The 46,887-nt window shown below is 42.0% G+C and carries 42 protein-coding genes and 1 pseudogene; 9 read left to right on the top strand and 34 right to left on the bottom strand.

Annotation, left to right across the window (positions count from 1 at the left end):
• The first annotated feature begins 1,279 nt into the window (after positions 1-1,279).
• Together IEW67_RS09395 and IEW67_RS09400 are read left to right on the top strand one after the other, a co-directional pair.
• The gene (locus tag IEW67_RS09395; protein ID WP_188632811.1) at positions 1,280-1,861 is read left to right on the top strand and encodes a hypothetical protein; all 582 of its coding nucleotides are present in this window, start codon (positions 1,280-1,282) and stop codon (positions 1,859-1,861) included.
• A gap of 328 nt (positions 1,862-2,189) precedes the next feature.
• Complete coding sequence (locus IEW67_RS09400) at positions 2,190-3,410, top strand: transposase (RefSeq protein WP_188632812.1); 1,221 nt, start codon at positions 2,190-2,192, stop codon at positions 3,408-3,410.
• A gap of 90 nt (positions 3,411-3,500) precedes the next feature.
• Here the strand turns inward: IEW67_RS09400 and IEW67_RS09405 are convergent, their stop codons facing one another.
• Genes IEW67_RS09405 through IEW67_RS09420 form a run of 4 tightly spaced genes read right to left on the bottom strand, consistent with a single transcriptional unit; the run spans position 3,501 to position 6,732 of the window.
• Positions 3,501-4,106, bottom strand: coding sequence for a BCCT family transporter (locus IEW67_RS09405; protein WP_188632813.1), 606 nt, complete (start codon positions 4,104-4,106; stop codon positions 3,501-3,503).
• A 20-nt stretch (positions 4,107-4,126) separates the two neighbouring features.
• Positions 4,127-4,798 carry a CoA transferase subunit B gene (locus tag IEW67_RS09410; RefSeq protein ID WP_188632814.1) on the bottom strand — a complete coding sequence of 224 codons (672 nt, stop codon included), beginning with the start codon at positions 4,796-4,798 and terminating at the stop codon, positions 4,127-4,129.
• Positions 4,799-4,819: 21 nt separating this feature from the next.
• Positions 4,820-5,506: a CoA transferase subunit A gene (locus IEW67_RS09415; protein ID WP_188632815.1), complete on the bottom strand. Its 687-nt coding sequence runs from the start codon at positions 5,504-5,506 to the stop codon at positions 4,820-4,822.
• 41 nt (positions 5,507-5,547) lie between these two features.
• Positions 5,548-6,732 carry an acetyl-CoA C-acetyltransferase gene (locus IEW67_RS09420; protein WP_188632816.1) on the bottom strand — a complete coding sequence of 395 codons (1,185 nt, stop codon included), beginning with the start codon at positions 6,730-6,732 and terminating at the stop codon, positions 5,548-5,550.
• Positions 6,733-7,658: 926 nt separating this feature from the next.
• On the opposite strand from IEW67_RS09420, the gene IEW67_RS09425 reads away from it, so the two are divergent.
• Together IEW67_RS09425 and IEW67_RS09430 are read left to right on the top strand one after the other, a co-directional pair.
• Positions 7,659-7,892, top strand: coding sequence for a C4-dicarboxylate ABC transporter (locus IEW67_RS09425; RefSeq protein WP_188632817.1), 234 nt, complete (start codon positions 7,659-7,661; stop codon positions 7,890-7,892).
• A 417-nt stretch (positions 7,893-8,309) separates the two neighbouring features.
• Positions 8,310-8,891 carry a hypothetical protein gene (locus IEW67_RS09430; RefSeq protein ID WP_188632818.1) on the top strand — a complete coding sequence of 194 codons (582 nt, stop codon included), beginning with the start codon at positions 8,310-8,312 and terminating at the stop codon, positions 8,889-8,891.
• A gap of 69 nt (positions 8,892-8,960) precedes the next feature.
• Here the strand turns inward: IEW67_RS09430 and chrA are convergent, their stop codons facing one another.
• The 3 genes from chrA to IEW67_RS09445 all read right to left on the bottom strand — a co-directional run bounded on the left by chrA (position 8,961) and on the right by IEW67_RS09445 (position 11,729).
• Positions 8,961-10,127: a chromate efflux transporter gene (gene chrA, locus IEW67_RS09435; RefSeq protein WP_188632849.1), complete on the bottom strand. Its 1,167-nt coding sequence runs from the start codon at positions 10,125-10,127 to the stop codon at positions 8,961-8,963.
• A 53-nt stretch (positions 10,128-10,180) separates the two neighbouring features.
• Positions 10,181-10,486 carry a PadR family transcriptional regulator gene (locus tag IEW67_RS09440; protein ID WP_188632819.1) on the bottom strand — a complete coding sequence of 102 codons (306 nt, stop codon included), beginning with the start codon at positions 10,484-10,486 and terminating at the stop codon, positions 10,181-10,183.
• Between the two features lie 160 nt (positions 10,487-10,646).
• A complete protein-coding gene (locus IEW67_RS09445) occupies positions 10,647-11,729 on the bottom strand; it encodes a GerAB/ArcD/ProY family transporter (RefSeq protein ID WP_229671728.1) in 1,083 nt (360 codons plus the stop codon).
• A gap of 423 nt (positions 11,730-12,152) precedes the next feature.
• Here IEW67_RS09445 and mscL point away from each other — a divergent pair, with 423 nt between their 5' ends.
• Positions 12,153-12,644 carry a large conductance mechanosensitive channel protein MscL gene (gene mscL, locus IEW67_RS09450; RefSeq protein WP_188632820.1) on the top strand — a complete coding sequence of 164 codons (492 nt, stop codon included), beginning with the start codon at positions 12,153-12,155 and terminating at the stop codon, positions 12,642-12,644.
• A gap of 432 nt (positions 12,645-13,076) precedes the next feature.
• Here the strand turns inward: mscL and IEW67_RS18405 are convergent, their stop codons facing one another.
• From IEW67_RS18405 to IEW67_RS09460, 3 genes are read right to left on the bottom strand one after another with little or no spacing between them, the layout of a single operon-like run.
• Positions 13,077-13,358 (bottom strand): hypothetical protein, encoded by a 282-nt coding sequence (locus tag IEW67_RS18405; RefSeq protein WP_308430725.1) that lies wholly within the window; start codon positions 13,356-13,358, stop codon positions 13,077-13,079.
• The gene (locus IEW67_RS09455) at positions 13,282-14,559 is read right to left on the bottom strand and encodes a DHA2 family efflux MFS transporter permease subunit (protein WP_308430724.1); all 1,278 of its coding nucleotides are present in this window, start codon (positions 14,557-14,559) and stop codon (positions 13,282-13,284) included. The genes IEW67_RS18405 and IEW67_RS09455 overlap by 77 nt, the downstream gene beginning before the upstream one ends.
• A gap of 2 nt (positions 14,560-14,561) precedes the next feature.
• Positions 14,562-15,419, bottom strand: a complete 858-nt coding sequence (locus IEW67_RS09460; protein WP_188632821.1) for a TetR/AcrR family transcriptional regulator — start codon at positions 15,417-15,419, stop codon at positions 14,562-14,564.
• A gap of 330 nt (positions 15,420-15,749) precedes the next feature.
• Between IEW67_RS09460 and IEW67_RS09465 the strand changes: the two genes are divergently transcribed.
• Positions 15,750-15,869, top strand: a complete 120-nt coding sequence (locus tag IEW67_RS09465; protein WP_188632822.1) for a YjcZ family sporulation protein — start codon at positions 15,750-15,752, stop codon at positions 15,867-15,869.
• Positions 15,870-15,996: 127 nt separating this feature from the next.
• On the opposite strand, the gene IEW67_RS09470 is transcribed toward IEW67_RS09465, so the two are convergent.
• From IEW67_RS09470 to IEW67_RS09490, 5 genes are all read right to left on the bottom strand, one after another.
• Positions 15,997-16,983, bottom strand: coding sequence for a cation diffusion facilitator family transporter (locus tag IEW67_RS09470; RefSeq protein WP_188632823.1), 987 nt, complete (start codon positions 16,981-16,983; stop codon positions 15,997-15,999).
• Between the two features lie 29 nt (positions 16,984-17,012).
• Positions 17,013-17,342, bottom strand: coding sequence for an ArsR/SmtB family transcription factor (locus tag IEW67_RS09475; RefSeq protein ID WP_188632824.1), 330 nt, complete (start codon positions 17,340-17,342; stop codon positions 17,013-17,015).
• Positions 17,343-17,538: 196 nt separating this feature from the next.
• A complete protein-coding gene (locus IEW67_RS09480; protein WP_188632825.1) occupies positions 17,539-18,864 on the bottom strand; it encodes a uracil/xanthine transporter in 1,326 nt (441 codons plus the stop codon).
• 101 nt (positions 18,865-18,965) lie between these two features.
• The gene (locus tag IEW67_RS09485) at positions 18,966-19,880 is read right to left on the bottom strand and encodes an oxamate carbamoyltransferase subunit AllH family protein (protein ID WP_188632826.1); all 915 of its coding nucleotides are present in this window, start codon (positions 19,878-19,880) and stop codon (positions 18,966-18,968) included.
• A gap of 219 nt (positions 19,881-20,099) precedes the next feature.
• Entirely contained in the window at positions 20,100-21,317 is a 1,218-nt protein-coding gene (locus IEW67_RS09490) for a pyridoxal-phosphate-dependent aminotransferase family protein (protein WP_188632827.1), read from the bottom strand.
• 273 nt (positions 21,318-21,590) lie between these two features.
• On the opposite strand from IEW67_RS09490, the gene IEW67_RS09495 reads away from it, so the two are divergent.
• A complete protein-coding gene (locus tag IEW67_RS09495) occupies positions 21,591-23,255 on the top strand; it encodes a PucR family transcriptional regulator (RefSeq protein ID WP_188632828.1) in 1,665 nt (554 codons plus the stop codon).
• A gap of 71 nt (positions 23,256-23,326) precedes the next feature.
• Here the strand turns inward: IEW67_RS09495 and IEW67_RS09500 are convergent, their stop codons facing one another.
• From IEW67_RS09500 to allC, 13 genes are all read right to left on the bottom strand, one after another.
• A complete protein-coding gene (locus IEW67_RS09500) occupies positions 23,327-24,745 on the bottom strand; it encodes a YfcC family protein (RefSeq protein WP_188632829.1) in 1,419 nt (472 codons plus the stop codon).
• Positions 24,746-24,786: 41 nt separating this feature from the next.
• The gene (locus IEW67_RS09505; RefSeq protein WP_188632830.1) at positions 24,787-25,173 is read right to left on the bottom strand and encodes a RidA family protein; all 387 of its coding nucleotides are present in this window, start codon (positions 25,171-25,173) and stop codon (positions 24,787-24,789) included.
• Between the two features lie 859 nt (positions 25,174-26,032).
• A complete protein-coding gene (locus IEW67_RS09510; protein ID WP_188632831.1) occupies positions 26,033-27,364 on the bottom strand; it encodes an allantoinase in 1,332 nt (443 codons plus the stop codon).
• Between the two features lie 257 nt (positions 27,365-27,621).
• Positions 27,622-28,995 carry an allantoinase AllB gene (allB, locus tag IEW67_RS09515; RefSeq protein ID WP_188632832.1) on the bottom strand — a complete coding sequence of 458 codons (1,374 nt, stop codon included), beginning with the start codon at positions 28,993-28,995 and terminating at the stop codon, positions 27,622-27,624.
• A 111-nt stretch (positions 28,996-29,106) separates the two neighbouring features.
• On the bottom strand, positions 29,107-30,570 hold the full coding sequence (allW, locus tag IEW67_RS09520; protein WP_188632833.1) for an allantoin permease: 1,464 nt from the start codon (positions 30,568-30,570) through the stop codon (positions 29,107-29,109).
• A gap of 401 nt (positions 30,571-30,971) precedes the next feature.
• Positions 30,972-32,366, bottom strand: a complete 1,395-nt coding sequence (locus tag IEW67_RS09525) for an NCS1 family transporter (RefSeq protein WP_188632834.1) — start codon at positions 32,364-32,366, stop codon at positions 30,972-30,974.
• Positions 32,367-32,690: 324 nt separating this feature from the next.
• The gene (allD, locus tag IEW67_RS09530) at positions 32,691-33,740 is read right to left on the bottom strand and encodes an ureidoglycolate dehydrogenase (RefSeq protein ID WP_188632835.1); all 1,050 of its coding nucleotides are present in this window, start codon (positions 33,738-33,740) and stop codon (positions 32,691-32,693) included.
• Between the two features lie 292 nt (positions 33,741-34,032).
• Positions 34,033-35,082 carry an ureidoglycolate dehydrogenase gene (gene allD, locus IEW67_RS09535; protein ID WP_188632836.1) on the bottom strand — a complete coding sequence of 350 codons (1,050 nt, stop codon included), beginning with the start codon at positions 35,080-35,082 and terminating at the stop codon, positions 34,033-34,035.
• Between the two features lie 234 nt (positions 35,083-35,316).
• The gene (allE, locus tag IEW67_RS09540) at positions 35,317-36,081 is read right to left on the bottom strand and encodes a (S)-ureidoglycine aminohydrolase (protein WP_188632837.1); all 765 of its coding nucleotides are present in this window, start codon (positions 36,079-36,081) and stop codon (positions 35,317-35,319) included.
• A gap of 47 nt (positions 36,082-36,128) precedes the next feature.
• Entirely contained in the window at positions 36,129-37,067 is a 939-nt protein-coding gene (gene arcC, locus IEW67_RS09545) for a carbamate kinase (RefSeq protein WP_188632838.1), read from the bottom strand.
• Between the two features lie 77 nt (positions 37,068-37,144).
• Positions 37,145-38,410 (bottom strand): YlbE family protein, encoded by a 1,266-nt coding sequence (locus IEW67_RS09550; protein ID WP_188632839.1) that lies wholly within the window; start codon positions 38,408-38,410, stop codon positions 37,145-37,147.
• Positions 38,411-38,434: 24 nt separating this feature from the next.
• The gene (gene fdrA, locus IEW67_RS09555) at positions 38,435-40,165 is read right to left on the bottom strand and encodes an acyl-CoA synthetase FdrA (protein ID WP_188632840.1); all 1,731 of its coding nucleotides are present in this window, start codon (positions 40,163-40,165) and stop codon (positions 38,435-38,437) included.
• Between the two features lie 42 nt (positions 40,166-40,207).
• A complete protein-coding gene (allC, locus tag IEW67_RS09560) occupies positions 40,208-41,455 on the bottom strand; it encodes an allantoate deiminase (RefSeq protein WP_188632841.1) in 1,248 nt (415 codons plus the stop codon).
• Positions 41,456-41,918: 463 nt separating this feature from the next.
• Here allC and IEW67_RS09565 point away from each other — a divergent pair, with 463 nt between their 5' ends.
• A complete protein-coding gene (locus tag IEW67_RS09565) occupies positions 41,919-42,785 on the top strand; it encodes an alpha/beta hydrolase (RefSeq protein ID WP_188632842.1) in 867 nt (288 codons plus the stop codon).
• A 116-nt stretch (positions 42,786-42,901) separates the two neighbouring features.
• Here the strand turns inward: IEW67_RS09565 and IEW67_RS18155 are convergent.
• Positions 42,902-43,048: pseudogene (locus IEW67_RS18155) on the bottom strand (LLM class flavin-dependent oxidoreductase); the annotation flags it as partial.
• A complete protein-coding gene (locus IEW67_RS09570) occupies positions 43,045-43,380 on the bottom strand; it encodes an ASCH domain-containing protein (RefSeq protein ID WP_188632843.1) in 336 nt (111 codons plus the stop codon). The gene IEW67_RS09570 and the pseudogene IEW67_RS18155, both read right to left, overlap by 4 nt.
• A 186-nt stretch (positions 43,381-43,566) precedes the next feature.
• On the opposite strand from IEW67_RS09570, the gene IEW67_RS09575 reads away from it, so the two are divergent.
• Entirely contained in the window at positions 43,567-44,916 is a 1,350-nt protein-coding gene (locus tag IEW67_RS09575) for an MATE family efflux transporter (RefSeq protein WP_188632844.1), read from the top strand.
• 35 nt (positions 44,917-44,951) lie between these two features.
• Here the strand turns inward: IEW67_RS09575 and IEW67_RS09580 are convergent, their stop codons facing one another.
• The 4 genes from IEW67_RS09580 to IEW67_RS09595 form a co-directional block, all read right to left on the bottom strand.
• Positions 44,952-45,218, bottom strand: a complete 267-nt coding sequence (locus IEW67_RS09580; protein ID WP_188632845.1) for a hypothetical protein — start codon at positions 45,216-45,218, stop codon at positions 44,952-44,954.
• Between the two features lie 63 nt (positions 45,219-45,281).
• A complete protein-coding gene (locus IEW67_RS09585; protein WP_188632846.1) occupies positions 45,282-45,458 on the bottom strand; it encodes a hypothetical protein in 177 nt (58 codons plus the stop codon).
• A 131-nt stretch (positions 45,459-45,589) separates the two neighbouring features.
• Positions 45,590-46,060, bottom strand: a complete 471-nt coding sequence (locus tag IEW67_RS09590; RefSeq protein ID WP_188632847.1) for a CBO0543 family protein — start codon at positions 46,058-46,060, stop codon at positions 45,590-45,592.
• A gap of 1 nt (position 46,061) precedes the next feature.
• Positions 46,062-46,586, bottom strand: a complete 525-nt coding sequence (locus IEW67_RS09595; protein ID WP_188632848.1) for a CBO0543 family protein — start codon at positions 46,584-46,586, stop codon at positions 46,062-46,064.
• Between the last annotated feature and the right edge of the window lie 301 nt (positions 46,587-46,887).

Genomic DNA, 46,887 nt, shown 5'->3' on the forward strand with positions numbered 1-46,887 from the left:
ATCATTGCAAGATATGTTTGAAAGACGATACGGAAAACCAGAAGATGGATGATTAAATGGCTAAATTTTCTGACACCTTTCCCTGGGTACCCAGGGAAAGGTGTCAGAAAACAAACCCCAATTCCGAGGATACTCTATTAATTTACACAAACTTCTTGACGGTACCCAACATCGAGCGCAGCTTTATTCCTGACATATCCCCGTTTTTTAATACTTATATCTTAAGATTCGCCTAAAATATCGATACCAATCCCCACATAATAATAGCAACTATTGGTATTAACGCCCATACTGTATTGGAGCTTCGATTATACTTGCTTTGTTTTTGGTTTTGACCTTGATTTTCTATCTTATCTAATCGATGATTAATACTCTCTAATTCGCGTCGCAACTCAGAAAACTCATTGCTATCTCTCATTACCAGTCCCCTCCATAATAAATAGTCACACAATCTTGCTTTTTAATGCAAAAGTAGGTTGCAAGTCTCATTCCTTTCTTGCGTCCGATGAATGATGCATCACCAATAAACAAAGCTATTTTGACTTATTCAATAATCATCATTTTTAAATTCAGCTTGAGAACAACGTTTTAAATGTTAATTCAAGACCGTTTCGTCGTAACCTTTAGTTTTATTTTAACATAAATATTCTAATTGTAAGCGAATACAAACCTTTTTATGTTGGTGCATCTCGTCTTGGAACTTATGCTAATCAGTCTGCAAACGAACGAGTTGGTCCAGGGGTTGTTTTGTATACGGACAGGACTTTTTGTAATTCTTCATTAGCAGATATGGAAGCTTATACTTGGGATTAAATTAAAAATATACTATTTACAAGTGAGCGAAGTTTATAATTTCAAGCCGTTATCCTGCAAAACTAAAAGGGAGGAACTATTTACCTAAATCCTGTATAATGGTAATTGGTCAAAACATTTATAAAAGCTGGCAGAATACTACCTATAGTCATTATATTACAAACGAGCTTATTTGGTATCCAAGAACTTTATGTTATGGAGCCTACAAAAAATGACATAATTATTTCTAATATTGACTTAGTATTAGTATCATTTATCATGAAATTACTAAAAACTACCGGCTGAGCACACTTGAAGAGCTGGATTATGTAGCAGTGATATTTTCATTTCACTTGCTATGTTGAACGCATTCCGACCACAGGAAATCTCATCGAACGCTAAAAACCACCTTAATAATTCTGTAGTTCTTGTTGCTAAAAGAACAATCATGAAAATGTGGCAAATATTATTATTGGGGGTGATCGAAATGAAACAAGTTAAAACAGTTTATCGAATTGTTATTCCTTTTTTGATTCTAGGAGTTTTTTTATTTGCTGTAGGTTGCTCATCAAACAACGGTGGCTCAGAATCTAATCCTAATTCACAACAAGATGAGAACTTAAGTACTTTAGAAGCTGTTTTAGAAAATACTTTCACAGGACCAAATCAAGAACTAAATAGACTATCAAATGATCCAGAAAATCTCACTGTTATTGGAAAGAATAGCGAAACAAAAAATCCGGAATCACCAAATGAACTGGTTTTGTATTTAGAGGAAATGTACCAGCCCCATTTTACTGAAGAGATGTACAATGAATACGTTGGTAAATATGTTTTTAGCTACCAAGTAAAAGAAAACGATGAAATGGACGTTAATGACATTGATATAAAACCAAAAGATTCAGATGAAATCATCTATGACTTTAACGCAAATGTGACGTATCAAAAAGAAGGCAGTGAAGCAGAAATTTATGAATTAAAAGGCCAAACTAATTTTTCGGAAAAGGGACAAATCCAAGAGTTTAAACTTCATTCTGATGATGGTCTATTAGAAGCACTCGAAAGCTAACTAACCCTTTATTTCAGGGGTACTGAAATAAAAGGGCGACTCCATTTAGCTAACGGGGTCGGTCCGACCCGACTGCCCCTCCCGCAATCATAAGGATAAATATCAGGAGCTACGCTTAAGAGTTCAAAAAACATGAAGTGAGGATGCATGTAGTGGGAAATCCAGAGATTTGTGGTTTTTAGCTAAACAATACAATTATTACTGGAAATGAGCAGGATTTCGCCACAAAATGAAGAAAAACTCCTTAGGGCTCAACCCAAGGAGGTGATACCACTGTCAAAACAGTGGGTAAAGGAATTTATCCTTTACATTACTAAGGTATATGGTTTTGACGAAATGGTCAAGGGGGCACAAAATTTCAGGCGATCACAACGGTATAAACCATCAACGATTTTCATCATACTGTTTATGGGATTTGTTCTTCGTTTGGAAAGCATGGAAGCCTTTGATCAGGAAAAATGGCCGGTTCAAACAGGTGGTTTCGCGAAAAAAAGGTAAGCCTTCCCATGACACGTTGCGGGATACCTTGTGCCAATGGGATTTAGACCATCTGGATCAATGCCACGACCAGTTTATTGCCAGGTTCAAACAAAATCGCGGGCCCCGTAAAGGCAATATTGATGGCTGGCGTGTTGGTGCTATAGATGGCGTGGAGCTGTTTAACTCGACCAGTCGCAGCTGCTCCGATTGTTTGGTTCGACGAAACAAGGAAGGTGAAACGGAGTACTTTCATCGTGCTGTTTTTCTGCAGAAGGTTGGCGGCGATCCGCGCATCATTTATGATGTGGAGCATTTAAAGCCACGTGACGGTGCCGGAAAAGATGAAGGTGAAATCACCGGTGCCGGCCGTCTTTTGGAAAGGACAAAACGCCATGGGCGTCTGATGGATATCATCACCGCGGACGCCTTGTACGCCAAGGCATCGTTTATCCATCAGGTTCTGAACCAGGGTATGGATGCCGTGATCCGGATGAAAGAAGAGCGCCGGCTCATCATGCAGGATGCCAGAGGTCTTTTCGATCACCGACAAGCGGACGTCCGGTGGGAAGAGAAGGATGCCGATGGCAACCGGGTGAGAGTTGAGGCATGGGATGAGGAAGGATTTAAGAGTTGGAAACAGGTCAAGGTTCCATTGCGTATGGTTAAGATGGTTCGCCAAACGGAGCGAATAATCATCGTTGGAGGTCAAAAGAAGGCAGAGATTGAAGTCATTGAAAGATGGGCAGCGACCACCTGTCAAAAGGAGGCAGTGCCCACAGAAACGATTTCTAAAATGGCTGCCGCACGGTGGGATATTGAAAATAACGGGTTTCATGACTTGAAGACCTACTGGCACCTGGATCATCCCTACGTTCACGATCCGACAGCTATCGAGGCCTGGGTGGCCATTCTTGTATTAGCCGTGAACATGGTATATAGCTATTTTTACATGCATCTGCATCATTTCCGGGATCGGAAAATGCCACTTAAAGAAATGATCAAGGAAATGAAAGAACAGATCCGTTGGGCCATGCCGAAGATGAACCATACGCTTTGGAGACCGGGTTAGCGTTCCATAACTGAATAATAATTCGACAAAAATTGTTAAGCTAAGTATGTCAATTAACTGCAAAAGATGTTGATAATTAACGGGTTTTGTCTAAATTTGAAGGTGGAGGTCACTTGGAAAATCCTGGAAGGAAAACTGGAAATTTAAAGCGTGGGTCCGGTATTTACCCAAGACTCCTTGACATGCCCCGCTCAAACTTAACGTCGGTTGCTTCCGGACATGAAACGCATAGGCTATAGGCAAAACCGATAAACAAAAGATGGCCCATGCCGTAAATCCCCAATGAAAAAGTCCGTATGTGGCGGCCCAATGAACTGCCTCTGCCGTTTTCGGTTCTAAGCCAAAAGGTGGAGCGGTATAATAGAAAGCCCACTCGATTGCGCCCCAATACATAATACCACCTCCGATGACGCCAGTAAACATCATCGCAATCCAACTAGGTGTTGAAAACTCAGGTTCCCCGTCACCCAATTTTACATGTGCGTACTTACCAGTGGCCAGCCAGATTAAAAAGCCAAAAATGGCAACTGTAAACAGCATGTAAAGCCATCCAAATTTTTCAGTTAGAAATCCCCGTACGCCGTTTAATATGGCCAATCCTTTTTCAGGCCCTAAAGCCAAAGGAGCTACTAACAAACAAATGATGATAATCGCGCCCCAAAAAATGCGTTTATCAAGTTGTGGTTTATCCATCATACCACCTCCCATCTATACGGTTAATACGCTTCCAACGTCACTTCATCCTCGACGATTAACTCTGTTTCAGTCAGGTTTTTAATATCTTCCACAGTGAATCCTTTTGCCGCTTCAACGAGGACAGGGCCTTCTGGTGTGATATCTATAACAGCACGATCGGTAATGATCCGGTCAACTACTCCGGCTCCTGTCAACGGCAAGCTGCACGCGTTTACAATTTTGGGATCCCCATTTTTATTGACATGATCCATAATCACAATCACATGTTTAGCCCCATGAACGAGGTCCATAGCTCCGCCCATACCTTTAATCATTTTTCCCGGGATCTTCCAATTAGCAAGATCACCATTTTGGGACACTTCCATCCCACCTAAAATCGCAACATCGATATGACCTCCGCGAATCATTCCGAATGAATCCGCACTATTGAAGTACGAAGTGCCTTTTGCCTCTGTAACGGTTTCTTTTCCGGCGTTAATCAAATCGGGGTCCACTTGGTCTTTGGTCGGATAAGGACCGATTCCAAGCAAACCATTTTCCGATTGCAGCATTACCCACTTGTCATCTGGAATGTAATTCGCTACAAGAGTCGGCATCCCAATTCCAAGATTGACGTAAAATCCGTCCTGAAGTTCTTTTTCCGCTCTTTTAGCGATCTTTTCTCTCGTTAATGCTTTATCTTCTTTCGCCATGATGAATTCTCCTTCCGCCGATTATTTTGTGGTCAGACGTTCAATGCGTTTTTCTTGTTTTCCAACAATCAATCGCTGTACATAAATGCTCGGCGTATGAATGTACTCCGGACTTAACTCACCGGGTTTAACAAACTCTTCCACCTCAGCAATTGTTACTTCGCCGGCCGCTGCGACTATCGGATTAAAATTGCGTGCCGTTTTGTTATACATTAAATTTCCAATGGTATCCGCCATTGCGGCACGTACAAGTCCAAAATCTGCTGTTATTGCTTTTTCAAGCAAATATTCCTTGCCATTGAATGATCTCACTTCACGACCTTCTGCTATCTGTGTACCGACTCCTGCAGGCGTATAAAATGCCGGTATTCCTGCACCGCCTGCACGCATTCTCTCCGCAAGAGTTCCCTGGGGGACAAGCTCAACCTCTAATTCGCCGGACATAACTTGCCGTTCAAATTCCTTATTCTCACCTACATATGATCCGATCATTTTTTTGATTTGATTGTTTTTCAAAAGCAGACCGAGACCCCAATCATCAACACCACAATTATTTGAAATCACTGTCAAATCTTTTACACCTGATTTTTTCAGGGCAAGAATTAAGTTTTCCGGTATCCCAACCAGCCCAAATCCACCAACAAGAATGGTTGCCCCATCACGAATATCTTTTACCGCTTCTTCAAATGAAGATACGATCGGTTTCACATTCACTCACTCCTCAAAAACAAATTAATAAACTCCATGGACTACCTTTCAACGATCGTTGCAACGCCCTGACCGCCCCCGATACAGAGAGTGGCCAGACCATACCGCTCATCCCGACGTTTCAGCTCATGTAATAGGGTAACAAGGATACGCGTACCACTAGCACCAATGGGGTGTCCGAGTGCGATGGCCCCGCCATTTACGTTTAATATCTTATCGTCAATGTTTAGTTCCTTCCTAACGGCAAGCGACTGTGCTGCAAAAGCTTCATTTGCCTCAATCAAGCTGATATCTCCCATAGAAATCCCTGCTTTTTCAAGCGCCTGTTTCGTTGCTGGAATAGGACCAAGTCCCATAAGACTCGGATCAACCCCGGCACTGGCATTGGAGCGAATCGTTGCCAGTGGTTCAATCTTTAATTCTTGTGCTTTTTGCTTGCTAAGTATTACAAGCGCGGCAGCTCCATCGTTAATCCCCGATGAATTACCTGCTGTAACCATTCCATCTTTTTGGAAGGCCGGGCGGAGTTTACCCAGCTTTTCTTTGGAGCTATTTGGTTTCACCCCTTCGTCTTGATCAAACAAAATCGGCTCTCCTTTTCGTTGCGGAACGGAAACAGCGATGATTTCATCTTTAAATCTGCCTGTTTCTATCGCTTCAGCTGCTTTCCTCTGACTTTCAGCAGCAAATTCATCAAGTTCTTCCCTGGAAAGTTCATGCGATTGGCTAACATTTTCAGCAGTTATGCCCATATGGTAATCATTAAACGCATCCCAGAGACCATCGTGTATCATACTGTCAACAACCGTTTGATGCCCCATACGATACCCTTCTCTTGCCCCTTTCAATATGTAAGGCGCCTGCGACATGTTTTCCATTCCACCACAGACAACAACATCTTGTTCACCAAGCATGATTGATTGGGCTGCAAGATGGATAGCTTTCAAACCGGAACCGCACACTTTATTGATTGTCATGGACGGTGTCGTATCCGGAATCTCCGCCTTCATTGCAGCTTGACGAGCCGGGTTTTGTCCAAGACCTGCTTGAAGTACATTTCCCATAATCACTTCGTCGATTTGTTTATCAGCAATTCCCGCTCTCGTTAATGCCTCTTTGATAACAATCGATCCGAGTTCAGGTGCGGAAATACTTTTTAAACTTCCGGTAAATGATCCAGTCGGTGTTCGAACAGCACTAGCAATAACAACTTCCTGTAATGGCACTATAGTTTCCCTCCATCATTGTTTGGTTGTCTGGAAGACGATTTTCTATATAAGAGGTTGTTCAAAAAGTCCGGTAAACATGACACTTCGAATTTCTTCGTTGGCTTGTTTCTCCGCTGCTCGAAACTGCGCCGCCTCGAACTTCTTGGTCCTTTTTATCCTCCTTTTTGAACACGCACATATAAGGGATTGTTTCTACATCAGATGTCGTGACTAAAGTTTTATGATTTATCTAAAATGATCCTCACTTAAATAACACTAGCATCCCTCAACTAACTGTTCCTATACGTGAAAAAGGCTGCAATTATCGATGCAATGCACACTTGAAAAAATCATTTACGGGTGTTGTGTGCAGTTGTTCTTAGATAACCACCGCTTCATACTGCCATAGGGCTTGTTAAACAGTGATCAGTTCAACAAGCTGAAGGTTTAACGTTAGAAAAACTCGGCAAATAAGGTCATCCATAATTTATACTTTCTGACGTTACAAGCAATAAAAACACTGTCACGTTACAGGCCTTTTGTTGCATATAAAGTTAAAGGCAGGGCCGAAATTAAAATCAAACTATATATGAGTCCCTGTTAAAGGAAGACGGTACTGCTTCTCATGTAAATTTTGTAACATCCTCTCCTTGCACATTGGGTGAATATCCGACATATAATTAAATATCCACAAACACCCATTCAGCCCAATGAAAATCATTTATGAATGTATGTGTAACGTAGTATGTTTTAACATTGAATGGTAAGAATAAGGTGTGGCCGGCATGGCCTTCTTTCACCGCAGAAAGAGTCTCTGGTTTTTTAAAGAGACTCTTTCTTTATGGCCAAGCTAATAAACATTAGCTTTACAGACCATTTGAAAGTAAAATTTTAATGGTTTTTAGCATTGATGGGTAAAGCTACAAACACAAGGAGGTGAAACAATGTCTGAAACAGTGGAAAACAGAAATGATACCTCCGCCTTATGGATGGGGTGGATAGGTATTGTAGCAGGTGTTATCTCCTTCTTTACACTACCACTTATATTTGGGATTGCTGCTGTCATCCTCGGGATTATTACAGTGAACAGTACCGCAAAGACTTTGGGATGGTGGTCTATTGGCGTAGGGGTTGCCGGCATCCTTGTGTATTGGTTCTCCACAGGCACCTTATTCTAAATACTTTATTAAATAAACATGCTCCAAAGATGCGATCTGTGAAGTAAAGGAAACGGGACTGTATTTTGCACAGTCCCGTTTCTTAAAACTCCATTCACACGAAAAAACCATTTTATGGGATCTGCCCTACCTGAAATAAAGTGGGGAAAGAAGAGCACTTCCGACAATAACATTTTTAACTGCTAAAATGTATAAATATCCATTAATGACCACGACTGGTTCCCAATGAAATCTTTACCTATGTTTTATCTGGCCAGCTATGGCCACCCTTCACCCCAAGAGAATTCTCAGATATAGAGGCTCTTTCCATTTCATACATTTTTTACTGACCCAATACATAGTATTTCATCAAGAAAGGTAATAATTTAATAATTGTACACGGAATATTTACCAAAAATAATAACTCGAGGGTAGCAAATGAAAAAATTACTATTTGTAAGCTTATTTATTTCTTTATTGTTATTGGGTGGTTGTATGCATAAAGAAGTGAATCATCCGTTAACCTTAATTCAGGCAATAAAACGTGCTTATCCGGATGCATTAAAATGGGACAAGGATGCCAGGTTAATTGACGCCAAAAGCGTTGACGGTGACAAGCGAATAACCAGAATGAATGGAAAAAGCAGCTATTGGGATATAACCTTTGGAATACCGGGAACCAATAAAGCTTTTTTGGTGAACATCCGTGATGGGGAAATCAATAATCGTACAGACATAACAGATGAGAGTGTCGTGCCTCTATCAGACGCTTATTTTATTACGGATTTATCAAAACTTAAGTTCGATTCACCTGAACTCCTAAAAAAAGCAATGAGTACCACAAAACTGTATCCAATTGATACCCGCAAAAGAAGATACATCTTTGGAATCTCAAAGGCTACTGAAAAAGATAGTATGCTTGTCAAGATTATCGGATGGGACAAAAAGGAGGAAAAGATGAAGAGATTACAATTTAATGCAAATACTGGTGAGTTATATAAAAATGCAGAAGGGGATTGACATCACGAACAGAACCTTTCCCCTTTTTGCTGTTTTGTTTATTTCATAATTTAGCAGGTCCTTTAGATATTAAACACTAAATAAATTAAAGATATATCCCCCCACAGAACCGATGATAACAATAAGCCATGCAGGTACTTTCCATACATTCAATAAAGCGAATAAGATCACACCCAAGGCAAAATCAGTTCCATCATGAATAGAGCTCTTAATCACCGGATCATAGAAAGCTGCCAATAAAATACCGACCACGCTGGCATTCACTCCCATAAGAATACTCTGGAAAGATGCGCGTTTTCTCAGTTCACTAAGGAATGGCAAGGCGGCCACAATTAGCAGGAATGAAGGTAAAAAAATAGCAACAGTCGCAGCCACAGCCCCTGTGATGCCTTCCATTATGGTACCCAGATAGCTTGAAAATGTAAATAATGGACCGGGTACTGCTTGCGCCATTCCATACCCTGCCAAAAATTCATCAGGTGATAAAAGACCTTGAGGTACTATTTCTCTTTCAATCATTGGCAACACCACATGACCGCCGCCAAACACTAACGATCCAACTCTGAAGAACACATCAAAGATATTGAGTAGAGAACTGTTAAATGTTTTATTAAGGATAGGCAAAGCAATTAGAGTATTCACTAAAATCAGTAAAGATGTAGCACCCATCTTTTTTGATATATTAACGTTTAAAGGTTCAATTTTTGATTCAGCTTTATCCCGAAACAGTTTTAATCCCAGCAATCCCGCTGCCACAATGATTAGAATCTGTATCCAGGCTGAAGGATACAATAACATAATCATTGCGCCTGCCAAAGCTATACCCATCCTGCTTTTATCCGGAGTCAGTTTTTTGCCCAACCCAATCAGCGCGTGAAGAACAACGGCTGCGGCTACAATCTTCAGGCTATGAATAAAGCCGGCATCACCCAACGAGAAATTTTGATATAGCAATGCAAAGATAACAAGAACCATAACAGATGGAAGCGTAAACCCTAAGAATGAAATAATTCCCCCAAGTAATCCTCCACGCAGAATGCCTATTGAAATGCCTACCTGACTGCTTGCGGGTCCGGGAAGGAACTGGCATAGTGCAATAAGGTCTGCATACGTTTTATCGTTTAACCATTTTCGTCGATCAATATATTCCTCCTTAAAGTAAGCCAAGTGAGCCACAGGCCCACCAAATGATGTTAAACCCAATTTAGTTGATATTAATAGGATCTCTAGGAGCATCGGTAAACGACCTTTCGTGTTTGGTTGTTGTTTCACCCTTACTCACCCGCCTATTATTTAATTTCTTTAAAAAGTTCATATGCTTTCGTTCTTGCTTCTTGTAGAACATTATCTCCTTTTTCAGTAATTCGATAATACTTTCTAATTTTCCCATTCACATTGACGTCTTCCCTATCCAGGAGTTGGTCTTTTTCCATATTGTGAAAAATTGGATAGAGAGTTCCGGCACTAATTTCATATCCATGTTCATGCAACTCCTCTACCATCCAGGATCCATAAATCGGTTCCTCCTTTGCGTGATGCAGAATATGAATTTGGATAAATCCCAGAAAAAGTTTTCTTAGCACTTGGTTATCCACATTAATCCTTCCCCTTCGACCTTTATTTAATTTCGATATCGATTTTCGATTATGAGTATATAATAAATGAATCAATTAATCAAGTCATTCCAAAAAGTTTACATTGAAAGCCCAAAATTAATACTAACCGCAAGTGCAGCTTTACGCCACCAGACAGTTCCTATGATTTTGAAGGTACCCTAAAAACGGCGACTATGAGTAATAGAAGCGGCAGGATCGTTTGAAATAATACCGAGTAAATGATACTCGTTGTGGCAAAGTATTGACTAACTACCTGCATACCGGGCGTCCACACCGTAAAAACGGCGATTAAAAAGCCGATTGGCAGGACGATCGGCCGGTAATCGCTAAGTTTTAACCAATGAGCAGTACCCAGTACCACGACATAATAAAATACAGTAATTTTAATAAAAGTACCGCTTACCCAAATCGCCATGACAAGCGCTTCAATATGTTGAAGAAAATCAGCAAGGCTGACGTAGCGAGCGGCATCCATGACCGGGTATAGAAAGTTTGATGTCATGTTCCCAAATATAAGCAGCGTGGCTAAGTTTGTAATGACCATCGTAAATAATACGCCAGTCACAGAATACATCCCCCATTTAAGTCCTTTTTTATGGTTCTTTAAAAAAGGAAGCAAAAAGGCAACCATAATAAATAAACTGAACCAGCTCTGAAGAATGTACGCCCCTTTAATAGAAGGCATTATTCCATTCTCCATAATGGGCAGCATATTAGTCAGTTCCAGTTCCGGAATGAGTAAAATGATAACGATTATCCAAAGCAAAAAGCTCACAGGTATAAAAATCTGAGCGGTCCGTGCAACTGTTTCCAAACCGCCTCTTACTGCAAAGCCACAGACAACTACCATCGCTATATTAACCACGATCATTGGTGTCTCAGGAAGGAAGATTCCAGCAACAAAATCTCCGTATTGTTTTACGACCAGTGATTCATTATGTAAAAAGTAGAAGATATAAAAAAACCCAAGAACTTTTCCTGGAATGAAGCCAATAATATGCTGACTGTACTGAATCAATGTTTCTTTTCTGTAAAGTGTGTTTAACTTGTATGCGTTATACACTGCCAGGAAACCAGCCAAGGAGCCCCAGAAAGGGGATAGCCACATATCGCGGTCTGCATATGCTGCTGTAGTTGCCGGTAAGGTAAGGATAGCGGTTGCTAATATCGTTGGATACATCAAAATTGCCATCTGTAAAGCTGAAATTCTTCCTTTCTCCACTACTTATCCCCCTCATATATATGGATGTAATTGCCAAAGGATCGGTTCATGGTTTTGAAGTCGCAGTATAGACCTAGGAGCTTTGGACAAAAGTCGTTTTTGATAAGGAAAAATCCGAACTAGTTAGAGTATATAACTCGCTACGGAAATATACTTCGCGCACCTTAGGGCGGCTGGTGAGCCTCCTCGTGCTGACGCACTGCGGGGTCTCACCGAGGCCTTTCCTCCCGCAGGAGTCTACGTATATTTTCTCCGCTTAAGCGGAGTATCGTTCGTCTTTAGCATTGTATATCTTAATTATGTCTAAGACTCCTAGGAACTTTTTACCTCTGGGTTTCTTTTCCCTTCCTGATTACTTTCATAGTCTGTCCACTTTTATCATAGAATATTTATCATAAAATAGTGCAGAAAAGGGCTGATACGATGGGGTTATTTCAGGAATTTCGTCAATTTGCGATTAAGGGGAGCGCTGTTGATATCGGTGTCGGAATGGTATTAGGAGCTGCGTTCAGCGGGTTTATCGACTCACTTGTCAAGGATATTCTCCTGCCGCCGATTGGTTTATTATATTCCAAAATGAACTTCCAGGATTTATATATCAGTTTGAGCGGTAATGCATATCCATCGTTGGAAAAAGCCAAAGAAGCAGGTGCCGTAACTATCAATTATGGTCTTTTTATTACGGCTTTTGTCCGTTTCATGATTATTTTATTTGCTGTATTTCTTGTCGTCCGTCAAATCAATCATTGGAAAAAACCACATCAGCATCCAATCGATTCGATGACCAAAAAAGAGTGTCCTTATTGCTGTACGCCAATCCCGTCACAAGCGATTATTTGCCCCAACTGTTCGTCTACGCTGGAAAAGCAGGAACACATTCGCAAAAAGACACCGCGATGGCGCATTAATTCATGATATGATACTTAGAAAAACTCGGCATTCGCCTCGTTTTATAGCGAATGCCGAAACGTTTCTTATAAGATTATCCATCATTTATACTTTCTGACGTTATAAAAAATAGCATACCAAATCACATATGATTGGTATGCTAAATATAATATTATGTTCGATTTTCTCCTCTATAAGTGACCAAATTAACAAGGGTGCTTGTTCCCAGACTACCTAAGGCTAGGAGCCTTGGATAAAAGTCGTTTTATTAAGGAAAAAACCGAACTAACTAGAGCGTATGCAGCGCTCCGGAAATATACTTCGCGCACCTTAGGGAGGCTGTTGAGCCCTCTCGTGCTAACGCACTTCGGGGTCTCACCGAGGCCTTTTCTCCCGTAGGAGTCTACGTATATTTCCTCCGCTGAACCGGAGTATCGTTCGTCTTTAGTATTGTATATCTTAATTCTGCCCGAGGCTCCTAGCATCCTTGCCGTGAATCTGGCGGACAATCTCTTTTTCTTTTTTCGGCGGATGAAGAAACAATGCCAAAATAAATGCGGCAAACGCAAGGACCGTGCTTCCCATAAATGCCCATTCAAAGCCAACAACCTGTGCAAGGCTTCCGACAAGCTCCGGGGAAGTGTCCGCATCCGGCACGAAACGGTTAGTCCCCATTGCAACAAGGGTGACGAGAATCGCTGTCCCAATTGATGCTGAAATCTGCTGCAGGGTGTTCGCCATCGCAGACCCATGCGCATACCATTTGGCGCGGCAGCTGGTTCAATGCTGATGTCATGACCGGCATGAGTGCAAACGACAGGCCAAACATACGAATCGCATAGATTGTGGCCAAATAGGCAAATGATGTCTCAAGTGATAATCTGGTAAACATAAAGGTAGTTACCGTTACGATACTAAGCCCAATCAACGCAAGCCACTTCGCACCGAATTTATCAAAAAGCCTTCCGGTGATCGGAGAAAGGATGCCAATAACGACCGCTCCCGGAAGCAGCATCAAACCGGATTTAAGCGGTGAGAATCCCAGGGCATTTTGCATAAACAGCGGGAGCAATGTTTCAGCCCCGATCAGTGATACCAGAACCGTCATCGTAATCACAATCGCCAATGTAAAAATCCGGAATTGAAATACCCGGAACTCCAGCATCGGTGTCTGAAGGACCAACTGTCGCCAGATGAATAAACCGATCACCACGATCCCGATAACTATAGAAGTAATAACGACGGTGCTACCCCAGCCATTTTCTGAAGCAATACTGAACCCATAAAGGAACGACCCAAACCCGACTGACGATAACACGATCGATAATACATCTATCTTTGGTTTCCGGAGGTCGGTCACATTCCGCAGAAAGAGTGCTGCAACTGTCATCGTAATCGCGACAATCGGAAGGACGGTAATAAATAGTGCTCGCCATGAGAAATGTTCTAATAGCCAGCCTGACAATGTCGGACCAATTGCCGGGCCGAACGCAATCACAATGCCGATCATCCCCATTGCAGTACCGCGCCGTTCCACTGAAATGACTGCTAGAAGTACTGTCATCAAAAGCGGCAGCATAATACCCGAGCCGGACGCTTGCACAACACGGCCCAACAGGAGAACCGAATAAACGGGTGCTATTGCTGCAACCGCCGTACCTGCACCAAATAGTCCAATCGCACTCAGGAATAAGCCGCGGGTTGTAAACCGGTCAATCAAAAATGCTGAAACAGGGATCATAATCCCATTTGTCATCAAAAAAGCGGTTGTCATCCATTGCACTTCCCCTTGTGAGATAGAAAATGCATCTTGAATGGTTGGGAGTGCTGTAGCCAATAATGTTTCATTGATAATACCCATAAACGCCCCGATCAATAAGGCGGCTATCATCAATCCTTTCTGTTTTGACGGTAGCTCCCAGGAAGTTGCTGTATCGTTCATGATTATTCCCCTTTCCATATTTCCCATTCAGTTAAAATTCCGATTAATCGTGTTTTCAAATATGAACGCTGATGCAACTGAGCAAGCAACGCATCAACCAGAAATTCTCTCGGTTTTTCCTGTGTCAATTCTTCAGCTAGAAAATCAATAGTTTGCAAATCCTTTTCCGATTGAGCATTATCTGTATTCATTTCTGAGCGTAATGCATGTAATTCATTGCTGATACTCTCCAAAATAAAGGTTTCACTATCTGCACTGTTGTACACTGATAATATCGGCGTTAATAATTCGTCATTCTCAACAATCGCTTTTAAACATTCTGTTATAAGATCGCTCAATTTATCCAAAGGCAATGCCGTACCCTTCCAAATCATCTGCATTAAATAACTGTGCAAGATGCCTTCCAGAATAAGCGTCAGGTCATCGAGGTATTTCTCCGTTTTTGATCCAAACGCATTCAATAATGCCCGCTTGTGCCACTTCTGATGTGTCGCCTGTATCCGGCTTAGAAATTCAGGGATCGGTCCTGTTTCATACGGTGGGAATTCCGTCAATAAAGCAAGAAAAAAAGATCTATATTCCAGTGATTTCTCAAGTTCAACCATGATTTTTCGCTTAAGGACCAGTAGAGGTGACTGGTTATACACATCCTGAGGCCGATCTGCTTCACTGAACATGTCATCATAATATTGCTGCAGCAACTTCAAAATCATGTTTTCTTTTGAGTTGAAGTGTTTATAAAAAGCACCCTTGGATATACCGCAGGCTTCCGTGATATCAGCAACAGAGGTAGCGTGAAAGCCGTTTTGTTGAAAGAGCTGAACAGCCGCATCCATCAGTTCTTCATGTCGTTGCGTCACCGCAAATCCCTCCAATTTGACCGGACAGTTACTAATGGTAACTTAACAGTCACCAGAATATAATAACATGTGATATTTTAATAAACAAATGATTTGAAGAACAATTTGAAATGTTATTCGGTTGGGGGCTGCTTTATTTTTTATTCAGCAGAGCGGCTAACAGGAGGGAGAATCTGCGAAAGTTGGATGATCCTAATAAACGAGTCCTCATTTCGCTAAAGTACATGATACATATTTCGGGATTTTTCATCCGCAACTAGTTACATGTCCACACCATCTGCTCAATCTCGCATATGATGACACTACCCACGTTAAGGAGGTGTTTTTTTAATGAGTGCAGGATATGCAGGGGGCGGCGGTGGTTTCGCCCTGATTGTCGTGTTGTTTATACTCCTCATCATCGTTGGCACTGCTTATGCCGGCGGTGGCTTTGGCGGCGGTTATTGCTAAACAAAAACCGTGCGCTTCGTTTTCTAATCCAACTACAAAAGGCTTATGGGAACCCCATAAGCCTTTTAGTGTTATACGTCAGAAAGAATGAATCATGGAGAAATTTCGGCAGCGCACCAACTTGCCCCTAATGACTATGCCCGGGAGAGGGACCGGATTCCTGTTCGTTTTGACAAAGCAATGAATCGACATGCTGGTGATCCCTGCTTTCCATTTGTATGGTCACATGCCCGATTCCTTTATGTTCCAGCTTGTGTTCGATCGTTTCCAGCAACTGCTGACTTTCGTTGACCGACAAGCTTCCATCAACCACTGCATGACAGGAAAGGGCATTTTCCCCGCTCGTAATACTCCATACATGCAGATCATGAATATCGACAATTTCCGGGAGAGCCTCAATCGTCTGAATAATATCGTCCAACTCAACGCTTTTCGGAGTACCTTCCATTAACACATGAACAGCGTCTTTTGTGACCCTCCAGCCGCTGATCAAAACCAGCAGCGCGACTAGTACACTTGCCAGCGGATCGGCCCAGCCAAAACCAAAGAGCATAATCAGTAAAGCGGCAATAATCGCGCCGACAGAACCAAGCAAATCACCAAGGACATGCAGAAATGCCGCCCGCAAATTCAAGTTTTCTTCCGTGTCGCCGCCACGCATCATAACCACTGCAACAACAATGTTTACAATCAGGCCGATGGTCGCGATAATTAACATACCTGCAGAAGCAACTTCCGGCGGATTGACAAAACGCTTATAGGCTTCAAAAAAGATATATAGTGAAATACCTATGAGTGCTGCCCCGTTAAAAACAGCTGCCAAAATTTCAAAACGCTTATAACCATACGTTTTACTGTAATTGGCTACCTTTTCGCCCATTACAAACGCGGCGAAACCGACCCCAAGCGAAATCGAATCACTTAACATATGGCCGGCATCCGATAGCAGCGCCAAACTATTGGTTACAAATCCACCTATTACCTCGACAATCATAAAAGCCGTTATGATTATAAAACTGATCATTAATATTTTCTTATTTGCACCATGCGTATGATCATGGCTGTGATCATGTCCCAAACTGAATACCTCCTCAATCAATACTGCACGCAGCATTTGCCAATTTGCACAAATCTAAATAACCATTAACTGTGATACGCATGATCAATTGTTTGCTTCAGTAAATTCATCACATGTTCATCATCATGTGAGTAGAACAATGTTGTCCCGTCCCTGCGATTTTTCACCAGCCGTAAATTTTTCAGAAACCGTAACTGATGGGATACTGTAGACTGCCTGAGATGCAGCGTTTCTGAAATTTGATTGACAGAGAATTCACTGTGAAATAATAAATGAAGAATGCGAATTCTGGTCGGATCCCCAAGCGCTTTAAAAGTCTGTGATACAACAAATAGTGTCTCCTCATCCAAGTCTTCATATGAGTCATTCCCCGGATTTTCGCGGTTCTCAGCCATGACAATTCCCTCATTTCAGGAGTTAAATCTCACTCATCGCTACAACGCGAATAATAGATGCTTATATTAACATATAGTCATATTATAAAATTAAAGTATGAAAATGTCAAAATGATAAAGGATCTATTTCATAACAATTAGAAGAAACGCATCCCGTATGAAAGGAATGCGTCCAGCAAGCTGTAAACCGATAATCTTACTTCTCGCCAAACCGACGATCTGTATGTTTGTCCCAATCCCATTTAAATACGTTTTCCAGCAGAAGGGCGAGTATAATGCCAACTAATAATCCGCTGCTTAGAAGCGGGCGGACAGTGCCGGGTATGGTTTCAAAATAAGATGGCGGCAGTGTCATGATGATAATACCAACAAACAAAGGAATAGCCGACCGGTATACATTAAGAGAATCAAATTCCACTTCTTTGAAAAAGTTCCAGGATGAGTTAAGCAATTGCAAATAAGATACAAACAAAACAGCACTGCCTATACTCAATGGTAATAAGGAGAAAAAGTGTCCGATTGGCGGAATTATACCCATAACAAAAAACATCAGTCCACCTATAATAAATGGAATACGCTTAATAATACCTGTCTGATGCAAAAAGCCAATGGAAGAGACATATGGCGCATATGGAACCAGTCCCAGCACCCCTGCAATACCCGTAAAGATCCCCGTAATCGTAAACGAAGCACGGTACTGACTGTTGGTCGTTTCCTTTTGGTACATAGCATCCGTTCCTTTTAATGCTCCGAATGTATTTGCGGTATTCAGCAAGCCAGCAAGAATTGCCGTTATGATAACCCCCGTATTCCACACTGGTTCACCAAGCGGGAAGAAGGTGAATCCGGATGATGCTGTCTGTTCAACGGCGGCTTGTCCCCCAAACGTGACGTTATAGGCAATCCAGCCGATCACAATTCCAATTAATAAGGCGTAGCGACGAATGTTAGGCGGTGCTTTAATACTAATGATAATGACGATAATCGCTATAATGATCGACACCAATGATACGGACAAATCAATCGTTGCAGATTGCGCATCATTTCCAAATGGAATCCCAAGCATTCCCTTTAAAAATATACCGATGAGTTTAACACCAAATAAAAACATAAACACGCCCATCACAGCAGGGTTAAACAGCTTGGCAATAATCGGTCCCAAACCGGTCAAACCAATGGTAACGGTTAATAAGCCGGAAAGTATGACCCCAATAGCAAGGCTTCCACCCAGTACCGCTAAAGGCATATCCTGAGCAATCGCAATGCTGGAAAGTGTCAAAATGACGCCCCACCACAAACCGGACTGACCTTCCATAATAGCTCGCTGATGTCCAATAAGAGCTTGCACCATACATGCAATGCCCGTCACAATAAATGACAGCTGCAGGATGCTGGCTATACTCTCTTGCGGCAATCCAAACGCCGCTCCAACAGTGATCGGTATAACAACTGTATTCGTGAAAATGAAAAAAAGCCATTGCAAGCCGGATAACCAACTGCTTGACTTCCAGAATTCGTTCATTTTACTCTTCTCCTTCTCCATCTATAAAACTGTTTAATCATACTATAAAAGGATGTTCAAAAAGTAAGATAAATTTGAACACAAAAATATAACCATTCATTCTAAACCAGTTGCCAGCTTTTTACCCCCAGCAAGATCCCTGTCACCGTATCTGCGCCGGATGTGTGACCAATCGTTTTCATAGCCTGTAATGCAGCCATCATTCCCTGACCATCTGATTCCAGCATGGCATTGCACATATCCAGCAAATGGGTGTGGTATTGCTTCTCTGAGGCATACCATAAATATTCATATCCCACAGGAGTTGTCCGTTCCATACCCTTTCGATACAAATAGTAATGCAATTGTTTGTGAAAGATTGAGAGTTCACCTAAAATAGCCATCATAGCGCACATTCCTGTAATAATATCATCACCACTTGGTGTTAATCCAAGTCCCCGGCCAATCCAATAATCCAGAACATGTTCGGACACGATTTTTTTGGATCCGTTCGCTAAACTTGCCAACTCTTTTAGTCTGCCGATGAACGGAAGCTGCTGGGAAGAAAGCGACGTCTGCATATAACGCATAAACAACTGATGCTCTTCTTCTGTCTGTGTTAACCCGGTTTGCCAGTTTTCTGTCAGCATTTTATTCACCGCAACGTGCATATTATTGATTAAAACGCGCTCATCAAAGGGTTTTGACTGCAGCAAATGATCTGTTCTGTTTGCATGCATTAACGATAAGGACACACCACTGGCAAATACGAAAACGTGTGCCACAGAATTCCATATAACCTTCTCCGTTTGTTGAATAGAACGCCTCAGATTTCTGAACGCCTGGTGATCCAGTCCAATTCCAAACGGAGCCATCCCATTTGCACAAACACCAACATGAATGAGCCGTCTACCAAATAATAAATTAAAGCCCGAATCAAAAACACTATGAACCTTTCCACTGCGTTGCCATTGAAGGATTTGGTCAACACGGCCACTTACAGCAACGGCGTTAACCTGTCCTGTTTGAAATTCCACCACACTCACTCCAGGTCAACAAATAGCGTTTGCTGACATGTATTCCGAATGAAAGCACCACTTGCAGTATGCAGTGGTGCTTTCATTGTCGTTGCAACATAGAAAAACTCGGCATTCGCCTCGCCTTATAGCGAATGCCGACGTTTTTCTTATAAGGCCATCCATAATTTATATCCTAACGTTATAAATTCATCTTCGTTTGGATACAAATACCGTTGTTTACTTGTGTTCGGCATAAAATGCCAAGGCTGCCTGCAATGCAGCTCCGCAGTTTATGTCAGCGCCATGATAAAGTAAGGTGGCTTCCAATGCACTCAGCACCTGTAAAATATTGCTTTTTCGGCAGCTGAATCCCATCGAACCGATACGCCACACATTGCCTTTCAACGGCCCGAACGCACCGGCTATTTCGATACTGAATTCATTGATTAATGTTTGGCGAACCTGTGCCTCATCAATACCTTCCGGAACTTTAATAACAGTTACAACCGGCATTTTGTTCTCTTGATTTCCAAACAACTCAAGCCCCATTGCCTTAAGGCCTTCCATCAGGGCTTCACCATGAAATTGATGACGCTCGCATCGCTGTTCAATACCTTCTTCTTGAATGATCCGTAATCCTTCACGGAGCGCATAGAGCATCGAGGTAGCTTCTGTATGATGATTGAGACGGTCCGTTGTCCAATAATCCTGAATTTGACTCAGATCAAAGTAGTTACTCTGAATTCTGCGGTCATTAGCCGAATCATCAGCTAAACCCCGCTCAATATCTTTTCGTTCCAGAATAAGTTCTTCTACACGGTCATTATATGTGAGCGGTGCCATACCGGATGGAACAGCAAGACATTTCTGCGTACCGGCAATAGCGGCATCAATACACCATTCATCTGTTTTAAATTCGACGCCCCCAAGGGTTGCCACAGCATCCACTACAAACAGTGCATCTTGCTCACGGCAAAATTGGCCAATCTCTTTTAAAGGCTGCATCTTGCCTGTTGACGTCTCGCCATGAACCATCGCTACAACTTTAGGGTTTACTTTTTTCATCTCGGCTTTTACTTCTTCAGGATAAAATACCTCGCCCCAATCTTTTTCCAACGTGTGTATCTCAGCACCACAACGACTGGCGATTTCTGTAAGCAAGTATCCGAATCGTCCAAAAATCGGGATTAACACTTTATCCCCAGGTTCAATAATACTGCACAAAACAGCTTCAATTCCAGCCCGGGAAGTTCCGTCCACCGGAAAAGTGCGATGGTTATCCGTTTGGAAACTATAACGCAATAATGCCATTGTTTCATTCATAACCTTTAAAAACTCCGGATCAAATTGTCCAATGACCGGCGTTGACATCGCCCGAAGCACTCTCGGATCAGCCTCAACGGGACCCGGGGTCATGATCGTACGTATTGGTGTCGATAAATCAGTATACGACATATTCCCATTACCTCCTTTAACGGATTAAAACATACATCTTTCAAATGCTGTGAACAACGATCAGCAATAACAGAAAGATGTGTATAGACATTATCTCAAAATCAGTTTTAGTTTAACCATTTTATTTTATAAAAATAAACATTAAAAGTCATTGTTTAAATTAACTAAATAACATTTTGCTTTTTGTCTAGTTTTGACGTATAATGTCAGGTGCAAAGGGGATACTAACCCTTTTTTGAAATAAACGACTTATTTTTTAAGAGAGTGGTGTGCATGAAAACAATTAATGATCTATTCATACTGGATGGCATGAAAGAGTGTACCGTATTAGCAGGACATCGTGGCCTGACAAGGTATGTTGAATCTGTTAATATTTCCGACACACCCGATGTCATACAATTTTTATACAAAAACCATTTACTTCTGACCACTGGTTATGGTTTTCACAACGATACGAATCAATTCTGTGAACTGATCAGGGAGATGCATGATTTAAACTGTTCCGGCATCATCATTAAGGTGAATCGTTTCATGCATAAAATTCCGGAAGAAGCCAAGTTACTTGCAGACGATCTGGCATTTCCGATTATTGATCTGCCGACAAACCGTACACTTGGAGACTTATCCCGTCATATCCTGAATTATCTGAATGACCACGAAGCAGAACAATTATATTATGCACTGCATGTCCAACAAGAATTCTCAGACATGATGGTCAAAGGCTACAATCTCAATTCATTAGTGGAACACTTGGGACATTTTCTCATCCGCCCTGCACTATTATTAAATCATCGGGGGGAAATGATCGCACGCAGCCATGATTTTCGAATGGATTCTATGAAACTGGCTGAAACAGAAATCCTTGAATCCATTAAAGAGGACGTAGCATTCTACCGGGATGGGACGACATTTAACATACCGTCTCTAAAACAGCAGACTGTCACCTCTTTCCCTGTCAAAACAAAACGACTACAGCCTAGCATGCTGGTTATCATTGATTTTAAAACATTGCCATATCCATCATCCCAAATGGCTGTAGAACAAGCAGGAAACGTTATCTCGTCCACGCTGATCAAGGAACAGGCGATTGAAGAAAATTCAAGACTGTTAAAAAACAACTTTTTTGCGGATTTAATTGAAAAACGGATACAGGCTGAAGAAGAGATTATGAGCCGGACAGCATTTTATGGACTGCTTCCGGATAAAGAAAGCATTTGTGTGTTATGTACCGTCGATTCAGAAGGAGATAACTATGAAACACTGCAACTCTATGAAAAAAAGATAGGCGAGCTGCATAACAGTATCTATGACCAGCTGGAAGATGAAATGATTAATGGTAATATGCAAGCCACCCTATTCACCAAAGAAAAATTTTTTGTGATGATCTTGCAATTCGATCAATACACCGAAACAGAAATCAGTGTGGTTACGGAATTTACCAAACAAGCTCAAAAAAATGTACAAGGGGAATATTCCGTATCATTCGGTATCAGTAACCCTGTAGAGTCTATTACTGAAATTCCCACCGCATACCAGGAAGCCGCAGAAGCGATTGACAATGGATACGACCAGAATATGACAGGCTTTATCAATTTTTATAAAACGAGGGAAATTAAAGAATTACTCAACACTCTTCCCCGTAAAGACATCAAAGCACTCTATGAAAATACCTTAAAATCGCTTGCGTATCCAAAAACAAAAGATGATCAGGAATTAGTCAAAACGATTGAAATCTATTTAAACTGTCAATGTGAAATATCGGATACAGCGCGTAAATTATATATCCACCGCAATACCGTTAAATACCGTATAAGTAAAACGGAAGAATTGTTAAATTGTTCATTCCGTGACCCGGCAGATTCCTTACGGGTTCGCGTTGCCTTAACCATTGGATCTATCCTGGAAGAAGAGTCCAAAACACTAGCTTTCCCCCAGTAACCCCGGGGTGAAGCTAGTGTTTTGTGTAAGTATAAGCAACGTCACAAATCACCCATTATACGATGCCATCTCTAACTCCATTGAATAACTTGTGCAATAATAAGCGAAATCACGGACAAAGATGCCAGAATAACAAATAATGGAAAGAAAAATCGAAGCCACTTTTGATAAGCAACGCCTGCTATGGATAAAGCGGCCATAAAGTAACCTGATGTTGGATAAAGAATGTGTGCAAACCCATCCCCCAATTGGAATGCCAATATGGCTGTTTGTCTTGTGACACCGATAATATCCGATAACGGGGCCATAATGGGCATCGTTACGAGTGCTTGCCCGCTTCCGGATGGAATAAAGAAATTTATAATGAGCTGTACAAAATACATACCAACAGCTCCCAGAACGGGAGGTAATTCATTTACAGCTGACCCCAACGAGTGTACAATCGTATCCATAATGTGTCCATCTTCCATCACGACAGCAACCGCCCGGGCAATACCAACAATCATGGCACCCATTAACACATCACGGAAACCCTGGTTAAAGCCTTCGCAAATTTGCGTTAACGTTAACCCGGCAATAATCCCGACAACTGTCCCCATGATAATAAACAGGCCAGCCATTTCAATCATAAACCAACCTTGTCCAATCACACCATACACTAATATCCCAAAAAAGATAAGTGAAGCAATGGCAGCGTATTGTTGCCTCGTGCTCATATGCTTTACTTCTACCTGATCCTGATGCCGGTAAAGCTTTCTTTTTTCCTGATCATCTTCATATACCAAACTTGTCATCGGATCCTGATGTATCTTTCTGGCATAACGCATAATATACAATACCGCTATAACGATAGCCAAAATAAAGATCGTCAAACGAAACCCAATTCCTGAGAAAACCGGAATCCCGGATATTTTTTGCGCCAATCCTGTGTTAATTGGATTCAAAACCCCCGCTGCAAATCCAATAACTGTTCCACAAAGTGCAATAGCTGCCGCAACCAGCGAATCATATCCCAATGCAATCATAAGCGGCATAATAACCGGTATATAAACAAGTGATAATTCCGGTGTTCCAATAACCGTGGCAACCACTGCAAAAACCGCTGTCAAAACAGGAATCAGCATAATACTATGATTTGAAAATTTACGTGTCAGCTTATCAACCGCAATCTCAATGATGCCTGTGTGACGCAGCACCATAAACATACCACCAATAATAAACGTAAAGAAGACCACTTCTCCCGCATCTATAAGGCCACGTGGGATAACGGTTAGAAAATCAACAATGCCGACAGGGGTTTGCTCCGCCGCCGAAAAAGAATTTGGATCAATGGTTGTCCTTCCTTCCGGGCCGGGAACGCGCTCATACTCCCCAGCCGGAATAATATACGTCAGAATTGCTGCAATCGCACTCAGTACAAATAATATGACATAAATGTGCGGCATTTGAAGTTTTCTCTTAGTATTCTCATTTTTTTCTTGCATCCCCATTCCTCCCTTGCAATCACTAGTCAATTTGGTATGTCTTTAAGTCAGGTTTTCCTGGCAATCATTTCGATTTCTACTTCTGCTCCCAGTGGTAATTCCAGGACTGCTACACACGTTCGAGCCGGGAAAGGTTCTCTGAACTGTGTTTCATATACGTCATTCATAGCATCAAAATGCTTCATACTTGTCAGGTAAACATTGACTTTGACAACATCCTCATTCTTAAGGCCGGACGCTTCCAACACGTCAAATAAATTTGCAAAGCATTGCCTTGTCTGTGCTTGAATATCCCCGCTCATATCCGATGAAGTTGAATTTGCGGCGTTCATTGCTGTCTGCCCCGAAAAATATACAAAATCACCCGCATCAACTGCGTGTGAATAAGGTCCTGATACATTTGCATTTTTTGCGTTATAGGTTTTTCTTGCCATTTGAATGTCTCCTTTTCATTTGATTTGTGGTGTTAATGGAATACAGTATGCACCCATATATGCAGCCTCCCACCTGAACAGAACATGTATTGAAAACGTTTCACCTAAGGATAAACGAATACCTAAGCTAAGTAAATGTTGGTATAGAACCAAATTAGCCGCTTCAATTGTATAAGTTAGACAATAGTTTTTTAAATTTTATAAACTTTGAACAATTGATTATACAGATTAAATGATAATTATAATAAGAGAATGCTTATAAAAAACCGGGCAAAAGTGGCCTGGTCCTTTTCTTTCTATCTTCGTTAGAGAAAATCCGATAATTTATATTCCTGTCCATGTACGCCTTTGTAATACGCTGGATACATTTCTCCTCCATACGCTTCACAGCTGAATCTTGTCGCGGTAACCCCCCGCCCGGGATCACGTTTCAAAGAAGCAAATAACAGAAGGGAGGATCCGCTAAAGCTGGATTTTCCGGAATGAGCGGATCCTCATTCCGCTAAATGGACAAAAATCATCCTATTCAGTGCTGTCATGAATCCTCTTTCCGCTATTCATGTAAAAACAGGGCAAAACTAGGGTGAAATAGGACAATAACGGAATGAGGATCCGCTAACATGTTGGAAAAGCTTTAATTGATGCAAATAGCGGAGTCAGGATCCGCTGAAGCTGGATTTTCAGGACCAGGCGATTTTTCGTTCCGCTAAATAGATACAAAACACTCTATTCAGCGTTGTAATGAATCTTTCCTCCCGCTAGCCATGATGGTTGCTGATCTTTCTATAAAAACTCCCAAATCCTTGTAATAAGGGTTTGGGAGTTTAATGGAATCGCCTGTTATTTATACTTCATATTTTTAGTCGGCCGTTATGTCGCCATTGTCAAAAACAATAGCTCCATTCACGATTGTTTTTTTTACGGCGCCCTGATATGTCTTTCCGACATACGGAGAATGCTGGTGACGATAGAACAGGTCTTCTTTCTGCAATTCAAAGCTTTCATTTAAGTCAACCAATGTAATATCGGCATCAAAACCTGCAGCAATCGTTCCTTTTGACGTCAGCCCGAACAGTTTTGCCGGATTTTCCGAAGCTAGTTGAACCAGTTGCTGAAGCGTGAGTCCACGTTTAAAATAACCCTCCGTCAGCAAAATATTCAAAGTGGATTGCGCTCCGGAAATGCCGCCCCAGCCTTCGAAATAATTATCAGTAATCTGTTTCATGTCCGCGGGTGCAGGAGAATGGTCGGAACCAATCACATTAATATCGCCCCGCAGCACGGCATTCCATAAATCTTCTACTTCACGATTATCGCGTAATGGTGGCATACATTTGGCAATGCCGCCCTGTTCCTCTAAATCTTTCACTGTTAATGCCAGATAATGCGGGCATGTTTCAACGGTCACATCTACACCGCGCTGCTGTGCGTCATTCACAATATTGACGACTTTGCGGCTACTGGCATGAACAATGTGAAGCTTACATCCTGTAGCTTCTGCATAAGAAATAAGATGTTTTACAGCATCAATTTCTGAAATGATAGGTCTTGACTCTGCAAAGTCTCTTGCGGATGTTTTCCCCTGACGCTGCTTTTCTTTGGCCAGCTGTTCACATATAACAGGACTTTCTGCATGAACTGCTAAACGGGAGCCCAGCGATGCTATTTCCTGCATACCCTTAAAAATGGTTTCGTCATCAGCATTATCAAAGTCCTCAATGCCACTTGGAGGCATGAATGCTTTAAATCCGATAACACCGCGATCATGCATGTCTTTTAGTTTATCTACATTTCCTGGAACAAGTCCACCCCAGAAACGAGCGTTTACGACAGATTTCTCCGCTGCCAGTTCTTTTTTAGCATTCAGATTGTCCTTATCTATAACCGGAGGCGTGCTATTCAACGGCATATCAAAAAATGTCGCAGCCCCGCCGGCAGCCAGACTTTTACTGCCTGTTTCCAGTCCTTCCCATTCGGTTCTGCCAGGTTCATTAAAATGTACATGCGGATCGATTAAGCCTGGAAGAACATGCAGCCCTTCTGCATCAATAAGCTTAGCTGCATCGTTCTCCAACGGTTTATCCGTAACAACCTTCGTAATTTTACCGTCTTGAATGGCGATATCACCCTGTAAGGTTGAATCGGCTGTTACAATGGTTCCATTTTTTATGATGACATCATACATAGCCATAATTATTTCCTCCAAAATGTCTGATTGAAGAGGTTGTTCAAAAAGTCCGGTAAACATGACACCTCGAATTTCTTCGTTGGCTTGTTTCTCCGCTCCTTGGAAAAGAAAAACACTTTTCCTGCGTGCGAAGCGGCTTCAGGGTAGCATTACTTGTGCTCATGTATCTAAAGGCATACACTCCGCTGCTCGAAACTGCGCCGTCTCGAACTTCTTGATCCTTTTTATCCTCCTTTTTGAACACGCACTTGAAAGCAAATTTAATAGTTGACTTTCTGGTCATTGGCTGACATGAATTGGCCGATCGGTTCGCCTACGATTCCCTGATCCAGGTCATAAACGACATTTCCGCGGACAATTGTTTTGGTTACGCGCGCATTTATTTTTCGACCTTCATATGCACTGTGTTTATTCTTATAATAAAGATCTTCCCGTTTCAGGGTGTATGAATTGTTCGGATCGACTAAAATAATATCGGCATCTTTGGAAACAGCGATTTCGCCTTTATTCGGCAGGTTAAATCGCTTCGATGGTGTTCCTGCGATCAAATCCGTGAACCGGCTGACTGATAAACCGTGTTGTTTCACCGCCAGATCAAACATAAGGTCAACATTATTTTGTGCACCACTGATACCGCCCCATGCGTCAAAAATATTACCCTCTTTTAAATCCTCTGTACACGGGGAATGGTCAGAAGTAATCCAATCAATATGACCGTCCATCAGTTCATCCCACAGCTTTGCCTGATCTGAAGCTTTACGCAATGGCGGCTGACATTTTGCTTTCGGTCCGATTTCGGCAACATCTTCTGCCGTCATTGCAAAATAGTGGACACATGATTCAACTGTAACGTCCACACCTTCCGCGCGTGCTTGTAAAATGGCCTGGATTGCTTCTGAACTGCTGATATGAACAAGGTGCAATTTACAGCCGGTTTCTTTAGCAAACAACAATGCCCGCTGAACAGCTTCCACTTCTGTGAAAATGGGACGGGAATCTACGAAATCCATCGCAGTTGTCTTCCCTTGTCTTATTTTTTCTTTAGCGAGATTATCTGTCACATCCGGATTTTCCGCATGAATACACAATAATTGCCCCCGTTGGGCGAGCTGCTGCATTCCTTTATAGAGCGTATAGTCATCCACATTTGTGAAATCCCCCGGTATATCACTGCCACAGCTGGCAATAAAACATTTAAACGCACGTACACCTGCATCCGTTAACTCATTTAGCTTATCCAGATTATCCGGAACAAGTCCGCCATAAAACGCATAATCCACATAATTTTGTGTTTTGGCTGCATCCAATTTAAGATCGAGTGCTTCTTTGTTCGTTGTAGCAGGTAAGGCATTTAAAGGCATTTCGACATAACTTGTCGTACCACCTGCAGCAAGCGCTTTGGAGCCTGTTTCAAATCCTTCCCATTCGGTACGTCCCGGTTCACTGATATGGACATGTGTATCAACCATACCCGGCATGACGTATTGTCCGTCTGCTTGGATTACCTCTTTGGCTTCATCTTCAATTTGTGTTGCAATGCAGGCAATCTTTTCATCTTTTATACCGATATCAACCTTGCGGACATCATCGTGAAAAACAACGTCGCCACCTTTAATTAATAAATCATAAACCATATGACAGTTCTCCTTTCATATTAGAAAAACTCAGGCCTAGCCTCGTCTTATAGCGAGTGCCGAAGATTTTCTTATAAGGTCACCCTTTCTGACGTTACATAAATAAGGCTTTTATTTATGTTCCGCAGCAGCCTTTGTTCTACTCATTTGCGGCTTCAATACTTTAGGAAATTCCAGTAATGTATAAAGAATGAACGCTGATGCGATGCCAACAATCCATGACATTTCATAAAGCGATTCGAAAACCGGCACGAAATTTCCGATCAAACCAAGCACACCAGCAACGATAATGGTTACAATCGCATTCACGTTAAATCCATTTTGATAGCTGTACTTCCCTCCGGATGAATATAATTCCTCTAAATCAATGTGTGTTCTATCGATAACAAAGTATTGTGCCAGCATCACACCGGTGATTGGACCCAATAAGCCACTGACAATATTCAAAAACGTAAAAATACTTGTCGAGTTCTCCATGAGCTTCCAAGGCATTATGAGAATTCCAATAATAGCAGCTACAGTAGCTCCTGTCTTGAAATTCAGCTTTTTTGGAAATAATGCTGCCAGCTGATACCCGGCCGGAACAATATTACCTGTCACATTAACGGATAATGTCGTTAGGCATAATGTCAGAACCGAAATACCGATTGCAAATGTCCCATCAAAACGCGCAACAACATCCAGCACATTCCAAATCGGGGTGCCAAATGCAATTTCAGAACCTACAATTATCGCTATACTAGCTACAGCAAATAATACATAGGTAACAATCAGGCCGATTGTCTGTCCTAACATTTGATCTTTTGGCTTACGTGCAAGCATCGTAAAGTCAGATACATTCACCATCGGCGCAGACCAGGCAGCCAAAACCGCAACGATCGCACCTAAGAACACAATGACTTTATTACCATCAATACCATCTGCTGAGTAATGCAGAATCGGTTCAATTCCACCAGCCAGGTTAATAGCCCAAATAGCCATACCACCAAAAACAATATAAACTAATGGGGAAAGAATATTGGTAAACCTACCAAGCATTTTCATGCCACCATAAATCAAACCTACATTAAATAGCCAAAATATCAAAAATGAAATCATTGCCGGCAGCGTCAGGCCGAAGAAGTCCCAATCGCCACCTAATGCTAAATAAGATGGCCATAGCTTTCCTATTAAGATGGAGAATGCTTGACTTCCGGCATATGTTTGAAATCCAAACCACATAATGGCGGCAATAACCCCGCGAATGACGCCGGGAATCATCGCACCCTTATGGCCAAATGAAGCGCGCAAAAGCATCGCAAACGGCAATCCGTATTTTGACCCTGCATGTCCATTAAGCACCATGACAGCTGCTATAATAACAGATGCACACATGATTGCAGCAAATACCTGGTCAACAGACATGCCAATCGCAAACAGCCCGCCTATAGCGATGTAGTTGGGAATGTTATGAACGGCACCCATCCAAACGGTTGCAAAATTACCGAAATTCCAACTTCTATCGTTCGGTTTTGTTGGTAGAACGTCTTCACTAAAGCCTGCTTCTTTTAACTGGTCTCGTTTTATTTGTTCCAAAAAAATACCCCCTTAAAGAGAAATAAAGGTTTCTTAAGTTTGTCTATTGGTGTATAAGGCGGGAGTCAATTTTTCACAAATTAACAAGCTTTAGCCAATCCACATTCAATAAACGCTTTAAAAACGTTCATTGTTTCTCTGCTTAGTCGTAAAAGACTTTCCATAACGCTTATTACATTTAAATGATTCTTTCCCGTAACACCTAAGTTATTATACAATACTTAAAGCCTTAGGTCGTTATATTTATTAAACAAATTATGTATGATTGGTTGGCTCATTTACATAAAAACCCCCTCATTTTTGTTTGTTTTATACATTTAATTGTCGATTTTAAACAAATAAATCCCCGACTTTAGTCAACAAGTCGGGGATGATAACATGTATTGTCGTTGTCTTATGAATTATCGTTTCTCAAATATCGTGTTCTCTTTAAACCTGGACTCTTTAAAGGCATATTTCGATAATAGTGGGTATACAATACTTGCAACAACAAAACCGATCACCCAGGCCAAGTCTACATTAATAAAGGCAAAAGCTGCACCGATAAACATGGCCAGTAAAGCACTGGGGTTATATCCGGCAAATGGACCGTCCTGCTTATATAAATCATTTACATTTACATTCTGTTTCCGCAGCAAATAATAATCAACTAACAATATCGCAACAATTGGACCTAAAAATGCAGAGTACATTTTAATAAACATATCCAGACCTTCCGAGTTATCTTCCTGAACAAGCATCCATGGAAAAGCCCCCATGGCCAGCAGCCCGGTAATTGTAACAGCCACTTTATACCGTGCCTTTGTGATCAATGAAATCACATAGGTAGGCGGAATGATATTTGCCACCATATTTGTTGCAATGGTAGCCAATACAATAAACGCAGACACCCCAAGTGTGACATACGAATTATCAATCACCATCGCTAAAGCAGTAGGTGGATTGGTAACACCTGTAACACTTGCTGTCATCGCTCCGACAATCAGTATAAAACCATAAGAGATCAAAATGGGTGTAAAATACATAAATCCACGTTTTCCATCACTTATTCCCGACTCAAGCTCTCTTGAATAGTCGGAGGCATTAAGGAAAATGGCAGCATAGTTCCCTAAGAAGACCATAATATAACCGAAAAACGGCAGCCCCCAATTTCCATCAATTTGGACCCAGTTCGTTACTAATTCATCACCATATGATGACACCAAAATCGTGAAAACATAAACCATGGAAACCATAATAACAACAGATGCGAGCGTCTCGACCCATTTAATGGAGTGGAACCCATACCATGAGAGCACAATTTGTACAAACGTCAACAACATGAAACAAATGGCGATATTATCAAAAGCACCATCCGTAACAATTTTCATAATCTCATTCAGCGCCGAACCCCCAATCCAGCTTTGAATACCGTACCAGATAACAGCAGGTACAGCACGTAAAAGTGATGAGATAATGGTTCCCTTTATTCCAAAAGACATCCTCAGCTGAATGACATATGGAACACCATTTTTATAACCCATTCGGTCATTAAAGGCAAAAATGGAAGATATAATTAAAATGGATATAAAAGCAGCTAACATTGTCTGAAAAATATTAAGTGTTGCGGTGCCGGCAACCACAATACTGGCACCAAGTGTCATATTACCCATATTAACGCCATCGCCGATCCACATAAACATATAAGGGATTTTGCCGACAGTTCTGTCCTTCGCCCCATTCGGCCTTAGCGATTTTTCCACATTCGGAAATTGGTGATCATTCACCTCTTCAGAATTATCTATTTGCTTTGCCATGTCATCTTTACTCCTTCTGTGCGGCTCTGTATTTTGAAAAGCGTACAACCCTTCAAGCATTTAGCATGACCCTACACACATCATGCATTACGTTCAGGAATCGCTTTCAACGCTGATAAGTATTATAACGTATATCCCTGTCCGGGTCTTCGTATCGAATGGACAAAACAATAATTATTTGTTGTATAGCCTGCATAAGCATCCACCACTATTCCGTCAATATGCATATTGTTTTGTTTCATTTGGACAATTATTCTTTTTAAACAAATAAAATAGAGCCACTTGCCGCACAGACAAGTAGCTCCACTATCCTCTTGCTTCTTTCTATTTTGCAAATGGATCTTTATGATCATAATTGTTAAAATGGACGGCGTCTCCGACTAAGTACTCGTAGATTTCATCCACAATTTCAATGCCATTTTCTTTATAACGTTTCGCTCTTTCAATGCTCCGTTGACCGGGATATGATACATGATCAAAGCCTGGTGCTGGCTTTACTGCATTTAAGTCTTTCATGGTCTGCGATATATTTTGTTTAAACGTTGTCAGATCCGTGAAGTATGACGGATTAATGACGATATGGAGCTGTCCCAGATTTCGTCCTTCACTTAAATCATGATACATGGAGGATACATTGTTACCAAATGGAACACCCAAAAGAACACCGGATAATATATCCACCATCATCATTAAACCATATCCCTTTGGACCTGCAATTGGCATTAAGGCCTTCACATCGAATGGATTGGTTGTTGCTTCACCGTTTTCATCGACCGCCCAGTCTTCAGGGATCGCTTCATTTTTAGAGCGTGCGTGCAGAATTTTGCCCCAGGCTTGAACAGTTGTTGCCATATCAAATGTGATAAAGTCCTCTTCTTCACCAGGCGCAGAAAAGGCAATTGGATTGGTGCCATAATACGCTTCAGCTCCGCCAAATGGGACAACCATCGGGTCTGACTGGCAAACAGATAAACCGATTAAATTTTCTTCGGAAGCTTGCTGAACGAAATAAGATAATGATCCGCTGTGACTGATTCGTTTAACACCTACAACGCCAATGCCGCTCTTTTTCGCCATATTAATCGCTTCATCCATTGCTTCTTTAGCAGCAACATGACCGGCACCATTATCACCATCAAACAGCGCAGTACTTGGACCTGTTTTTTCAAATGAAAATTGTGGATTGGTATTAATGCCGCCTTTAGCGATTCGCTCAGCATAATATTCCACGCGCATGGCCCCATGGGAATGAACGCCACGTAAGTCGGCATGTACCAGCACATCTGCCACACCATCTGCATGGTCCTCGCTCAGCCCGGCCTGATGAAGTTTATTTTTCATGAGTTCTTTTAATTTCTGCTCAGATAATTTCAACAATGCCACCTCTCAATCAGTTTTTGTTATTAGTGCGTGTTCAAAAAGGAGGATAAAAAGGACCAAGAAGTTCAAGGCGGCGCAGTTTCGAGCAGCGGAATGTATGCCTTTAGATACATGAGCACAAGTAATGCTACCCTGAATCCGCTTCGCACGCAGGAAAAGTGTTTTTCTTTTCCAAGGAGCGGAGAAACAAGCCAACGAAGAAATTCAAAGTGTCGTGTTTACCGGACTTTTTGAACAATCTCTATTAGATACCAGTGCTTTTCCACTAAACACCAGAGTCCTGGGATTACTCTGCAAACGGATCTTTTGCATCATACGCATTATGATGAATCGTATCTGAAACTAAATAGTCGTAAATGTCGTCCACTATTTCAATACCGTTCGCTTCATAATCCGCTTGTATGACTTCCAGGTTTTGTCCCGGATAAAATACCTGATCAAAACCTGGAGCCGGTTTGATATGATTCAAATCACTCATAGATGCTGTAATATTATCTTTAAACTTTTGAATCGCCGTAAACTGCTCCGGATTAATCACCAGATGCAACTGTCCTAAGTTACGTCCCTCACTTAAATCATGGTACATGGAAGAGACCTTGTTACCGAATGGAAGACCAAGCAGCACACCAGCCAATACATCCACCATCATCCCAAGGCCGTATCCTTTAGGTCCGGCGATCGGCAGAAGCGCCTGGACATCAAATGGATTGGTCGTTGCTTCACCATTTTCATCGACCGCCCAGTCTTCAGGGATCGCTTCATTTTTGGAGCGTGCATGCAGTATTTTTCCCCATGCCTGCACAGTAGTAGCCATGTCAAAGCTGATGCATTTACCATCATTTCCGGGTGCAGCAAATGCAATCGGATTGGTTCCATAATAAGCTTCCGCACCGCCAAATGGCACGACCATCGGGTCAGACTGGCAAACGGAGAAGCCGACAAGATCCTGTTCTGCAGCACGTTCCGTAAAGTAGGAAATGGCCCCGCTGTGACTCATGTTCTTCACACCAACAACTGCTACACCTGTTTCCTTAGCAATCTGGATGGCTTCATCCATGGCACGTGTTGCAGCAACATGACCGGCACCATTATCACCATGCAAGACACCTGAACTTGGCCCTGTTTTTTCAAACTTAAAATCAGGCTCATGATTTATACCATGTTTGGCAATGCGTTCAGCATAATACTCGACACGCATAGCACCATGGGAATGAATGCCTTTTGCATCAGCAAACACTAACACATCCGCCACAACGGCCGCATGGTCTTCATGTAAGCCTGCTTTCGTTAATTTTGTTTGGATTAACTTTGTTAAATCCTGTTTCGACACTCTCACTTCGAACACCTCTTATTTCTTTCTACCAATAAATTGAAACGTCTTACAGCGGGACGCTTTCCCTACTATTATTCGCGGTGAAAAGTAAAACCGCATGATTAGAAAAACGCGGCATTCGCCTCGTTCTAAGCGGATGCCGACATTTTTCTTTTAAGGTCATCCATTGCTTATGCTATCTGACGTTATAAAAGGAATGGTAAAAAGCACAATTGCCTTTTACCACTTCAACATTGATTATAAAAACGCATCCCGATTGCAGTCTTTGGAATAAACGTATGATAACTTTTCTCTTCCTACTGCATAAGCAGCCTGAAGGCAATAGGTATCCATAAAAATATAATCGTCCTTTTTCACTGGAATCCATTCGTTATCAAGGTTATACATGCCTTCACCGGACAACAGGTAAGCACCATGCTGCTGGTAATGGGTTTCGACAAATGGATGGCTTGCCGCCGGATCAAATGTTAGAATATGGAAATTCATATCGAATGCAATATCGGTAGGAAGCAGATCCTGGATATGAACATTTTCCATATCATCATAAATAACTTCCTCATTCTCATTGGAATTACCGGCATGAACCCATGGTGTATGTCCTTCTAAGGTAATGTGTTTTTGTTTGTACAGAAATAGTCTTGAATCTTCATCCTGCATATTTTCCAAATACATGGTAGCGGATGGCGGGCAATACAAATAGCCACCTTGTTCCAGAACGAATTCTTCCTTGTCGGCAAAAGCTTTTATTTTGCCGTCTAATACATATACAAATGTTTCGACATCATCACCACTGCCGAATCCGCGCTCGTTTTTACCACCTTTATGCATCGTGACGATATAGTCTACAAATTTGGCACCTGTCTTAGGGGATGACAGGATACTCATCGATACATTTTCAAATCCCGGTACAACATTATTGACTAAACCCTCAGGCGGTAAAATCATATACTTCCCAGGTTCTACTACAGCTCTTGACGTTAAAATATCATTCGGATATCCCATTGTTCAATCGCTCCTTTTTTGTAAGATAGATGTTGAATCGCGCGTCATTATCCGGAAATAATTGTTCCGCTATTCCCCCGAACAGCTTCATCCACTTTTTCCAGGGAACAAATAATTGATGTGCCGGTGTTTTTTGCAAAATTCAATGCTGATTCCACTTTCGGCCCCATGCTGCCTTTACTGAATTGGCCTTCCTCAACATAGGATTCCAGTTCAGAAACTGAAATGTCTTTCAATGCTTTTTCATCAGCTGTACCAAAGTTGACAAATACATGGTCAACATCAGTCAGGATCATGAATACGTCAGCATTGACTTCTTCGGCTAGTTTGCAGCCGCTGCGATCCTTGTCAATAACCGCCTCAATACCTTCATATTCCCCATTGTCTTTCTTGATAACCGGAATTCCACCACCGCCGCCGGCAACAACGACATTGCCTGCCTCTGCAAGCTGCTTGATAGTGTCGGCCTCTAAGATGTTGATTGGCTGTGGTGATGGTACCACACGACGCCATCCGCGGTTGGAATCCTCTTTCATGTTCCAGTTTCTTTCAGCTTGCAGTTTTTTAGCTTCTTCTTCGGTATAGAAAGTGCCAATTGGCTTTGAAGGATCATTAAAATCTTCATCATTTTGAGATACCTGTGTACGTGTCAAGGTATTGACGACCGGTGCATCCATGCCCAGTGCGTTCAATTCACTTTGCAGACATTGCACCATCATATAACCAATAAACCCTTGTGACTCCCCATTCAGGACATCCATTGGCATTGGCGGGACAACATCTTCCGCCTCTTCATTTTGGCGCAGAATGTTACCGACTTGTGGTCCATTGCCATGCGTAATAACCAGTTTATAACCTTCTTGAATTAATTTAGCCAAAAACTTGCTGCTGGTCCGTACATTGTTTAATTGGTTCTCGTACGTACCTTCCTGTTTTGGTTGTAATATAGCATTGCCACCTAAAGCAACTACAATTGTTTTGCTCATCGTTTAACCTCTTTCTATCTTCTGCATAATCTCATGAAAGGCATGCGGTTTGGGGACCGCACACCCACGATATCCAATTATTCGACTTCGACACCATATTTTTCAGCAAGTGCTTCCAGTGCTTTTTCGAAACATCCTAATGGCACACGAACCGTACCGGCACCAATTTGTCCAACACCTGCTGTTTTATGGGCAATACCTGTGTTAATAACCGGTGTAATGCCTGTTTCTACTACTTTCCGGATATCGATTCCAAGACATGCACCCTGGAAGTCCCATGTTGGAATGGATAAATTCGGATTGTTACCGATGCAAATTTCGCGCATTTCATCACTTGTTTGAACCGCATCATTAAATCCGCCTGTTCCAACAAAGCGTGTAACACCTGGCGCAGCAATCATTGCCATTCCACCGACACCATAAGCTTCTGTAATAGCACTGTCTCCCATATCAGGGTTTGCATCATCTGTGCTGTAGCCACTGAAGTAGAGGCCATCCGGCGTATTGACAGGTGCAGTAAACCATTGGTCACCCAATCCGCTGACTTTAATCCCAAATTCATCACCATTACGGGAAAGTGCCGTGATGATACTGCCTTCTTCAATTTCGGCCGCGGAATCCATGACGGCTTTGCCTGTTGCCATCATAATGTTCAGGAAGAATTGGTCCGTATCAGCCAGGAATGTTGTTACTTCCTGCAATTCGTTTTCCGGTAAGTCAGCAGTCAATAGATATGGAACAATATCTTTCAGGAACAATGCAGATGCTGCAATGTTGCGCTGGTGGAATTCATCTCCCATGGTGATAGCTTTTGCGACCGTAACGTTGACATTCATACCGCCATCAATTTGTTTCAATGCTTTTGATAAGGCAGGTCCGAGAACATCTTTCATCCATTGCAGCCGATTAATGACTTCATCGTTATATGCTCCAAAACGCAGAACCGCACCAATGCCTTCGTTCAAGTTACAGTAGGCGCGCTTGCCATTCACTTTATTTTCAACAACAACAACCGGCATGTTACCGGATGTAATACCACCCATTGGTCCTACTGCATCTACAGAGTGGCATGGGACAAATTTAATTTCTCCCGATTCAAGCATTTTTTTAGCATCATCTTCATTGTTCGCCCAACCTTCGAACAGGGTTGCTCCAATACAAGAGCCTTGCATCGGATGTGTCATGTTTTCCCACTTAATGGAAGGTCCAGCATGTAACAGCACTTTACCGTTCAGTTCAGAAATGACATCTTTTGCTGGCACAACATCCAACAAGAATGGTTGTGATTCTAATATTTGCTGTGTCACAGCCTCATTAGCTTCTTGAATTGATTGATATTGCATCGTTATCCTCCTATTCATTATCGCTTATTTAAGCTTTTCCAATATTTTTGCTAACCGTTTATTTCCGCCTGCAATCGGCGCCCACTGGTATTGCACAACTTCCCCGCCATGCTCCTTAATGGCTTCTGCAAAATTCTTCAATCCAACGTTGATCACACGCGGTTTACTGGAAATTAATGCTGCAACTTTATCATCTTCAGATACCTCATTATCACCATTATCTGCTTCTGTCTTTTCACCATTGAGATAATCAACAATATCCACTGCAAGTTGCGTAGCCTGCGCGTTGCTTTCTGCTACAATAACACCGGCTGCTTCCAGCTTATCAACTTGATCCTGGAATACCTGCGGATCATCTGCTGTACCGGTAACAGAAGCAATGGCAACGAATGTTTTTCCTTCTGAAGCTGCTTGTTCTTTCGCTTTTTCAACAACCGGAGCAAACACACCGGCCATATCTTCATGTGCGCCATACCCGATAACATTGTCCAGTAAAATCACGGCTGTCTCTGAATCTGCTGCAGCTTCTTCCATCTTTTCCACACGCAAAGTCGGGTCAATCATAGGATGCGCCCGCCCCTGGGTATAGGCATCATCACCGAGATCGATGACTTCATGACTTTCATACTGCAGCATCATACCTTCCGGGTGTTCATGAGACGCATCAAGCTCAAGTGCGTCTTCTATAATCATAGCTGCTTCGTTAGCTAATGTACCACCGCAGAAATACCCTTTGATGTAGCGTTGCTGACTGTTTTCTTTGATTTTCTGCAGGTCTTCATCTTCAGCGAAATGATAGCTGCCGGTTTTGTTCGCACTGGCCAGTTCCAAAGCTTTACGTGCAGTGTCTTCCAGTGTCCATGTATAGTGAACATTGTCGTGAGCCTCTCGTGGTTTGTCTCCCATAAATACGGCAACGACTGGCTTCGATAATGTTTTAAACACGTCAACTACTTTTTCACGCACTTCCGGAGCAGGCGGCTTGGAGATATACGTAATAACATCTGTTTCCGGATCTTCATCAAGCACTTGCAAACCACGAATCGTTGTAATCGCACCGATTTCCGACGAGAGATCGCGGCCGCCGGTACCGATAGCTTGCGATACGCCACTGCCATTTCGGCCAATGATAGTGGAAACTTCCTGAATACCGGTACCAGATGCACCAACTATTCCAATGTTTCCTTTTTCCACAACATTCGCAAATGCCATTGGCACACCATCCAGAATGCCGGTTCCGCAGTCAGGTCCCATGACAATCAAGCCTTCATCCTGTGCGCGTGTTTTAAGTTGCAATTCATCTTCGACTGGAACGTTGTCACTGAACATGAAGACATTCAGCCCACGATCCAGTGCTTTATTTGCTTCTGCTGTTGCATGTTCACCAGCAATAGAAATTAACGCCACATCTGCAGTCGATAGTTTTTTATCAGCCATTTCCCATGTTCGGACGACCGGAATGGTACTTTGTTGAGATGCTTCCGATTGACTGTTCAAGTATGAATCTGTTTCTTCCACAACGTTCTCTACAACACTTTCATCATCTGTATCAACCACAATACAAAGATCAGTGGGATTTGCTCCTTCCAGTTCTTCAGTATATAAACCGGAACTTTTGAAAATATCTTTATTAGCTGGTGTGCCCATCATAACTTGAACCTGATTCACACCATCTACCGCGGACAAATGATTGGTCAGCAACATCAGGCTGACTGAATCCTGATACAAGTTTTTCTTGATCACAGTATATAGCACTATTTTCACTCCAAACGAATCATTTTTTTACCTTTCACCGTGTTATTCGGTATAACCTAATTCATACAACGTACTAATTAAAGCCTGTACACCCTCTGCTAAATGGTCAGGACTTGTGTATTCTTTCGGATTATGGCTTATCCCCTTATGACTTGGGACAAATAACATAGCCGTCGGGATGACGGGCGCAATTACCTGGGAATCATGCCCTGCCCCACTATGCATCAGCTTATAGTGTGCACCATTTTCATCACATTGCTTCTGCATCACATCGACAATATGCTGATTCATTGGAACCGGATCGGCATCCATCCACAAATCAATATCCACAGCAACACCAATTTGTTCTGCAATCTCCTGCAATTTCGCTTCCACATCTGTTGTGAAATTCGTTAATGCATCTTTCTCTGTATGTCTGATATCGATTGTGAATGTAGCCTTGCCCGGCACAACATTAACCGTATTCGGTTCAAGGAAGATCGACCCTACTGTCGCTACTAATGGATCACCTTCAGCTATAGCCATATCATTAATGGCGCAAATCATGCGGGAGGCTGCATTCATGGCATCCGCACGATACCCCATCGGTGTAGTACCTGCATGATTGGCTTCACCATTCACCGTAATAGTGTAACGGCGCTGCCCGACAATATGCTGAACAATTCCAACTGGTATATCTTCTTTCTCCAGCACATTTCCCTGCTCAACATGAATTTCAACAAAGGATTTCAAATCAGTACGAACATGCTCCGGATGTTGCTTATAATCAAAACCAGCCTGATGAATGGCATCATCAAATGACGTCCCCTCAAAATCCTTGATACCTTGTACATCTTCTGTTTTAGCCTGCCCGGTAATATTTTTGGAACCCCAGAACGAATAAGGAAAACGACTTCCTTCTTCCTCCGCCATCGATACAACTTCCAGATTCCGAAGCGGAGCGCCATATTTTTCTTTCAAATAGCGGAGGGCCAAGAACCCGGCAATAATGCCATATTGTCCGTCATATAGACCGCCATTTGTGACAGTATCCACATGAGATCCTGTTAAAATGGTTTCATCCGGATAAGTTGTTCCCTCGAGCCTTCCAAATAGGTTGCCGACTTCATCAAATTGAACGTTTAATCCTTCATCCTCGAACAGCTTTTTTAGTGATTCCTGGGCCTCTATCCATTCCTTACTGTATAATAGCCTTGAAACGCCGCCTTCAGCATCACTTCCGATCTGCCCCAGCCAATCAAGGTATTCTTTAATGGCTTCCCCGGAAATCGTATCATTTCGAGAGCTCATACCATTCTTCCTTTCTATATTAATGTTTGCTAACGCAAGAACGCGAGTTAGCATCAATTACATGAAAACATAATTTTTTGTCCATTCATCTGTATAAATGGATGACATAGTCCTATTACAATGCGCCTTATTAATCCAGGAAGAAACTTTTCCATATCCACTTGATATGCTTAACAGCGATTAAAAACTGCCTGAATCAACTATCACGCTCTTATACCAGTATTTATTATACCCAATCGTGCTGTGAAAGTAATTGTCCGTTTTAAACAAATTTATTATGATTTTTTAAGTATATTAGACAACTACTCAATAAGTGGTCCACCCCGCTAGACGATTAACAGGAAATTCGGTATACTTGCGTTTGTCGCTGACGTCAACCCAAACAGATGATAAACCATTTCATGTCTCTTATACCTTTAATATGTACGATTGAAAACGAAATTAAAGTGAGATGATCAATAAAATGAAAACAACATTCACATACAAACAAGTAAAAGGCTGCTGTATTAAAGGAGATTTTTACCCGTCCCAAGAAAAGAATGCACCGCTTATTGTTTATATCCATGGCGGGGGGTTAATCTGGGGAACTCGGAAGGATATGCGCGAGGAGCAAATCAATCTTTATCATCAAGCGGGCTTTAACGTCTGTTCGATTGATTACCGGCTGGCTCCTGAAACAAAATTACCGGAAATTACCGAGGACATTCGTGATGTCCTTCATTGGCTGCAAGAAGAAGGCAGCAAAACATATGACTTCGATGCTAGTAAAATGGCAGTAACCGGAAGTTCGGCAGGAGGATACCTGGCACTTCTTTCCGGTACCCTGACTATTCGGCCGAAAGCAATCGTTTCATTTTACGGCTATGGCAATATAATAGGTGATTGGTATACCAAGCCATCTCCACATTTTTTGAAAATGACCAAAGTACCGGAACATTTGGTAAAACAGTTAATTCAGTCTCATACGATTGCTGAAGCACCGATTGAAAGGCGTTATGCCATTTACTTGTACTGCCGGCAGCAAGGAAAATGGATTGATTATATAACGTCGCTGAATCCCAGACTGAATGTTGCAAAGCTAAAGGCGTATTGCCCTGTGGAAAACATCGATGCTGATTTTCCACCGACCCTTTTGCTGCACGGAAACGCAGACAAAGACGTCCCCTTTCAGGAATCAGCGGACATGTACCAGTCTCTTTCAAATGCTGGTATAACCACCCAGCTCATTACGATTCCGAATGGTGAACACTCATTTGATGAGAACATGGAAAACCCGACCGTTACCAAAGCATTTGAACAGGTTATTTCCTTTTTAAAGTCCAATCTGTAGGACGGTATTGGGAAAATTTCATGGCTATGTTGTGAATTTGACAACCAAAGTCATATAAACAGGCTCTCACCAAATCCGTATAGTGAAAGCCTGTCAGCATTGGGAAACCTGTTTCCCTATTTCTTCGTTGTATACTTTTTGATTACCGGTAAGATCTCTGTACCAATCAGTTCAATATTCTTTTTCAGCTTATCAAATGGCACGCCACCGAAATCCATTTGGGTGATGTAGCGCTGATGCCCATAAAGAATTATCTGTATTAAACCGGTTTTAATATATGGGCCCAAACGATTACATCAGGGTCCCACACGTTCGCGCCGTGAATCGTTGTAATGCTGCTTATATATTCATCCAAACTTCCATATCCCTCCTGACGGGCATCCGCATCTGTCACTTCGCTAAGTTTTTGAGGATACACATCCTTAACCAAAATGGTGTGGCCGTTCAACTCAAGTGTCTCTCCTGGATCGGCATACCGGTCATTACGGCGTACAGACGTTTTGTCACCGTTTATGATTTTTTGGATATCTTTCTGAATACCGACTAATCTATTGATGTCATATTTTTCCGGCCAGTTTTGCTTACTCATTTCCATCTTATCATCTCCTCCGTTTATTTTCCCATTTTAGAGCATAATAAACAAACATGCTATTTTGCCGTTTAAGACAGTTGAAATAACGCGTGCCTTTGTAGTGCGTGTTCAAACAAGAACCTCTTGTATGGATTTCCGTCTAATAACACATTAAAATATAGGAAAGAACAAAAAGTCAGGAGAACATAAATGAGTATAGCAGAACAAAAATTATTATCGCAAAGCGTAACAAAAAGCTTCTTCCAATATTTGCTCCCCACTCTTATCGGCATGATGCTGATGTCGGCCAATATTGTCATTGACGGTATCTTTGTCGGCAATGGCATTGGTTCCGTGGCGCTGGCAAGTGTCAATATTGCCGTTCCGGTCTGGTCCATCCTCATCTCGATCTCGCTTCTAATCGGGATTGGTGGCGGCACTCTTTATTCAATCGCTATGGGCGCACGGGATACTAATAAAGCACAGCGGGTATTCACTATATCTATCGTGCTCGTTACCATTGTGATAACGATTATCGGCTTGATCGGATATATAACTGCCGAACAGCTTGCCCACCTATTCGGGGCAAATGCAGATACATTACACTATGCCGTGGATTATTTGCAGATCATTTTTCTATGGGCACCGGTCATAGCCTGGGAGGCCACTATGAGTATCTTTGTCCGCAATGACGGCGGTCCACAACTGGCCATGGCAGGCCTTATCGTATCTGCCTTACTTAATATTGTGTTAAATTATTGGATGATTTTCATATTGGAAATGGAAGTGACAGGAGCTGCACTCGCCTCTGTTATTGCAACAGCAGTTGGTTTACTCATTTACACGATCCATTTTTTCAAAAAGGATGCAGGCTTAAAGTTTATGCGGCCGAAATGGCGTCAAGACGATATTCTGACCGTCGGCAAGCTGGGCTTCCCTAACTTCCTTTCTGAAGCCGGGACCGGCATCTTTGTGATTGGATACAATATTGTATTATCCTATTACGCAGGAACAACCGGACTCGCTGCGTTTTCAGTCATCAATTATTTGCATACGTTCATGTTTCTGGCATTTATTGGGATAGGGTCATCCATCCAGCCAATGATCAGCTTTTATTTTGGTGCCAAAAAGCATGAATCAATCAAAGATACGGTGAAAATTGCTGAAATCACCGCCCTTGCACTTGGCATCAGTTTTCTTGCAATCGGCTGGTTCGGTGCCGGGGGGCTTGTGTCGATTTTCGGAGTGGAAACGGAAGGTATACGGCAATTCGCCATACAAGGAATCAAGCTGTTCTTCATAGGTTATCTATTCATGGGTATGAACTTTATTTACATGACCTATTACCAATCGATTGCTTATGTTGCACCATCAATTGGCATCACACTATTTCGCGGGGTCATTTTATTAATTGCCGCGCTGATTATTCTGCCGCTCTTATTCGGCATACCCGGTATATGGCTTGCATTGCCGGCTGCAGAAGGGCTGACGGCTATATTCCTGGTGATCTTTGCACGGCAAGGTGTGATGAAACGGCAGTGGCAAGAGCAGGGTTATTGATGGATAAACTATGACGTTTCAATACAACTTGGTCATTATCTGTGATTGCTTTGCTGGGCTTCCTCTATTTGCTGACGCGTGTCATGCAACTGTTCATAAGCCTGCTGAAATTGCGGGTTTTCCGTCGCTTCAGTCCCGATCTGCTGAATCTGCTGTAATTGCTGCTCAGCTTGCCGGAGTTGTTGTTCAGCCTCATCAAGCAGAAGCTCGTCCGATCCTTGTGCCAACTCCGCCGATTCCTGAGCCCTATGTATTTGTTGACTCGCCTGTTGCAATTGCTGATGTAAATTATTCTGTGCCATTTGAATACCTCCATTGTGTTCACATTTAAAAATCGTATATAGCGTTCCCGCAGGTGTTGCAGATTATGCGGGGATATCCATATCCATAGCCCCTTCCTCTACCGGAGCAGCATATGACAGTTGTAGATCGTGCGTCCCGGTATCTTCTTTTCCACCTGCACTGATATACAATACTAGACCAATTACAATCCCTAGCACGAAACAACCGCCGAACAAGCCAACATATGTTGTCTTTTTCAAATAAACCACCCTCTTACAATCCATTGCTGGGCTTATCATTGACCACTTTTTGACTGTTTAAACCCTGACTCACTTGATATGCATAAAAGAAAAAGAACTCAATTCAGACATTTGCAGTCCAAACAGAGTTCTTAATCGTTTCTGCCCCGGCCACTAGTCACTATTTGTTTCATTAAAAAGCGGATCATCAGCAGAAATACAAAAATACTAATTAAGGAGTCATACCAATACCAATGGATATATTGAATGAGATCGGTGTTTTTTTCCAGTATCACTTCAAATATGGTCAAAGCAGCACTACTCAACAGCGCCATTCCTAACAGCCGACTTATAGAAGTCCAGCTGGAAGTCTGATAATAATAACCGACGGATATTATTGGCAGCAGCAAATATTCATACAAAACACTTGACTCGAAACTCGGAAATAACTTGACAGGATAGGATAACAGCTGATAATTAACCACTAATTGACCTAAAAATACAGCCAAGTGGGCAGCCAGCAGATAGCCCAGCAACCATTCCTGAAGCGGGTTTTTTTTGAAGGATTTAATCAATAAAACAATCCCGATTATCAAAAATAACCACAGAAGGATGCGTTCCATGTCACCACTCCTCGCATAAAGCATTTGATTTAAGCCATGGCACTTCAAACCAATAAAGCAGGAAGGTAATGATGACAACAGATAAACTATACGCCCATAAAGACCGCTTATAATGCAGGCGCAGCATCGGGAACATCACCACCAGAAACAAACCTGACCAAATCAGGGACCAGCCATGATGATAACGTATAGCGCCAAAAAGGTAACCAATTGACTCAAATATAAAATAAATCATAACCCATTTACCCGTATGGACGATCTGTTTTCCGCGCTGTTGTGGATAACGGTTGAGAAACATCAGAGTCGTAATTGGAAATAAAACAAAAGTATAAACCAAATCAATCACTGCCGGCGGTAATCCAATATGCGAATGGAGCGTCCATAAGCGATAATCCACTGTAAAAAAATAATACAATAAGTTCATGGCAACCATGTACAAGATTGTTGCATGGTATTCATATAAACTTCTCCAATTAACCGAACGCCATGCGACCAAAACCGCAAGCAAAATTATAAGTAAATGCATCCTGATACCCCTGTGTTTTTGCTTATAAACTAGGGTTCCAATCATGGTATAAATTATTCAAACCCTGCCGACGGTACAACTGTATTATCCTGCATTATTCCAATCTAGACACTTAGAAAAACTCGGCATTCGCCCCGCCTTATAGCGAATGCTGAAGCTTTTCTTATAAGGTCACCCATAATTTATACTTTCTGACGTTAATCGAGTAGGAGACTAATCATTAGTTGATTAGTCGTCCTCTCACACCACCGTACGTACGGTTCCGTATACGGCGGTTCAATAGTTTGAGTACGCACGCCTA

The sequence above is a fragment of the Lentibacillus kapialis genome (genome assembly GCF_014646635.1).
Classification (GTDB): Bacteria; Bacillota; Bacilli; order Bacillales; family Amphibacillaceae; genus Lentibacillus; species Lentibacillus kapialis.

What these genes read in the sequence shown, in the direction of transcription:
- IEW67_RS09395 (WP_188632811.1), top strand. Translation starts at nt 1,280, where the DNA reads ATGAAACAAGTTAAAACAGTTTATCGAATTGTTATTCCTTTTTTGATT.
- IEW67_RS09405 (WP_188632813.1), bottom strand. Translation starts at nt 4,106, where the DNA reads ATGATGGATAAACCACAACTTGATAAACGCATTTTTTGGGGCGCGATT.
- IEW67_RS09410 (WP_188632814.1), bottom strand. Translation starts at nt 4,798, where the DNA reads ATGGCGAAAGAAGATAAAGCATTAACGAGAGAAAAGATCGCTAAAAGA.
- IEW67_RS09425 (WP_188632817.1), top strand. Translation starts at nt 7,659, where the DNA reads ATGTCTGAAACAGTGGAAAACAGAAATGATACCTCCGCCTTATGGATG.
- IEW67_RS09430 (WP_188632818.1), top strand. Translation starts at nt 8,310, where the DNA reads ATGAAAAAATTACTATTTGTAAGCTTATTTATTTCTTTATTGTTATTG.
- chrA (WP_188632849.1), bottom strand. Translation starts at nt 10,127, where the DNA reads ATGCTCCTAGAGATCCTATTAATATCAACTAAATTGGGTTTAACATCA.
- mscL (WP_188632820.1), top strand. Translation starts at nt 12,153, where the DNA reads ATGGGGTTATTTCAGGAATTTCGTCAATTTGCGATTAAGGGGAGCGCT.
- IEW67_RS18405 (WP_308430725.1), bottom strand. Translation starts at nt 13,358, where the DNA reads ATGGCGAACACCCTGCAGCAGATTTCAGCATCAATTGGGACAGCGATT.
- IEW67_RS09455 (WP_308430724.1), bottom strand. Translation starts at nt 14,559, where the DNA reads ATGAACGATACAGCAACTTCCTGGGAGCTACCGTCAAAACAGAAAGGA.
- IEW67_RS09465 (WP_188632822.1), top strand. Translation starts at nt 15,750, where the DNA reads ATGAGTGCAGGATATGCAGGGGGCGGCGGTGGTTTCGCCCTGATTGTC.
- IEW67_RS09470 (WP_188632823.1), bottom strand. Translation starts at nt 16,983, where the DNA reads ATGCTGCGTGCAGTATTGATTGAGGAGGTATTCAGTTTGGGACATGAT.
- IEW67_RS09475 (WP_188632824.1), bottom strand. Translation starts at nt 17,342, where the DNA reads ATGGCTGAGAACCGCGAAAATCCGGGGAATGACTCATATGAAGACTTG.
- IEW67_RS09480 (WP_188632825.1), bottom strand. Translation starts at nt 18,864, where the DNA reads ATGAACGAATTCTGGAAGTCAAGCAGTTGGTTATCCGGCTTGCAATGG.
- IEW67_RS09490 (WP_188632827.1), bottom strand. Translation starts at nt 21,317, where the DNA reads ATGTCGTATACTGATTTATCGACACCAATACGTACGATCATGACCCCG.
- IEW67_RS09495 (WP_188632828.1), top strand. Translation starts at nt 21,591, where the DNA reads ATGAAAACAATTAATGATCTATTCATACTGGATGGCATGAAAGAGTGT.
- IEW67_RS09500 (WP_188632829.1), bottom strand. Translation starts at nt 24,745, where the DNA reads ATGGGGATGCAAGAAAAAAATGAGAATACTAAGAGAAAACTTCAAATG.
- IEW67_RS09505 (WP_188632830.1), bottom strand. Translation starts at nt 25,173, where the DNA reads ATGGCAAGAAAAACCTATAACGCAAAAAATGCAAATGTATCAGGACCT.
- IEW67_RS09510 (WP_188632831.1), bottom strand. Translation starts at nt 27,364, where the DNA reads ATGGCTATGTATGATGTCATCATAAAAAATGGAACCATTGTAACAGCC.
- allB (WP_188632832.1), bottom strand. Translation starts at nt 28,995, where the DNA reads ATGGTTTATGATTTATTAATTAAAGGTGGCGACGTTGTTTTTCACGAT.
- IEW67_RS09525 (WP_188632834.1), bottom strand. Translation starts at nt 32,366, where the DNA reads ATGGCAAAGCAAATAGATAATTCTGAAGAGGTGAATGATCACCAATTT.
- allE (WP_188632837.1), bottom strand. Translation starts at nt 36,081, where the DNA reads ATGGGATATCCGAATGATATTTTAACGTCAAGAGCTGTAGTAGAACCT.
- arcC (WP_188632838.1), bottom strand. Translation starts at nt 37,067, where the DNA reads ATGAGCAAAACAATTGTAGTTGCTTTAGGTGGCAATGCTATATTACAA.
- IEW67_RS09550 (WP_188632839.1), bottom strand. Translation starts at nt 38,410, where the DNA reads ATGCAATATCAATCAATTCAAGAAGCTAATGAGGCTGTGACACAGCAA.
- allC (WP_188632841.1), bottom strand. Translation starts at nt 41,455, where the DNA reads ATGAGCTCTCGAAATGATACGATTTCCGGGGAAGCCATTAAAGAATAC.
- IEW67_RS09565 (WP_188632842.1), top strand. Translation starts at nt 41,919, where the DNA reads ATGAAAACAACATTCACATACAAACAAGTAAAAGGCTGCTGTATTAAA.
- IEW67_RS09570 (WP_188632843.1), bottom strand. Translation starts at nt 43,380, where the DNA reads ATGGAAATGAGTAAGCAAAACTGGCCGGAAAAATATGACATCAATAGA.
- IEW67_RS09575 (WP_188632844.1), top strand. Translation starts at nt 43,567, where the DNA reads ATGAGTATAGCAGAACAAAAATTATTATCGCAAAGCGTAACAAAAAGC.
- IEW67_RS09580 (WP_188632845.1), bottom strand. Translation starts at nt 45,218, where the DNA reads ATGGCACAGAATAATTTACATCAGCAATTGCAACAGGCGAGTCAACAA.
- IEW67_RS09590 (WP_188632847.1), bottom strand. Translation starts at nt 46,060, where the DNA reads ATGGAACGCATCCTTCTGTGGTTATTTTTGATAATCGGGATTGTTTTA.
- IEW67_RS09595 (WP_188632848.1), bottom strand. Translation starts at nt 46,586, where the DNA reads ATGCATTTACTTATAATTTTGCTTGCGGTTTTGGTCGCATGGCGTTCG.